Genomic DNA, 55,894 nt, shown 5'->3' with positions numbered 1-55,894 from the left:
GCTGGCCCTGCTGGATGTCCGGCTGGCCGACGGCGGCAGCGGGATCGAGATCGCACGGCGACTGAAACGCGTCCGTGACCTGCGCACCATCTTCGTCACCGCCTTCGATGACGACATTCTGGCCCGCGACGCCCGCCATCTGGGGCAGATCGTGCGCAAGCCCTTCACCAATGCCGGCATCCAGGCGGCCATTTCCCGCGCTATCTTCATGCCACAACCGGTAGCGCTGGCCTGATGCTTCTCAGTCGAAATGAGAAAGGGACCGCCGGCAATCCGGAGGTCCCTTCGTGGCGCGGCTTTCAGGCAAGTCCGCGACTCTTGGTCCGGTCTTGTCAGACCGTCGTGCGGCGGCCGACGATCATGCGGTAGATGGCCAGGATGATGATCGCGCCGACGATGGCGCCGATGAAGCCCGCTCCCTCGCCCGGCCGATACCAGCCGACGGCGGCACCCAGATAAGTGGCGACGAAGGCGCCGGCAATGCCCAGCAGGGTGGTGATGATGAAGCCACCCGGATCACGACCCGGCATCAGGAACTTGGCGACGATGCCGGCGAGAAAGCCGATGATGATCGTCCAGAGAATGCCCATGGTTGATTTCCCTTCCGTTGCGGGACCGTCTTCCCATGCCCAATAACGGGCAAAGAGGGATTTGGTTCTCGGCGCAGGTGGATCTTTTGGGCCGATGGAGCTTTTGAGTGGGTGTATCTTTTGGATCGTCACTCTTTCGGCGGAGCGGGCCCGTCCAGCCGGAATGAACGCAGCCCCGCAGCCTCCCAATGGGAGACGCAATACGGGGCTGCGGCATTTTGCCGGGAAGTGCGCTTGGTCCAGCGCTGTTAACGCAGCGCGCGGATGTTCGCGGCGTACTGTTCCGGTCCGCCGGTGAAGGTGGCGGTGCCGGCCACCAGCACGTCGGCGCCAGCCTCGATCGCCAGACGCGCCGTTTCCGGGTTGATGCCGCCGTCCACCTCCAGGTCGATCTGCTTGCCCAGTGCGTCGATGCGGGCGCGCAGGTCACGGATCTTCGGAAGCTGACTCTTGATGAAGCTCTGGCCGCCGAAGCCGGGGTTCACCGTCATCACCAGGACGAGGTCGATGTCCTCCAGCACATGCTGGATCGCATCCACCGGCGTGGCCGGGTTCAGCGAGACGCCGGCCTTCTTGCCCAGCGACTTGATCAGCTGGATGGTGCGGTGCAGGTGCGGACCGGCCTCAGGATGGACGGTGATGATGTCTGCGCCGGCCTTGGCGAAATCGGGAATGAACAGGTCCACCGGCGAGATCATCAGGTGGACGTCGAAGATCTTGGCGGAATGCGGACGCAGCGCCTTCACCACACCCGGCCCGATGGTCAGGTTCGGCACGAAATGGCCGTCCATCACGTCGATGTGGATGTAGTCGGCGCCGGCGGCGTCGACCGCGCGGACCTCCTCGCCCAGCCGGGCGAAATCGGCGGAGAGAATCGAGGGGGAAATCTTCACGGCGCGCATGGGGCTTTCCTGGGGCGGGAGGGGGCAAGGGGGCAGGTTTGGAACCCGTCCGAATTGCTGCACTTCCTATCACGGGCCTGTGAGGCAAGTCATGACATGATGTGAGCGCCCGGTACGTGGAAGCTTTGGCGGTTGCAGCGTCAGCCGGGCCGTTTGCGCTTTACCGCAACTGCGAGGCGTTGTATCCGTTTGAATATAGATGAAGCGTGGAACTTGGCAGGAGATGGCGATGGTTGGGATGTGTGGAGTCCTAGGGCGCAATCGGTTCAGGACTGTGATGTCGGCGGTCATCCTGGGTGTCGGACTGACGCTCGCGGCTCCGGCGGCGATGGCGCAGGACGTGCTGGTGCTGGCGGCAGCCTCCACCAAGAACGCGGTGGACAAGCTGGCCTCCCAGTTCAAGGCGAAGACCGGGGCCACCGTGACCTCCTCCTTTGCCGCCTCGTCGGCACTCGCCAAGCAGATCGAGAATGGCGCGCCCGCCGACATCTTCATCTCGGCCGATCTCGACTGGATGGACTATCTTCAGCAGCGCAGCTTGATCCAGACTGCCAGCCGGGTGAACCTGCTGGGCAACGAGCTGGTGGTGGTGGTGCCCAAGGGCTCTACGTTGAAGCCGGACCTGTCGAAGGGTGGCAAGCTGGCGGACCAACTGGGGGACGGCCGGCTCGCCACCGGTGACCCGTCGAACGTTCCGGTCGGGAAGTACGCCAAGGCGGCGCTGGAGAAACTCGGCCAGTGGACGGCGGTCGAACCGAAGCTGGCGCGGGCCGACAGCGTGCGCGCAGCCCTGGTGCTGGTCAGCCGCGGCGAGGTGCCGGTCGGCATCGTCTATCGCACCGATGCCGCCGTCGATCCGGGAGTTGAGGTCGCCGCGACCTTCCCGCCCGACAGCTATCCGCCGATCACCTATCCGGCGGCTCTGGTGGCGTCCTCGAAGAACGCGGCCGCTGCGGCCTTCCTCGACTATATGAAGTCGCCGGACGGCATGGCGGTATGGAAGGAATTCGGCTTCGTCCCGGCACCCAAGGCACCGTAAGCTCCGCGGCATGGATATCCTGACGCCGATGGAAACCACCGCGTTGCTGCTGAGCCTGCGTGTCGCGGGCGTCGCCATCGCGCTGGGGTTGCCGGCCGCCGTGCTCACCGCCTGGGTGCTCGGCCGCTATTCCTTTCCGGGCAAGACGTTGCTCGACGGGCTGGTCCATCTGCCGCTGGTCCTGCCGCCCGTGGTCACCGGCTACATCCTGCTGGTGACGATGGGGACCAAGGGGGTGGTCGGCGGCTGGCTGTACCAGACCTTCGGGATCAAGCTGATCTTCACGGCGGAAGGGGCGTCTCTGGCGGTGGCGGTGACCTCCTTCCCGCTGATGGTTCGGGCGATCCGTCTGTCGGTCGAGGCGATCGACGGCGGGCTGGAGGCGGCCGCGCGCACGCTGGGCGCCGGGCCGGTCGACCGCTTCTTCACCATCCTGCTGCCGCTGATGGCGCCGGGCCTGCTGTCGGGCGCCATCGTCGCCTTTGCCGCTGCGATGGGCGAGTTCGGAGCAGTCATCACTTTTGTCTCCAACATCCCCGGCAAGACACAGACCTTGCCGCTGGCCATCTATGCCGCGACGCAGGAGCCCGGTGGCGATGCGGTGGCGGCAAGGCTGGCGGCGATCTCCTTCGCTGTGGCTTTGCTGGCGCTGATGCTGTCGGAATTCCTGGCGAACCGGGTTCGCCGTCTGATCGGGCAGCTCTGACCATGCTGGACCTGCAAATCCGCCAGAGGCTGGGCGCCTTCACCCTCGACATCGCTTTCACCGCCAAGGAACGCGGCGTGACGGCGCTGTTCGGCCGTTCCGGGTCCGGCAAGACCTCGGTCATCAACGCGATCGCCGGACTGGCGCGGCCCGACGAGGGGCATATCCGCGTCGGCGACACCGTGTTCTTCGACAGCGCCCGGCGTATCAACATACCGGTGGAGAAGCGGCGCATCGGTTATGTCTTCCAGGATGCGCGCCTGTTCCCGCACATGACCGTGCGCAGCAACCTGGAATACGGTCTGCGCCGTGTGCCTGCTGTGGAACGGCGCATCGCCTTCGGGCCGGTGGTGGAGTTGCTGGGGCTCGGCCATCTGCTGGACCGTCGGCCGCGTGGCCTGTCCGGTGGGGAGAAGCAGCGGGTCGCCTTCGGGCGTGCCCTGTTGGCGCAGCCGCGCCTGCTGTTGATGGATGAGCCGATGGCCTCGCTCGACTCCGCCCGCAAGGCGGAAATCATGCCCTATATCGAGCGGCTGCGCGACGAGATGAACATCCCCATCGTCATGGTCAGCCACGCTCTGGACGAGGTGGTGCGGCTCGCCACCACGATGGTGCTGATCGCAGAGGGCAGGGTGCGCGCGTCCGGGCCGGTCGGAACGGTGATGGGTCGGCTGGACCTGTCGGCGGCAACGGGGGCGCGGGACGCCGGCGCGGTGCTGGACCTGACGGTCGAGCATCATGTTCCCGAGGATGGGCTGTCGGTGCTGGCCTTCGACGGCGGACGGCTGACGGTGCCGCAGATCGACCGTGCACCGGGTGCGGCGGTGCGGCTGCACATCCACGCCCGCGACGTGATCGTCGCGCTGCATCCGCTGACCGGCGTCAGCCTGCGCAACGCGCTGGCCGCGACGGTGGTGGAGGTGGCGGAATCCGGCCCATCCTCCGCCGACGTCCGGCTGGCGGTGGGTGGTTCCTTCCTGATCGCGCGCATCACCCGGGCGGCCGTGCGCGAACTGGGGCTGGCGCACGGCCGCGAGGTGGTGGCGCTGGTCAAGGGCATCGCCTTCGAACCGGACAGCAGCGGTGCTGCATCTGACCGGAGCGGGCGGGTGGTAGACGTGTGAGCGGGCGGCCCCGCACCGCCGGTGGGGAGGGGCCGCTCCGTCGGTGTTACTGGCTGCCCGAAGGGGTGGCCGATCCGCCGGTGCTGGCGCCGCCGCCCGCCGATCCGCCGGCGGTCGAACCGCCCGGCAGGGTGCGGGTGGCACCGCTGCCTTCGTTCATCGAATTGCCCGACGTGCCGCCTTGCACCGGCACGCCGGTTGAGGGTGGCGGGACGGTGGTGGAACCGCTGCTTGACCCGCTGCTGGTCGTCGGGCTGGTCTGGTTTGCCGCATTGGAGTTCTGGGCGTTGTGGTCGTCGCAGGCGGCCAGCCCCAGAAGTAGGGCGGGCAGGGCCACGATCAGAAACTTGCTGCGCATGAGTGTTGCTCCTCAGCCAGTGGGCGGCGCCGTCGGCGGAACCTGCTTGTGCGAGCACGAAGCGGACTCGGTAGGGACCCGGCGACACCGTACGGCTCCAAACACGCCACCGCCGGTTTCATTCCATCCACCTTGGTACTATGCCGGGTGGGTGTCTGTGCCGATGAGCGGGTTCATGGCCAGCCGACCGCCCTGATGACTGATGAGAACTTAACAAGAACATCCGGGTGACTTGTGGCTTGGGCGTGACAGATACCCATTACTGGGTTGCGCAAAGAACACGAACCTTTTGCGACTTGCCTGTTCCATCTTTTTCATTTGACCGGCGGAAAGTCGCTGTGATTCCATCATGCCACCATGACGATGATCGCCGATTTCACCGACACGCTCGCCCGCGCCGCCAAGAGCGCGATCCGCCAAGCAATCATGCCGGCGCTGTGCGCCTGCGTGGTCGCCTACTTCGCCTACTACGCGGTCCATGGCGACCGCGGACTGGTGGCGATGAAGCAGATCCAGGGGGAGATCGCCCAGGCCGAAGGGGTCCTCAACCAGCTCCGCACCGAGCGGGAGGATATGGAGCGCCGCGCCCAACTGCTGCGCGGCGACGGTTTGGACCGCGATATGCTGGAGGAGCGGGCACGGCTGATGCTGAATTTTTCAAACCCGCGCGACGTCATCGTGAAGCTGCCCAAGCTGGCTGACCAGGAAGGGGCCAGCCAGCAGAAGTAAGGGGAAATCAGCCGATTAACCGAATCGCGGTTAATCTAAAATAGCGCTGCAAAAACAGACATTTGCGCGTATCATTAAGCTCGTGTAGTGTGCGCGCCATATTCGCTTCCGGTGCGGGCTCTCGTATGCCCGCAACGCGCAGCGGCAGGGGTGTTTTAAAAGACCCTGCCGCTTGAACCCTGGGGAGGAATCATGGCCGCGTCCCGACGCCGTTCCACCAAGGCGCAGACCGACACCGCGCCCGCTCAAGCCGTCTCTTCCGAAGAGCTTCTTCATTATTACCGCGAGATGCTGCTGATCCGCCGCTTCGAAGAGAAGGCGGGCCAGCTCTACGGCATGGGCCTGATCGGCGGCTTCTGCCATCTCTACATCGGCCAGGAAGCCGTCGTGGTCGGCGTGCAGGCCGCCCTGAAAGAGGGCGACGACGTCATCACCAGCTACCGCGACCACGGCCACATGCTGGCCTGCGGCATGGAAGCCAAGGGCGTGATGGCCGAACTGACCGGCCGCATTGGAGGCTACTCCAAGGGCAAGGGCGGCTCGATGCACATGTTCAGCCGCGAGAAGAACTTCTACGGCGGCCACGGCATCGTCGGCGGCCAGGTTCCGCTCGGCACCGGTCTGGCCTTCTCGCACAAGTACCTCAATGACGGCGGTGTCTCCGCGGTCTATTGCGGCGATGGCGCCATCAACCAGGGCCAGGTGTACGAGAGCTTCAACATGGCGGCTCTCTGGAAGCTGCCGGTGCTGTTCGTCATCGAGAACAACAAGTACGCCATGGGCACCTCGCAGGAGCGCGCCTCGGCCGGTGAACTGCACCAGCGCGGCGCCGCCTACGGCATCCCCGGCTATCAGGTCAACGGGATGGACGTGCTCGAGGTGAAGGCCGCCGCCGACAAGTGGGTGAACTACATCCGCGAAGGCAACGGCCCGGTCATCCTGGAGATGAAGACCTACCGCTACCGCGGCCACTCCATGTCCGATCCGGCCAAGTACCGGACGAAGGAAGAGGTCGAGAAGATGCGGTCGGAGTCCGATCCCATCGACCAGCTGAAGTCCAAGCTGCTGGGCGGCGGCCTCGTCGACGAGGACAAGCTGAAGGAGATCGATCGCGAGGTGAAGGCGATCGTCACCGAATCGGCCGAGTTCGCGCAGCAGAGCCCCGAGCCCGATCCGTCGGAACTGTGGACCGACATCCTGGTCGAGACCTGATCGTCGAATCCACCGTCTGGTCCTGACGTCAACGAAAAGCAGGAGCGGCGCCAGAGGGACGGGTTGCCCCCATCATGGGAGTGGCAACCGGTTTCCCCGCGCCGCCGGAGGTTGAGGAATGCCGATCGAAGTGCTGATGCCGGCCCTGTCGCCCACCATGACCGAGGGCAAGCTGGCGAAATGGGTCAAGAAGGAAGGCGACACGGTGAAGTCCGGCGACATTCTCGCCGAGATCGAGACCGACAAGGCCACCATGGAAGTCGAAGCGGTCGATGAAGGCCGCGTCGGCAAGATCCTGGTGCCGGAAGGCACCGACAATGTCGCGGTGAACACCCCCATCGCCATCCTGCTGGAAGAAGGCGAGGACGAGAGCGCGCTGTCCAAGGGCGGCAATGCCCCGGTCGCCGCCGCTCCGGCCAACCCGGCGCCGGCCCCCGTCGCCGAAGCTGCTCCGGCCCCGGCGCCCACCGTGCCGGCCGCCCCGGTGTCGGTTCCGGACTCCGACGAGGACAAATTCTTCGCCAAGACGGTGAAGAAGACGGTCCGCGAAGCCCTGCGCGATGCGATGGCCGAGGAAATGCGCCGTGACGAGAAGGTCTTCGTCATGGGCGAGGAGGTCGCGCAGTACCAGGGCGCCTACAAGGTGACCCAGGGCCTGCTGCAGGAGTTCGGCGAGCGTCGCGTCATCGACACGCCCATCACCGAGATCGGCTTCGCCGGTCTGGGCGTCGGCGCCTCCTTCAAGGGGCTGAAGCCGATCGTCGAGTTCATGACCTTCAACTTCGCCATGCAGGCGATCGACCACATCATCAACTCCGCCGCCAAGACGCTTTACATGTCCGGCGGCCAGATGGGCAGCCCGATCGTCTTCCGCGGCCCGAACGGTGCGGCCGCCCGCGTCGCCGCGCAGCACTCGCAGTGCTACGCCTCCTGGTACGCCCACTGCCCGGGCCTGAAGGTGGTCTCACCCTGGTCGGCGGCCGACGCCAAGGGCCTGCTGAAGGCTGCGATCCGCGATCCGAACCCGGTCGTCTTCCTGGAGAACGAGATTCTCTACGGCCAGAGCTTCGAGGTTCCGGAGGACGAGGAGTTCGTCCTGCCGATCGGCAAGGCCAAGATCGAGCGCGCCGGCAAGGACGTGACGATCACCGCCTTCTCGATCATGGTCGGCCATGCCCTGGCTGCCGCTGAGGAACTGGCGAAGGAAGGCATCGACGCGGAGGTCATCAACCTGCGCACGATCCGTCCTCTGGACACCGCCACCATCGTCAACAGCGTCAAGAAGACCAACCGCCTCGTCTCCGTTGAGGAAGGCTGGCCCTTCGCCGGCATCGGTTCGGAAATGTGTGCGCTGATGATGGAGCAGGCCTTCGACTATCTCGACGCGCCGGTGGCCCGCGTGGCCGGCCTGGATGTGCCGATGCCCTACGCCGCCAACCTGGAAAAGCTGGCGCTGCCGCAGGTCGCCGACATCGTCAAGGCCGCCAAGCAAGCCTGCTACCGTTGAGAGGAGGGCTGATAGGATGACCGTTCAGATTCTGATGCCCGCCCTCTCGCCCACCATGACCGAGGGCAACCTCGCCAAGTGGCTGAAGAAGGAAGGCGACACGGTGAAGTCCGGCGACATTCTCGCCGAGATCGAAACCGACAAGGCCACCATGGAAGTCGAAGCGGTCGATGAAGGCCGCATCGGCAAGATCCTGATCCCGGCCGGCAGCCAGGGCGTGGCGGTGAATACCCCCATCGCCATCCTGCTGGAAGAGGGCGAGGACGAGAGCGCGCTGGCCTCCGCCGGTTCCGCTCCGGCTCCCACTCCTGCTTCCGTCGCTCCGGCCACTGCCCCGGCGCCGACGGCCGCCCCAGCCGCCGCTTCGGCTCCCGCCGCTGCTCCGGCTCCGGCTGCCCCCGCTGCCGCTCCGGCGGCAGGTGGTGCGCGCGTGTTCGCCAGCCCGCTGGCCCGCCGCATCGCCGAGCAGGCCGGCGTCGACCTGAAGACCGTGAAGGGCACCGGCCCGCACGGCCGTATCGTCAAGGCCGACGTCGAGGCCGCCAAGGCCGCCGGCCCGGCCAAGGCCGCTGCCACCCCGGCGGCTGCCCAGGCTTCGACGGCTGCTCCGGCCGCTGCCGCTCCGGCGCCCGCGGCGGCTCCGGCCCCGGCAAAGGCCGAAGGTGTCGACGCCAAGGCGCTGGCCGACAAGCTGGGCATGGCCTACACCGCCGTGCCGAACAGCGGCATGCGCAAGACCATCGCCAAGCGCCTGGGCGAGGTGAAGCGCACGGTTCCCGACTACTACCTGACGGTGGATGTCGAGATCGATGCGCTGATGAAGATCCGTGCCGATCTGAACGGCCGGTCCGACGCCTACAAGCTGTCGGTGAACGACTTCATCATTCGCGCCGTGGCGCTGGCGCTGAAGAAGGTTCCGGCGCTGAACGCCGCCTGGACCGACGAGGCGATGCTGCAGTTCCAGCATGCCGACGTCTCTGTCGCCGTCGCCACCCCGACCGGGCTGATCACCCCGATCGTCAAGAAGGCGGAGACCAAGGGTCTGGCCGACATCTCCAACGAGATGAAGGCGCTGGCCAAGAAGGCGCGCGACAATGCGCTGAAGCCGGAAGAGTATCAGGGCGGCACCATCTCCATCTCCAACCTGGGCATGATGGGGGTCAAGCAGTTCGCGGCGATCATCAACCCGCCGCAGGCCTGCATCCTGGCGGTCGGCGCCAGCGAGCAGCGCCCGGTGGTGAAGGATGGCGCGTTGGGCATCGCCACGGTGATGAGCCTGACCGGCACCTTCGATCACCGCGTGGCCGATGGCGCCGTCGGTGCGGAATTCCTTGCGGCAGTGAAGAAGCTGCTCGAGGATCCGCTCTCGATGCTGCTCTGACGGTTCGAGGATCCGGTTCCATGTCGAAAAGCCTTGCCCCGCTCCGCGCCGAAATCGACGCCATCGACGACGAGATCGTCGCACTGCTGGGCAAGCGCCTGTCCGTCGTCCACCGCGTCGCAGCGGTGAAGATGGCGGAGAACCTGCCGGCCGTACTGCCCGAGCGCGTCGAAGCGGTCAAACGGCGGGCGGCGGCGGCAGGCAAGGCCTACGGCCTGGATCCGGACTTCATGGCCACCCTGTACCAGACGATCATCGACGAGGCGTGCCGGGTCGAGGAAGGCATCTTTGCCGCCGGCCGCGAGGATGCGCCTCGCTCCTGAATGGGGAGAACACCCTTGGCCGACATCAATTACGACGTCATCGTCATCGGCGGCGGACCGGGCGGTTACGTGGCTGCGATCCGCGCCGCGCAACTGGGCCTGCACACCGCGGTCATCGAACGTGAGAACCTGGGCGGCATCTGCCTGAACTGGGGCTGCATCCCGACCAAGGCGCTGCTGCGCTCGGCCGAGGTGCTGCATCTCGCCAAGCACGCCGCCGACTACGGTCTGGTCATCCAGAACCCGTCCTTCGACCTCGACAAGGTCGTCGCCCGCTCGCGCAAGGTCGCCGGCCAGTTGAACGGCGGCGTCAAGCATCTGCTGAAAAAGAACAAGGTTGCGGTGATCGAAGGCTCCGCCAAGCTGATCGGCAAGGGTCAGGTGGCGGTCAGCAAGGGCGAAGCCCCGGTCGGCACCTTCGGCGCCAAGCACATCATCATCGCCACCGGCGCCCGCGCCCGCACGCTGCCGGGCCTGGAGGATGACGGCAAGCTGGTCTGGACCTACCGCAAGGCGATGACGCCGGACAGCATGCCGAAGTCGTTGCTGGTCATCGGTTCCGGTGCGATCGGCATCGAGTTCGCCAGCTTCTACAATGCCCTGGGCGCCAAGGTCACCGTGGTCGAGGTAATGGACCGCATCCTTCCGGTGGAGGATGAGGAAATCTCGGCAATGGCCCGGAAAGCCTTCGAAAAGCAGGGCATGCGCATCATCACCGGCGGCAAGGCCGGCAATCTGCGCAAGGCCGCCGACAGCGTGACCGTGGCCGTCGAGGCCGGCGGCAAGACCGAGGACATCACGGTCGACCGCGTCATCGTCGCCGTCGGCATCAGCCCGAACACCGAAGGGCTTGGACTGGAGAACACCAAGGTCAAGACCGACCGCGGCCACATCCAGACCAACGGCATGTGCGAGACCGACGAGCCGGGCGTGTATGCCATCGGCGACGTGACCGGCGCCCCCTGGCTCGCCCACAAGGCCAGCCATGAGGGCGTGATCGTGGCCGAGCACATCGCCGGCAAGCACCCGCATGCGCTGAACGTCCGCAACATCCCGGGCTGCACCTACTCGCACCCGCAGATCGCGTCGGTCGGTCTGACGGAGAAGAAGGCGAAGGAAGCCGGTTACGAGATCAAGGTCGGCCGCTTCCCGTTCGTCGGCAATGGCAAGGCCATCGCGCTCGGCGAACCGGAAGGCCTGATCAAGACCATCTTCGACGCCAAGACCGGCGAGATGCTGGGCGCCCACATGATCGGCGCGGAAGTGACCGAGCTGATCCAGGGCTATGGCATCGCCAAATCTTCGGAGCTGACCGAGGCCGAATTGATGCACACGGTGTTCCCGCACCCGACCCTGTCGGAAATGATGCATGAGTCGGTCCTTGATGCCTATGGCCGGGCGATCCACTTTTAACTAGGATTTTCCGCTAGGGATTTCCGGGGTGACGTTTTTCCCAACCGGACGGAGCCATGGACCGCAGCAGCACCGCCTATGACGAGGATTTCTACGCCTGGACCCAAGCCCAGGCGCAGGAGCTTCGCCGTGCCGGCGCCGAGCGGAACAATGCCCCGGTCGACTGGGAGAACGTCGCCGAGGAGATCGAGAGCATGGGCCGCAGCCAGAAGTCCGAGATCGACAGCCGCCTCGGCGTTCTGCTGGTCCATCTGCTGAAATGGATGTTCTGTTCTGACCTTCGGGACCGGTGCGAGCGCGGCTGGCGCCTGACCGTCCGGGAGCAGCGCAAGAAGCTGATCCGCGAGATCAAGGACAGCCCCAGCCTTCGGCCCTACGTCGCCGACGTTTTCGCCGAGGTTTACTCGGACGCCCGCCTGCGGGCCGCCGTCGAGGCGGACACCCCTGACGGCCATTTCCCGGTCGAGCCGCCTTTCACACTTGACCAGGCGCTCGATCCGGCCTATCCGGCCGAACTGTTTCCGCCGGAATGGCGGGTTTGACATCCTCATCGCACCTATTGTCGGGGCCGGGGCATCGCGTCGGCCGTCGGGAGCTTTAGACCATGACCCTCGTCGACCAGACCGAGAAGCTGCGCCACCCCGAAAAGGCCCATAAGCCCGACAACCCGATTCAGCGCAAACCGGCCTGGATCCGGGTCAAGGCACCGATGAGCCAGGAGTACAACGAGACCCGCCAGCTGATGCGCGGGCTGAAGCTGAACACCGTGTGCGAAGAGGCCGCCTGCCCGAACATCGGGGAGTGCTGGAAGCAGAAGCACGCCACCTTCATGATCCTCGGCTCCATCTGCACGCGCGGCTGCGCCTTCTGCAATGTCGAGACCGGACGTCCGGATCTGCTCGACCCGCATGAGCCGGAGAAAGTCGCGGAGGCCGTCGGTCAGCTGAAGCTTTCCCATGTGGTCATCACCTCGGTCGACCGCGACGATCTGGCCGACGGCGGTGCCGAGCATTTCGCCCGCACCATCCGCGCCGTCCGTGCCGCGTCGCCGACAACCACCGTCGAGATCCTGACCCCTGACTTCCAGAAGAAGAAGGGTGCGGTCGAGGTGGTGGTGGAGGCCAAGCCCGATGTTTTCAACCACAATCTTGAAACGGTTCCGCGCCTCTACCCCAACATCCGTCCGGGTGCGCGCTATTTCGCCTCGCTGCAGCTGCTGGCGCGGGTGAAGGAGCTGGATCCGACGATCTTCACCAAGTCCGGCCTGATGGTCGGCCTGGGTGAGACGAAGGAGGAGATCGGGCAGGTGATGGACGATCTGCGCTCCGCCGATGTGGACTTTCTGACGATTGGGCAGTATCTCCAGCCGACGCCCAAGCATGCGGCGGTGGATCGCTTCGTGACTCCCGAGGAGTTCGACGGTTATTCCACCATTGGCCGTGGCAAGGGCTTCCTGCTGGTGGCCTCGTCGCCGCTGACGCGCTCGTCCTACCATGCGGGTGCGGATTTCGAGAAGCTGCGCGAGGCCCGGCTGCGCAAGCTGGGGGTCGCCGCCGCCTGATGCAGGCGGCTCAATAAGAAAGGACATGATACGGGCATGCCGACGCACGCGGAACAGAAGGTTCTTCCCTACACGCCCAAGCAGATGTACGACCTTGTCGCGGATGTGGAGAAGTATCCGGAGTTTCTGCCCTGGTGCCTGGCGGCCCGCATCCGCAAGCGCGAAGGCAATGTCATGTTCGCGGACCTGATCATCGGCTTCAAGATGGTCCGCGAACGCTTTACCTCGCGGGTGGAACTGAACGAGCCTGGCTGCCGCATCGACGTGCAGTACACCGACGGGCCGTTCCAGTACCTGAACAACCACTGGATCTTCAACGACCATCCCGGCGGCTGCTGCGTCGACTTCTTCGTCGATTTCGAGTTCCGCTCGAAGATGCTGCAGAAGATCATGGGCCTGCTGTTCAATGAGGCGGTCCGCCGTATGGTGCAGGCCTTCGAAACGCGAGCGGCCCAGCTTTATGGGCCGGGCCGGGCGACGCAGCCGGCCTGACGTCGGTCACGGGTAACGAAGCTGGGTGGTCGGTCAGGTCTTGTCCGACCACAGCTCCCCGCCGCTGGCCCAGTCGCTCTTCTTCACGTCCTGGAAGATGATGTCCACCGCCGAGGGCGAGCAGCCGAGGACCTTCACGGTCGCCTCGGTCAGCGCCTTGGCGTATTCGCGCTTCTGTTCGACGGTACGGCCTTCGAACAGCTGGATGTTGATGGTCGGCATCTGAAATTTTCCCTGATTATGAAAAGGTTGCAGGCGTTTTCTCAGCGCAGACTTCCGGTTGGCCGGGCGAGCCGCAGCCGCTCCAGTGCCGCCTGCACCGTTGCCATCCGCACGGCGTCACGGTCGCCGGGGAAGGTGTATTCCTTGGCCTTGGCTGCACCGCCCCGCACCGCGGTGGCGACATAGACCCGCCCCACCGGCTTGGTCTCGGTGGCGCCACCGGGCCCGGCGATTCCCGTCACCGCCACCGTCACGTCGGCCCGCGACTTTGCCAGCGCGCCAACCGCCATGGCGACGGCCACCTCCGGGCTGACGGCGCCGTGGGCATGCAATAGGCTGGCGGGAACGCCGAGCAGTTCGGTCTTGGCGATATTGGTGTAGGTGACGAAGCCGCGGTCGACCACCTTGGACGAACCGGCGATGTCGGTCAAAGCACCGGCGATCAGTCCACCGGTGCAGGATTCGGCGGTGGCCAGCATGAAGCCGGCGAGGCCGTACTCGGCAAGCACCTGGGCAGACAGCTCGCGGATGGTCTCGGGAAACATGACGGCCTCTCCCGGTTCGTATGATCGAGTCGGATGTTAACCGGGAAGCCGGATGGTCGCCACCGCCTGTGCCGCAATGCCTTCGCGCCGGCCGGTGAAGCCCAGCTGTTCGGTGGTGGTCGCCTTGACGCTGACCCGCCCGACCTCAATGCCGAGGATTTGGGCAATGCGCTCCGCCATCGCTGCGCGGTGCGGACCGACTTTCGGACGCTCGCAGATGATGGTCAGGTCGGCATGGGCGATGACGCCGCCGCGCTCCGCCACCAGATCGGCGGCATGGCGCAGGAACCTGGCGCTGTCGGCCCCACGCCAGCGTGGATCGGTCGGCGGGAAATGGCTGCCGATGTCGCCGGCGGCGAGTGCGCCCAGGATGGCGTCGGTCAGGGCATGCAGGCCGACGTCGGCGTCGGAATGGCCTTCCAGCCCATGGCTGTGCGGCACGCGAAGGCCGCAGAGCGTTACGAAGTCGCCATCGGTGAAGCGGTGGACATCGAAGCCGCTGCCGGTCCGCACATCCCACAGGCTGCTGATGATCGCGCGGGTGGCACGGGTCAGGTCGTCGGGGGTGGTCACCTTGAAATTGTCCTCCTTGGACGGCACCAGCGCCACGGCCAACCCGGCGCGCTCCGCCACCGCGGCATCGTCAGTCAGCGACAGGCCGACGGCGGCGCGGTGCGCCTTCAGAATGGCGGGGAAGCGGAAGCCCTGCGGGGTCTGCGCCCGCCACAGCCCCTCGCGGTCCACCGTACCGGTGATGGCGCCGCTATTGCCGCGCTTCAAGGTATCGGCCACCGGCACCGCGGCGATGGCACCGGGCGTGCTGTCCAAGGCGTCGATCACCGCACTGATGGTGGCTTCGTCGATGAGCGGGCGGGCGGCGTCGTGGATCAGGACGAGGTCGGGTACGCGGTCGGTCGCGAGCGCCTCCAGCCCGTTGCGCACCGAGTCCTGACGGCTGGCGCCGCCGGCCACCGGGACGGGCAGGCCGAGGCCGGATACCGCGGCGTCATAGACCTCGCGCCAAGCCGGGTCGATGACCACGCGCACGCCGGTGACCTGGGGATGGCGCAGGAAGGCCTCCACCGTCCGCCGCAGCACAGGCTTGCCGGCGAGGTCGAGATATTGCTTCGGCCGTTCGGCCCCGAACCGCTGGCCGGATCCGCCGGCCACGATCAAAGCAATACAGGTGGGGGCGATGCAGGTGGGCATAAGGCAGACCGTAAGATATGATAGCCACTTGACGGAAACGTCGCGGAGCCTAGCCTGTCGCCGTGGTTCCGCCAAGTGCCGAGCCTTGCCGCCCGTAAGCCCAGGACCGTGTCCAGGGTCGGCCGGCATGTCCCGGCAGCACGATGGCGGAAAGACGGGAGTGCATTCGGGTCCATGTCGCAGAACATCCTTTTGAGCCTGACGGCGCTGGTGGCCCTGGTGCCTGCCGCCCTTTATCCCTACCGGCGCATCGCGGGGCAGGGGGGGGAGGGACGCGGCTGGTCCTTCTGGGGCGCCCTGTTGCTCGCCGCCGCCGGGCCCGGCATGTGGGCGATTCTCCAGGTCGCCGGACAGTGGCAGACCGGCTTTTCAACCGCGCTGTGGGTGACGACCGCCGCCTGCATGGCCCTGTTCATCGGGCTCAGCCTGTTCCATGACACGGCCTGGAGGTTGGCACCGCTGCTGCTGCCCTACCTGCTGGTCGTCTGCCTGCTGGCGACGCTGACGGAGGATGCGCCGGCGCCGATCCTGCGCGGCAACGCGCCGGGTGTGTGGATCGACCTTCATATCGCCGTGTCGGTCTTCACCTATGCCCTGCTGACGCTGAGCGCCGTGTCCTCCTTCGCCGCGGTGATCCAGACCCGGGCGCTGAAGGCCAAGCGGCCCACTCCGCTCAGCCGCTTCCTGCCGCCGGTGGCGGAAAGCGAGCGGCTGCAACTGCGTCTGCTGATCGCATCGGAGGTGGTGCTGGGCGCCGGCCTCGCCACCGGCATGGCGGTGCTCTATTTCGAGCAGGGTCTGTTGTTCCGCACCGACCACAAGAGCCTGCTTTCACTGGCGACCTTCATCGTGATCGGCATCCTGCTGCTGGCCGAATACCGCACCGGCGTCCGCGGACGGACGGCGGCGCGGACCATGCTGATCGTGTATCTGCTGGCGACGCTTGCCTATCCCGGCGTCAAGTTCGTGTCGAACGTGCTGATCGGGCAGTGGACCTGGAACTGATCGCCGACCCAGCGCAGATCCGACGCAAGCCGGTGGAAGATCATGCGTTTCAGCCTGGGCTTGAGCGTGGGTGATGGGCTTCGCGCTTGCACACGACTGTAGCAGCGTGATAATCTGCCCAAATTGACGGCACTTTGTTGATTTGCCCATCAATCGGGCAGGTGAGAATGACCATACAAATCGGACCCATCACGCTCGCCGGACCGGTGATCCTGGCGCCCATGTCGGGTGTCTCCGACCTGCCGTTCCGCCGTCTGGTGAAACGCGCGGGCTGCGGCCTCGTCGTGTCGGAGATGATCGCCAGCCAGGCGATGATCCGGGAGAACCGACAGACCCTGCGCATGGTGGAGACCGAACCGGAGGAGTTTCCGATGGCGGTCCAGCTCGCAGGCTGCGAGCCCGAGGTGATGGCGGAAGCGGCGAAGCTGAACGAGGACCGCGGCGCTGCCGTCGTCGACATCAATTTCGGCTGCCCGGTCAAGAAGGTCGTCAACGGCCATGCCGGCTCTTCCCTGATGCGGGACGAGGCGTTGGCCGGCCGAATTCTGGAGGCGGTGGTGAAGGCCGTCAGCATCCCGGTGACGCTGAAGATGCGGCTGGGCTGGGACGAGACCAACCGCAATGCCCCCAATCTCGCCCGGATCGCCGAGCAGTGCGGCATCAGGATGGTGACGGTCCATGGCCGCACCCGTATGCAGTTCTACACTGGCACTGCCGACTGGAGCGCGGTCCGTCCTGTGAAGGAGGCGGTGTCGATCCCTGTGGTGGTCAACGGCGACATCACCAGCTTCGAGACGGTGGAGCGTGCGCTCGCCGAATCCGGCGCCGACGGCGTGATGGTCGGGCGTGGCAGCTATGGCCGGCCCTGGTTCCCCTCGCAGGTCATGCATTACCTGCGTACCGGTGAAAAGCTGGCCGACCCGCCGCTGTACGAGCAGATGGACACGCTGCTGGAGCATTTCGACGGCATGCTGAGCCATTACGGCAGCGACGGCGGCATCAAGGTCGCCCGCAAGCATGTCTCCTGGTACTCGACCGGTCTGCGCGGCTCCAATGAGTTCCGCCAGGAGGTCAACCGGCTGGGCGATCCCAACGCGGTGCGTGACCGCATCCGTGCCTTTTACGAACCGGCAATCGAAAGGATGGCCGCCTGATGGAGCCAGTATCCATGACCAGTTCCGGTGCCCGTGGCCGCAACCGGCCGGGTGCCGCGCGGTCGCCCAAGCTGGAGTCCCTGGTGGTGCTGAACAGCCTGCCCGATCCGGTGCTGGTGGTGGATGGCAACGGTGAAATCCGCTTCGTCAATCTGGAAGGGCAGGAGTTCTTCGACCTGTCCGCCAACGCCATGGAAGGCATGCCGCTGCCAGACCTGCTGCCCCCGGACAGCCCGGTGATGGGTCTGATCCAGCAGGTGCGCCGCGGCAGCCGGCGGGTGTCGCAGGACGGCGTCGTCATCGACACGCCGCGCATCGGCCCGCACCATGTGACGGTGCAGGTGGCGGCCATGGGCGACCCGCCCGACCATGTGGTGCTAACCATCCATGAGCGGTCGCTGGCCCGCAAGATCGACCATTCGCTGACCCACCGCCATGCCGCACGCTCGGTCACCGCGATGGCGGCGATGCTGGCGCATGAGGTGAAGAACCCGCTGTCGGGCATCCGCGGCGCCGCCCAGCTGCTGGAGGAGAATGCCAGCGACCAGGACCGGGTTCTGACCCGCCTGATCTGCGACGAGGCCGACCGCATCGTCGCGCTGGTCAACCGAATGGAGGTGTTCTCCGACGAACGGCCGCTGGAACGCGCCGCGGTGAACATCCATACGGTGCTGGAACATGTGCGCAAGGTGGCCCAGAGTGGGTTTGCCCGAAAAATACGCTTTGTCGAACGGTACGACCCGTCACTGCCTTCTGTTTATGGCAATCGCGACCAACTTGTGCAGGTTTTCCTGAATCTGGTGAAAAATGCGGCAGAGGCTGCACCGGAATCAGGCGGCGAAATCACGCTGACGACCTCCTACCAGCATGGTGTCCGCATGGCGCTGCCCGGCGGGGATGCGCGCCGGCATCTGCCCTTGCTGGTGACGGTTCAGGATAATGGCGACGGCATTCCGGAAGACCTGCAATCCAACCTGTTCGATCCCTTCGTGACCAGCAAAGTGAACGGAACTGGCCTTGGTCTTGCATTGGTGGCGAAACTGATAGGCGACCATGGCGGAACCATCGAGTTCGACAGCCAGCCTCGCCGGACCGTCTTCAAGGTGTCGCTGCCGATGTACGATGATTCGAAATACGATGAACCGAAGCTTTCCGGGGAGTCGAAGATTTCTGACGCTGGCTTGCAGTCCAAGGGCGGCCGGGGGACTCGTTGATGAGTGCGGCGACCATTCTCGTCGCGGATGACGATCGCGCCATCCGCACCGTCCTGACGCAGGCCCTCGCCCGGCTTGGGCACGAGGTTCGCACCACCGGCAATGCCGCGACGCTGTGGCGCTGGGTGGCGGACGGGCAGGGGGATCTGGTGATTACCGACGTGGTGATGCCGGACGAAAACGGCCTGGACCTGATCCCGCGCATCAAGAAGCTGCGGCCCGAAATGCGCGTCATCGTGATGAGCGCGCAGAACACGCTGATCACCGCGGTGAAGGCGGCGGAGCGCGGGGCCTTCGAATATCTGCCCAAGCCCTTCGACCTGAAGGAGTTGGTGTCGGTCGTCGAGCGGGCGCTGAACACCAACACCCCGCCGGCCACCATGCCCGGCGGCGACGTGGAGGGCGAGGAGCAACTGCCGCTGATCGGCCGCTCGCCGGCCATGCAGGAAATCTACCGCGTGCTGGCCCGCCTGATGGGCACCGACCTGACGGTGATGATCACCGGCGAGTCCGGCACCGGCAAGGAACTGGTCGCCCGCGCGCTGCATGATTACGGCAAGCGGCGCAATGGCGCCTTCGTCGCCATCAACATGGCGGCGATCCCACGCGAACTGATCGAATCCGAGCTGTTCGGCCATGAGAAGGGAGCCTTCACCGGCGCTACCAACCGGTCGACCGGCCGGTTCGAGCAGGCGCAGGGCGGCACCCTGTTCCTGGACGAGATCGGCGACATGCCGCTCGATGCCCAGACGCGCCTGCTGCGCGTGCTGCAGGAGGGCGAATACACCACGGTCGGCGGGCGCACCGCGATCAAGACCGACGTACGCATCATCGCGGCGACCCACCGCGACCTGCGCACCTTGATCCGCCAGGGGCTTTTCCGTGAGGATCTGTTCTACCGCCTGTGCGTGGTGCCGATCCGTCTCCCGCCGCTGCGCGAGCGGACGGAGGACATTCCGCTGCTGGTCCGACATTTCCTGAATCTCGGCATCAGCCAGGGACTTCCGGCCAAGAGCATCGATCAGGCGGCGATGGACCGGCTGAAGCGCTACCGCTGGCCCGGCAACGTCCGTGAACTGGAGAATCTCGTCCGCCGTCTGGCCGCCCTCTATTCGCAGGAGGTCATCGGGCTGGACGTGGTGGAGGCGGAGCTTGCCGACGCCACCCCGGCCGCCCAGCCGGTCGAGGAGCCGCAGAGCGAGGGCCTGTCCTCGGCGGTCGAGCGCCATCTGAAGGACTATTTCGCCGCCCACAAGGATGGCATGCCGTCCAATGGCCTGTATGACCGGGTGCTGCGCGAGATCGAACGGCCGCTGATCTCGCTCAGCCTGTCGGCGACCCGCGGCAACCAGATCAAGGCAGCCCAACTGCTGGGCCTGAACCGCAACACGCTGCGCAAGAAGATCCGTGATCTGGATATCCAGGTGATGCGCGGCATCAAATAAACGGCATCCGGCAACGCGTGCGGGTACCCCCGCCGTCGCAGCCGATCCGTGCCAAAATTGTGACACAGCCTGTGCTGGGACGGCGGGCGAACCGCCGTCCATGGAACGCCCGGTTGCTCTGGTACCTTCCGGCGTAACCGGTGCTGTCCGAAAGGCAGATTCATTGCGGCTTGGCAGGGCCGCAACAGAGGTGTATCTTTCCGGCAACAGATCAGCGCCGGACCATGCCACCCAACACAGACATCGCAGCAGCCGGCCAAAGGCCGGTCTGGCAGAAGATTCTCCAATGGTCCCGCCAGGTCGGGCTGGGCAAGCGGCTGGCTTTCGCCCTGTCGCTGGCCGCGCTCGCCGCCGGTTTCGCCACCTATGCGGCGATGACGGAAAGCGCGCCGTTCGGACAGGCCAACCCGCGGACCGTCACGCTTCTGCTGACGCTCGACCTTGCCATCCTGCTGATGCTGGGTGTGCTGATCGCCCGGCGCATCGTCGCCATCCTGATCGGGCGGCGGCGCGGGCTGGCGGGGTCGCGGCTGCACACCCGGCTGGTCCTGGTCTTCAGCGTGCTGGCGGTGGCTCCCGCCATCATCATGACCGTCTTTTCCACCCTGTTCTTCTATGTCGGGGTGCAGAGCTGGTTCAGCGACCGCGTCCGCACGGCGGTGAATGAATCCCTGGTGGTCGCCAGCGCCTATCTGCACGAGCACCAGCAGAACATCCGCGCCGATGCGCTCGCCATGGCCAACGACCTGTCGCAGGAGGCGCGCTTCTCCAGCGACCCCGAGCGGTTCGAGCAGGTCGTCGCAACCCAGGCGATGCTGCGCGCGCTGTCGGAAGCGATCGTCTTCAACGGCACCACCGGCGCCATCGTCGCGCGCGCCGGCTATACCTTCACCCTGGAATTCGAACCGATCCCGGAAGACAAGATCCAGCAGGCCCGCAGTGGCGAGGTCGCGCTGATCGTCAAGGAATCCGACGACCGCGTCCGCGCCCTGGTCAGCCTGGACCGGGTGTCCGACACCTTCCTCTATGTCGGCCGCATGGTGGAGCCACGGGTGCTCCAGCATATGGCCTCGGCCGAGGGGGCGGTGAAGGAATACACCGCACTGGAGAACCAGCGCGGCAGCCTGCAGATCACCTTCACCCTGATCTTCCTGGTGGTGGCGATGCTGCTGCTGCTGGCGGCGGTGTGGGCCGGGTTGAACTTCGCCACCCGGCTGGTGCGCCCGATCAGCGCCCTGATCGGCGCCGCCGAGCGGGTGCGCGCCGGCGATCTGACGGTTCGCGTGTCGGAACCGCCGGGCGAGGACGAGTTCGTCCTGCTGTCCCGCGCCTTCAACCGCATGACCACCGAGATCGAGGGGCAGCGGCGGGAACTGCTGTCGACCAACCGGCTGCTGGACGAGCGGCGCCGCTTCACCGAAACGGTGCTGTCGGGCGTGTCCGCCGGCGTGCTGGGTGTCGATGCGGACGGCGTGATCAACCTGCCGAACCTGTCCGCCGCCCGCCTGTTGGGCGAGGAGGATCCGGAGCGGCTGGTCGGCATGCCATTGGTCGAACTGCTGCCGGATATCGGCGACCTGTTGGAAAACGCCCCGAAGAAGCCGGGCCGCGTCGTGCAGGACCAGATCCAGATCCGGCGGCCGGGCAAGCCGACGCTGACCCTGCTGGTGCGCATCGCTGCGGAGGTGCGCGATGGCAATGTGCGTGGCTATGTCGTGACCTTCGACGACATCACAGAACTGGTCTCGGCACAGCGCAAGGCGGCCTGGGCCGACGTGGCGCGCCGCATCGCGCACGAGATCAAGAATCCGCTGACGCCGATCCAGCTTTCGGCCGAACGGCTGCGCCGGAAATATCTGAAGGAGATCTCCAGCGATACGGAGGTCTTCACCATGTGCACCGACACCATCGTCCGGCAGGTCGACGACATCCGCCGCATGGTGGACGAATTCTCCGCCTTCGCACGGATGCCGCAGCCGGTGATGAAGCCGGTCAACATCAACGATCTGGTCCGGCAGGCGGTGTTCCTGCAATCGAGCGCCCATTCCGGCAAGATTCGCTTTGATACCCGGCTGCCGTCGGGGCCGCTGACGGTGGCCTGTGACAGCCGGCAGATTTCCCAGGCGCTGACCAATCTGTTGCAGAACGCGGCGGATGCCATCGAAGGGCGCCCGGCGAGCACCGACGGGTCGGAACTGCCGCCCGGCGAGGTGGCGATCGCGGTGGAGGATGACGGCGAGAAGGTCGTCGTCACCGTCGAGGACAATGGCAAGGGTCTGCCCGGCGGCGAACAGCGAGACCGGCTGACCGAGCCCTATGTGACGACGCGGGCCAAGGGCACCGGGCTGGGGCTCGCCATCGTCAAGAAGATCATGGAGGACCATGGTGGCGTGCTGACCCTGGAGGATCGCGAAGGCGGGACCGGGGCGCGTGTGACGCTGGTCATTCCACACCCGGTTACGGTCGCGAACGACGCGGGCGGCCGTGACGACAGGCCGGCGGAGACCGGCGGAGAGATGAGGCACGAAGCCCATGGCGCATGACATTCTGATCGTCGATGACGAAGCCGATATCCGGATGCTGATAGCCGGCATCCTGAACGACGAAGGCATCAAGACGCGCGAGGCCGCCGATGCCGATCAGGCCTTCGCCCAGGTGGCGGCACGCCGGCCGAGCCTCGTCGTGCTCGACATCTGGCTGCAGGGCAGCAGGCTGGACGGCCTGCAAATCCTGGAACAGCTGATGCGGGACCATGCCAATCTGCCGGTCATCATGATCTCCGGCCACGGCAACATCGAAACCGCGGTCCAGGCGATCAAGGTCGGTGCCTACGACTTCATCGAGAAGCCGTTCAAGGCCGATCGACTGCTGCTGATGGTGGAGCGCGCCATCGAGGCGGCGCGGCTGAAGCGCGAGAACCAGGAACTGAAGCTGCGCGCCGGCGGCGACGTGGAGCTGATCGGCAAGTCTTCGGCGGTCAATCAGGTCCGCCAGTCCATCGACAAGGTGGCGCCGACCGGCAGCCGCGTGCTGATCTCCGGCCCGCCCGGCGCCGGCAAGGAGGTGGTCGCGCGGCTGATCCATGCCCGCTCCCGCCGGGCCGGCGGTCCCTTCGTCGGGCTGAACTGCGCCACCATGCGGCCGGAACGGCTGGAGATGGAGCTGTTCGGCACCGAGGCCGGCGTTGACGGCCCTGGCCGCAAGATCGGCACCTTCGAGCAGGCCCATGGCGGCACGCTGCTGCTGGACGAGGTTGCCGACATGCCGCTGGAAACCCAGGGCAAGATCGTCCGTGCCCTTCAGGAGCAGGTGTTCGAGCGAGTCGGCGGCGGCCAGCGGGTCGAGGTGGACGTGCGCGTGATCGCCACCTCCAACCGCGACCTCCAGGCGGAGATCGAGCAGGGCCGCTTCCGCCAGGATCTGTTCTACCGCCTGTCGGTGGTGCCGATCCGCGTGCCGTCGCTGGCCGAGCGGCGCGAAGACATCCCGGTGCTGGCACGCCACTTCATGCAGCGCTCCGCCGAGGCGTCCGGCCTGCCGACCCGCGAATTCGGCGAGGACGCCATGGCTGCCCTCCAGGCCTATGACTGGCCGGGCAATGTGCGCCAACTGCGCAATGTGGTGGACTGGCTGCTGATCATGGCCCATGGCGACCCCAAGGAGCCGATCCGCGCCGACACTCTGCCGCCGGAGATCGGCGCCATCACCCCCACCGTGTTGAAGTGGGACAAGGGCGGCGAGATCATGGGGTTGCCTCTGCGCGAGGCCCGCGAGGTGTTCGAACGCGAATATCTGCTGGCCCAGGTCACCCGCTTTGGCGGCAACATTTCCCGCACCGCGTCCTTCGTCGGCATGGAGCGCTCCGCCCTTCACCGCAAGCTGAAGTCGCTTGGCGTCCATGGTAGCGAGAAGGGGAAGATGTTCATCGAGTGAGCGGTGGGGGAGATATTGCCCCTATTATCCCCCTCCTCCCGTTCGGCGGGGGAGAGGGGCTTCTGCAATGACAATCCATTTGAGAAACCTCCTTGTCCTCCCCCATCACCCTGCCGCGCGCCGTCATCTATGACTGGGACAATACCCTGGTCAGCAACTGGGACACGGTACGCGAGGCGCTGAACCACGCGCTGATCTCCTTCGGCCTCGCCCCCTGGAGTGCGGAGGAAGCCCGCGAACGGATCAAGGCGTCTCTGCGCGACAGTTTCCCGCGCATCTTCGGCGAGCGCTGGACCGAGGCGCGCGACCTGTTCTACGCCTATTTCGCCGCTCACCATCTGGACGGGCTGAAGCCGCTGCCGGGTGCGGAGACCCTGCTGCGCCATTTCCATGAGCGTGGCGTCTATCAGGCGGTGGTCTCCAACAAGAACGGCAAGTTTCTGCGGGCGGAGGCCGACGCGCTGGGCTGGACCCGTTATTTCGGCAAGCTGGTCGGCGCCCAGGATGCCGAATTCGACAAGCCGCACATCGCCCCGGTGCGGCTGGCGCTGGAGCCGGCGGGGATCCTGCCCAGCGCCGATGTCTGGTTTCTCGGCGATGCCGACATCGATATGGAATGCGCCCATGGCGCCGGGCTCGTTCCAGTGCTAATAGGGCTGGGCGAGGGGAGTGGCTTCGACCGTTTTCCCCCCGCCCATAGCCACACCGACTGCACGGCGCTTTACAGCGTGCTGTATGGCTTGGTGGACGGCAATGGTGATACCATATCCCTGCAAACGGCTGTCGAGACGGTACCGACGCGCACCACACCTGCACCGTGAAACGGGGAGCGGACCACCTAAACGAAGGGGTCCCAAGAACATTGAAGAAGGGGGCATGAAAAATGTCTGAAAAAAGCCAAAACGTGCAGGACGTGTTTCTCAATCACGTCCGTAAGAACAAGACTCCCGTAACCGTCTTTCTCGTGAACGGCGTGAAACTCCAGGGCATCATTACTTGGTTCGACAACTTTTCGGTACTTCTGCGGCGCGACGCGCATTCCCAGCTCGTCTACAAGCACGCAATCTCGACGGTCATGCCGGCCCATCCCATTCAACTTTTTGAGCCGCCCAAGGAAGGTGAAAGCGTCTGATCCCTTGACCAATGGTAACGGCGCGGCCCCTGAAGGCGCCGCGCGGGCCATCGTGGTCCACCCTGTCCTCCGCAGTGAGGCGGACGGGGATATGCGCCCTCCCGAATCCCGGCTTGAGGAAGCGGTCGGTCTTGCCCAAGCCATTCAGCTGGACGTCGTCCATGCCGAATGCGCCAAGGTGAACCGGCCGCAGCCATCGACCCTGCTCGGCTCCGGCACGGTTGAGCATCTGGCACAGGTGGTGGAGGAGGCGGAGGCGACGTTGGTCATCCTCGACCACGCCCTGTCGCCAGTCCAGCAGCGCAACCTCGAACGGGCGCTGAAGGCGAAGGTCATAGACCGCACCGGCCTGATCCTGGAGATCTTCGGCGCCCGCGCCCGGACGCGGGAAGGCATGTTGCAGGTCGAACTGGCCTCCCTGACCTATCAGAAATCCCGGCTGGTGCGGTCCTGGACCCACCTGGAACGCCAGCGCGGCGGCTTCGGCTTCCTTGGCGGCCCCGGTGAGTCGCAGCTTGAGCTTGACCGCCGCCTGATCGGCGACCGGATCATCAAGATCAAGAAGGAACTGGAAGAGGTGCGGCGCACCCGTGGTCTGCATCGGAAGGCGCGGGCCAAGGTGCCCTATCCGGTGGTGGCGCTGGTCGGCTACACCAATGCCGGCAAATCGACGCTGTTCAACCGGCTGGCGAATGCCGACGTCTTCGCGCAAAATCTGCTGTTCGCCACGCTCGATCCCACCATGCGGCAGGTGACTCTGCCGTCCGGCCGCAAGGTGATCCTGTCGGATACGGTCGGCTTCATCTCCGACCTGCCGCACGGCCTCGTCGCCGCCTTCCGCGCCACGCTGGAGGAGGTGGACGCCGCCGACATCATCCTGCATGTCCGCGACATCGCCCACATCGACAGCGAGGCGCAGAAGGCCGATGTCCATGAGGTGCTGTCCGACATGGGCATCGACCCGGAGACGGACGACCGGGTGATCGAGGTGCTGAACAAGATCGACGCGCTGGACGAGGAAAGCCGCGCGGCGATCCTGACCCAGACCAGTCGCAATCCGCGGGCGGTGGCGGTGTCCGCCCTGTCCGGTGAGGGGATCGACGACCTCGACCGCCTGCTGGACCAACGGATGAATGTCAATCGGCAGGTCGTCGACCTGTCGGTGGACCTCGGCGATGGGGCGGCGCTCGCTTGGCTCTATGCCAAGGGCGAGGTGCTGGACCGGCGCGACGATGAGGAACATGCGTATCTGCATGTCTCCATCGATCCTGTCGATCTCGCCCGGTTCGAGAAACGGTTCCAACCCTCCACCCAGGCCGAGCCGCAACCTTAAGCGGTGCGACCGAGTGTCCCGGCCAAACGGAAAGGGGTGCAAACGGCAGCTATGACCTGTTGCACCCCACTCCGGTCTTAAGACGAATGCGGCGTGGTCATTTAGCCGTTGGGGTCCGATGATGGGAAAGGAGCGGTTGTGCTCCCCCTTTGAGGAGGACTGCCAATGCGGTTGCAAACCGATCCGTCGTGCTTCTCGATTACGGCCTTTCTCGCCGATCAGGTAGCCCTCGTCGCCCGTCAGGAGAATCTGCCGCCGGGTGCGGCACTGCTGCGCCTGCAAGAGCTTTCGCATTCGCCCGAGGGTCGTGCAACCCTGATGCATCTGATCGAATCAGCCGGTCAGCGGGAACCCAATGCCGATGAGGCTGCGAAGATCTCGGCGATCTGCCGTGAACTGGCGGCTTGGGGCTATGGCGGTTTCACCGGTGGGCCTGGCCATGACTCCCATCATGACCATCGCGCCGCGGCATAACGGTGATTTGACACACGCTTGAGGGATGACGGCACCTGCGATGGCGGGCCATAATGGGCCGTTCGCCATCGCTGCGGTCCCGTCGTGCTCCGTTCCCCTTTCCGCATCGTTCCGACCGCTGCCAGCCGTCTGATGCCGGCGCTGCCGCTGTTGCTGGCATTTGCCCAACCGCTGCCGGCGGCGGAGCTGTTGCGTCCGGGAGCGCCGCTGCCACCCGGCTATGTGGAAGAACCGGAAACTCCGCCCGAAGATCCGCTTCCTCCCCCGCCCAGACCGCTGCCGGTGGCACCCGATGAACCGCAGGTCGTCGCACCGGATGCCGCCGGCCTGCTGAAGGAATGCAAGCAACCGACCTTCACCGACTGTTTCCGCCTGTGGCAACCACCGCCTCCGCCCCCGCCGGAACCGGAGAAGGAAACCGCTGGTACGCCCTCTCCACCGCCCCCGCCCGATTCCAAGGCTCCGCGCGAACCGGCGCAGGGCGGCCCGGTGCCGCCCCCGCCGCCCGATCCGGCCAAGGAGGCCGCCGCCGCCGCTGCCGACCGCGCCACCTTCGATGCGCTGTCCAAAGCGCTGAAGGACAGCGGATTGGACGGCAAGGTTCTCCTGACCGACCCGAAGGGCGGCGACCCCGTGTTGAAACTGGACCGCGCGCCCGGCAGCAAGCCGGCGGCAAAGCGCTGACCCTTTCTCACCTCGAACCGTAAGAGGCCAACCAGATATGACGGGTTTCCCGCTTCCCGACATCGACCGCGTATCCGACCTGATCCGCTCCGTCGCGCAGACGGAGATCACGCCCTATTTCCAGAAGCTCGATGCGTCCGGCATCCGGCAGAAGACCGGGCCGACCGACCTCGTCACGCTGGCGGATGAGGCGGCGGAGCGGGCTTTGACCCCGGCACTGTCGGCCCTGCTGCCGGGCAGCCGCGTGATCGGCGAGGAGGCGACGTCGGAGGACGAGCGGGTGCTCGACCGCATCCATGGCGACGATCCGGTGTGGATCATCGACCCGGTCGACGGCACGATCAACTTCGCCCAGGGTCGGCCGATGTTCGCAGTGATCGTGGCGCTCGCCTGCAAGGGCGAGACGGTTGCCGGCTGGATCCACGACCCGGTCGATGGACGGATGGCGACCGCGGTGAAGGGGCAGGGGGCTTGGCTCGATGGTCACCATGTCCATGTTGCGCCTGCGGTGCCGCTGCCGCAGATGGTGGGAGCGCTGTCGACGCGCTTTTGCAGCGAAGAGATGAGGCTCAGGCTGGAAGAACGCAGCGCCGGTGTGGCGGAGCGGGTGTGTCTGTCGAGCGCCGCGCAGGAATATCTGCGGCTGCTGGAAGGGCGGGCACACTACTCGCTCTATCACCGGCTGATGCCGTGGGACCATGCGGCCGGGGTTCTTCTGCATGCGGAAGCCGGCGGGTATTCGGCGCTGATCGATGGAACGCCGTACCGGCCGGGGCTGCTGAACGGCAGCATCCTGCTGGCGCCCGATCGCGAGAGCTGGCAGGCGCTGCATAGGCAGTTGTTTGGGTGAGAGCGGGCGTAGGAGGCAGGGGTGATTTCACCCCTGCCTCTCCCACCCTCAATGGGCCAGCAGCGCCGGCAGGGCCAGACCGTCCAGCACCGTGCGCGTCGCTCCGCCCAGCACCAGTTCGCGCAGGCGGGAGTGGCCGTAGGCGCCCATGACCAGCAGGTCGGCGCCCTGGTCGGTGCAGCAGGACAGGATCATGTCGCCGACCTCGCCGCCCGATGCGATGACCGACTGCGGGCGGGCGGCGATGCCGTGGCGGTGCAGCCAGTCGACCAGGGCGGCAGCCTCGTTGCTTTGCTGCCCGAGCGGTTCCACGGTCAGCACGGTCACCGACTCCGCGGTCTCCAGGAAGGGCATGGCGGCGCGGACGGCACGGGCCGACTCGCGGCTGTTCTTCCAAGCGATCAGCACGTGGCGGCCGATGGGGGCCGTGGCGGGCTGCTTCGGCGGCAGGACCAGGACCGGGGTGGCGGTCTCCAGCGGCAGGCGGTCGGGGATGTGGTGCAGCGACACGCGTTCCCCCGCCCGTACCGCCGCCGATTGCGCCACGACGATCAGATCGGCGTAGGACGCCCGCTCGGCCAGCAGATCGACATGGTCGCCTTCCTCGATCGTCCAGTCATAGGGCAGGCCGTCGAGCGATTGGCGGACCTCCCGCTCGATCCGTTCGGCATTCTCATGGGCGATGGCGGTCGCTTCCGCCATGAAGCCGTAGGAGGCGGCGCGTCCGGTGGCACCGGCCGGCATCGACACCGGGGTGGCGATGTAGAGAGCCTGGATATGGGCGGAGAAGCGCTTGGCCAGGGACGCCGCCACCGCCAGACGGCTGGCGTGGGCGTCGTCGTTGGCCATATGCAGCAGGATGGTCTTGATCGGCATGCCCTCGCGTCTCCCAATCATATGCCCGGCCCGCCATTGGACGGCGGAGCGGTTTCCTTCTAGGTAACGCTCCGCCGGGGCTGATGGCAACGGCAGTGGGAGGAGGGCAACTGGTTACTTCACCACAACTGCATACTGGTCGACCGGCGCCACCGCCTTGATCAGCCCGCGCGCCTTCAGGAATTCGGCGAAGCGGGTATAGCGCTCGGCATCCAGGGCGGCCGGGCTGTGGGAGAAGCGCGGCAGCGTGTCGGCCCAGGCGCGGCGATTCAGCTCGTCGTTCAGCTCCGGCCGGCCCTTGACGAAGGCGGCCTGCGCATCTTCCGGATGGTTCAGGATGTAGAGCGTCGCGCGCTCCACTGCCGCCAGGAAGCGCTTGAAGCGCGGATCGTTGGCCTTGTCCTTGCGGGCGACCAGGATCAGCTCGTCATAGGGGGGAACACCCTCCTCCTCAGGGTAGAAGGCGCGGCCGGGGTGCTTCTCGATCTCCATCTGGTTCAGTTCGAAGTTGCGGAAGGCGCCGACCACCGCATCGACCTGCCCCGACAGCAGCGACGGCGACAGGGAGAAGTTGACGTTGACCAGCTCGACGTCCTTCAGGCTCAGCCCCTGCTTTTCCAGCATGGCACCCAGCAGCGCGTCCTCGAAGCCGGCGATGGAATAGCCGACCTTGCGGCCCTTCAGATCCTTCAGCGTCTTCACCGGCCCGTCGCGCAGCACGACGACGGAGTTCAGCGGCGTGGACACCAGCGTACCGATGCGGACCAGCGGCAGCTCCTCCGCCACCTGCAGGATCAACTGCGGCTGGTAGGACACGGCGATGTCGGCGCCGCCGGCGGCGACCAGCTTCGGCGGGTCGTTGGGATCGGCCGGGGCGGTCAGCGTCACCTCCAGGCCGGCATCCTTGAAGAAGCCCTTCTCCTGCGCCACCACCAGCGGGGCGTGGTCCGGATTGACGAACCAGTCCAGCATCACGGACAGCTTGTCCTGGGCCAATGCTGGAAGCGAGGTCATCAGGCTGGCGGCCATCAGGCCGGCGGCGAACAGGTGCTTCATCGGGTGTCTCTTCCCTTCAAGGGTTGGCGTCTTCGGCAGGTTGGGTATCGGGCTGCCAGGGCAGGGCGCGGCGGGCCAGCGCATCGACGGCGGCATAGAGCGCCACCGCGAACAGCCCCAGCACCAGCACGGCGGCGAACAGAAGGTCGATCTGCATGCGCGCGTTGGCGTGCAGCATCAGGTAGCCGAGGCCGGAGGACGACCCCACCCACTCGCCGATCACCGCGCCGATCGGCGCCACCGCGGCGGCGACGCGCACGCCGGACCAGAAGGCGGGCAGCGCGGCCGGCAGGCGGATGTTCCACAGGATGGAGGCGGGCGAGGCGCCCATGGTGCGGGCTAGGTCGAGCCAGCCGGGATCGGTGCGCCGCAGCCCGTCGAACAGCGCGGTCGTCACCGGGAAATAGATGACCAGAACCGCCATGGCGATCTTCGACACCATGCCATAGCCGAGCCAAAGCACCAGCAAAGGCGCCAGGGCGAAGACCGGAATCGCCTGGCTGACCAGCAGCAGCGGCATCAGCCAGCGCCGCGCCGTGCGGAACCGCGCCAGCAGCAGCGCGCTGACCCCGCCGAGCGTCACGCCGGCGACCAGCCCGATCAGGATCTCGGCGAGGGTGGTCAGGCCATGGGTCCACAACAGGGGAGCTTGCCGCTGTATGGCGTCCAAGACGGCCAGCGGGCTGGGCAGCAGGTAGCGCGGCAGGCCGGTGGCCCAGACCAGCGCCTGCCAGCCGGCGACCAGCACCAGCAGGGTCACCGCCGCGCGCAGCAGCGCCTTCATTCCGCCAGCCTCCGCAGCAACTCCGCCTGATGGGCCAGCAGGCCGGCATCGTCGACGCGGCGTGGCACCGGGCCCGACGGCTCCAGCGCCGGCCCCATGATGGCCGGGCGGCCGGTCATCACATGCAGGCGGTCGCCGATGCGCAGCGCTTCCAGCGGATCGTGGGTCACCATCAGGACGGTGCGTCCGGCAAGAGTCTCCGCCGCCGTCTCCTGCAAGCGCAGCCGGGTGATGGCGTCGAGCGCAGAGAAGGGCTCGTCCATCAGGACCAGCGGCTTGTCCTCCATCAGCGTGCGGGCCAAAGCCACGCGCTGCCGCTGCCCACCCGACAGGCCGGCCGGCCGGTCGCGTTCCCGCCCCGTCAGCCCGACGCGGTCGAGCAGCATGCGGGCCTGCTCCACCCGCGCCGGATTGGGACGGCGGTGGCGCAGCCGGTCGCCCAGCAGGACATTGTCCAGAACGGTCAGCCAGGGCAGCAGCAGGTCCTGCTGCGCCATATAGGCGATGCGGCCGGCCAGCGGCTGGCCGTCTCCGGTGACGACCTCCGTCGGCGGCTCCGGCTCGGCCAGACCGGCGAGGATGCGCAGCAGTGTGGTCTTGCCGACGCCGCTCGGTCCCAGCAGGCAGGTGGTCCGGCCGGCCGGCAGTTCCAGCGTCAGGTCGGAGAACAGCAGCGTGCCGCCATAGGTCAGCCGGGCGCGCGAAATGGTCACCGATAGCGGCGTCATCGCAAGCATGGCAAACTGGCGGAGATGGAGAGGGCGCGGTCCCGCATCACTGATCCCTACGCCGGCATGAACCGGATCAGGTTCCAGGGGTCGTCCCGCAACAGGACCTCTCAGCCGCCCATCGGCTCCCCCCAGTGAAGGCGGCGACTATAGGCGCGGACGATCCGTTACCGCAAGCATTGCCGGACGCGGCTTCCGACATGCGGAAGCAGGCAGCTTGACCGGACTGTGGCAGCGCCTAGTTTCTGACCGGCATCATGGAGTGCACGCCCTGACCACGCCCCTTCGCATACCGCTGTTCATCGGCGGCGAGATCTATCGCGGCTCGACATATGGGCCGAAGCATCCGCTGGCGATCCCGCGCGTCTCGACCGCCATCGATCTCAGCCGCGCCATGGGCTGGCTGCCGGACGAGGTCTATCTCGACACCCATGTGGCGAGCGAACGCGAGTTGGCCCGCTTCCATACCCCCGACTACATCGCGGCACTGAAACGCGCGGAGGCGGAGCAGCGGGTGGACGAGGCGACCGCCGCCCGCCACAATCTGGGCAAGCTGGAGAACCCGGTCTTCGCCGAGATGTACCGGCGGCCGGCCCACAGCAGCGGATCGGCATTGCAGGCGGCCCGGATCCTGGGCGACCGGCCGGCCGGGCTGGTCTATGCCCCGGCAGCCGGCACGCATCATGCCCGGCGCGACCGCGCCAGCGGCTTCTGCTATTTCAACGCGCCGGTGCTGGGCATCCTGGAACTGCTGGACCATGGCCTGGAGCGGGTGCTCTACGTCGATCTCGACGCGCACCATGGTGATGGGGTGGAGGAGGCCTTCGCCGACGACGACCGGGTGCTGACGATCTCGATCCATGAGGACGGCCGCTGGCCCTACACCGGCAAGGCGGAGGATCGCGCCGGCGGAATGGCCCGCAACCTGCCGGTGCCGCCGGGCTTCAACGACAGCGAGATGGAACATGTGATGGAGGCGGCGGTCCTGCCGCTGACCCGTGCCTTCCGTCCGCAGGCGATGGTGATCCAGACCGGTGCCGACGCGCTGGCCGAAGACCCGTTGAGCCGTCTGGAACTGTCCAACCGCGCGCTCTGGGATGCGGTGGCGGCCCTGCTTCCCCTGGCACCACGGGTCCTGGTGGTGGGCGGCGGGGGCTATAACCCTTGGTCGGTCGGGCGCTGCTGGGTCGGGATCTGGGCGGTGATGAACGGCATCGATCCCGCCGTCCGCCCTACGGCGGAGGCCGAAGCGGTATTGCGCGCCCTGACCTGGAACCGCGCCGCCGGCCGCAATCCGCCGGATCACTGGTTCACCACGCTCGGCGATGAACGGCGCCCCGGACCTGTTCGGGATGCGGTGAAGCGGGTCGCGGATTTGGCGATGTCCTGAGCTGCTGATGATCGACTCATTCCGGCGAATTTCGAACCAACCCATGACGATTCGTTGACGGGATCGGATTGTTCGTTGATTCTCTTTCCACTGCGCCGGTGCAGCTTTCGTGTCGGGTGACACGGACTTGGGGCGGGGTCAGCCAGGAGAACGGGCGGGCGGATGTCGAATACGACGCTGTTCCTGATCGCCATCGTCATCATCATGCTGGCCGCTGTCCCGGTCGCCATGATGCTTAAGGATTTCCTGCCGAACATCATGGAAAAGAGCAGCGGTCTGGAGCAGATCGAGAACCGCGTCTATGTGCTGCATGCCGAAGCGCAGGAGCTCCAGAATCGAGTCAACCATCTGGTTCAGCGTCGCAACAGCCAATCCTCCGACCGCAACCGCCTGGAGAGCGACATCCGCAAGGGGGAGAAGCTGATCCGCGACCTCGCTGATCAGCCGCCGATGTTCGTGCATGAGGTCGGCGACCCACAGGCCGGCCTGATGAAGTTCGTTGCCACCGTAACCCAGGAGAAGGCGTCGGCCGCCGCGCGCGCCGCCGGCGAACGGGCTCAGGTCAACCCTATTTGGCGCTGCACCAATGTGGCCGAGGTCTGGGCATCCAGTTTCGACGAGGCCAAGCAGATGTGCGATGTGGCCTTTCCGTTCAAACTGGGCTTCCAGAAGACGTTCATGCGCGGCGATGCGAAGGCTGGCGGAAAGGCCGGTGGCAAAGGCGTGCCCACGCCGCCCGCCACTGCCCGGGCCAAGGCCGGTGCCGCCACATGATGATCAATTTCATCATCGTCCTGGCCATCGTCGCCATCGGTGCCTGGCTCGGCAACATCCTGATGACCGTGGAGCAGCGGGTGTCGCAGGCGCGCCAGCGCGTCCGTGGCGTGCGCAACAACCTCGACAAGCTGGATGCCACCATCCACCGCCTGCATCGGGAGGAGGAGAGCCTTCATGCCGAGATCGAGGAGATGACCAAGGAGGTGATGGAACTGCGCAAGAAGCAGGTGGAGGTGCAGCAGCGCCTGACCGAAGCGCAATCGAAGCGCCGTCCGCAGATGCTGATCCTGACCGATCGGCGCAATCCCGGCGACAAGGAATGGCTGGTCACCGTGGTGAACCAGCAGATCGGTGAGATCGATGCCGCCCACCCGCTTGCCGTCGAATGGGCGCGCGGGCGCGAGTACCTGGTATGGGCGGAGTCGGACCGTGAGGCCGCCGAACGTGCCAATCGGCGGTTCAGCGCCCGGCCCGGCTATCAGGTGCGGTCGGTAACTCCGGTCAAGGGAGACCTCTACACCGCGAATTCCGCCCGTAGTGCCGCATAGGCACGAAAAAGCCCTTCTCCCGCTGGGGGAAGAAGGGCTTTCGTGAACGGCCCGACAGACTGGCCTTGAAGACCTCAGCGGGCCTTGGCGGTAGCCGGGGTCTGGCGGAAGGCGTCGTGCAGGTAGGGCGACAGCGACTGGCGCATGTTGCGCAGCCACTCGTGGATGATGATCAGCGAGCGGGAGGCGACCGGCGGGGTCATGCCCAGCTTCACCAGATCCTCACGGGTCATCGTAGCCACCTGATCCAGCCGGTGGCCGGTCAGGCGCGCCCAGGCCGGGGCGGTGCAGGGCGACATGGAGATGACCTGCAAACCTTCGCGCTCCACCATTTCCGCCTTGCGGCGGGCGTACTGACTATCCTCCAACTGCGAGAACGGGCCGGAGAAGCCGTTTTCCACCAGGACGCGCTTGGCCTTGGGAGCGATGGTCGCCACACGCTCCAGCGTCGTCATGCCGGTGGACAGCGACGCGAGGTCGACGGTCACCGGAACCATGAAGGTCAGACGTTCGCCGTCGCCGACGTAGTAGTCGAAGCCCGACACCTCGGCCCAGTTGAAGAACCACTGCGAGATGTTGCCACCGAAGTCATACAGGCGGCCGCCGCGCTGCAGTTCCGGCCCGATCAGGTCCCAGAACTCGTAGAAGCCGTCACCCGAGCCCATCATGTTCATGAAGTCCTGGGTGATGCGGCGGTGTTCGACCATGTCCGGGCCGAACAGGCGGGCGAGACGCTCGTTCACCTCGTACTCGACGACCTTCAGTTGCAGGCCTTCCAGCATGGCGGTCGCCATCAGGTGATGGGACAGCAGCGTCTTGCCGACGCCGCCGCGGTCATTGAGGACGAAGATCGTGCCCAGCATGCGATCGCCTTTCCAGTATGCGTTTGTTGAATCGTCTTGGGTCATCGTGGGAGGCATCGGCGGGAATACAGGAGAGCCGGTGCCCCGCGCAACCGCCGCGGACGTCTGATGCGAAGCCGGCTGTGGGGCCGGCTTGGTCATTGCGGGTTCAGGAGGCGTATCCTGCGCCTCGGTGTCGTCCTCGGCATCATTCTCTGCCGGTCGGTCTTCGGCGGCAGTGGTCGGCGAGGCGAGCAGATTCGGGGCAGGGAAGGCCGGTTCGCTGTCGTCGGACACCGGGGCTTCCATCAGCGGTTCGTCCGCGACGGCGTCGCCCACAGCGTCCTCGGCCTTCTGGGCGACGGCATCTTCGGCGGTCTCCGCCCGGGGTTCCGCCCGAGCAACCAGGATCTGGGCCGCTGCCTCAGTGCCGGAGTCGCCCGCTCCATCCTCGTCCGTCACATCCACCTCCTCCTTCAGGCCGGCGGACAAGGCGGCTTCATGGACGGCGGCCAGCGTTTCGGCGGGAAGGGCAGCGGCGGCGGCGTGGTCGCCGGCAGCATCGCCGCGCCCCTCGTTCCCGACGAGGAAGAAGGCGGAACGCAGGGTGACCGGCGAAATCGGCTGATTGTCGCGGGCCGTCACGCCCAGCCTGGCCAGAAGGTCGGAGATTTCGGCCCAGGACAGGCCGCGTTCGCGCATCAACCCGATATCGGCGTAGCTTTCGCGCACCGCCTGCATGGCGCTGCGGTTGCCAACCGGGCGATCGGCAAGGAGCCGTTCAAGTTCCGAGCGGTCGATCGACACCGTAGGGGATTCCGGTAAGATGAAATGGTGGCGGGGATGTGCCTGGATATTGGATCGCAAGGAATCCATTCCCCTGTGGCCGAAAAAATAGTACAAGCGGCCATCACGCGCAAACGGTTTCCAAACGACATCAACGGCGCTAAACATCGTTGCCCGATCGGGGGGCATCCATGACGCGGGGCAACTTCGCCGACGTTCCGGCAAATGGTACGGTGATGTTGGCTTTTGGAACCGCCTGCCGGTCGCGCGGGTTGCCATAGTTTCCATATGGGAAAAGGGCGCCGCCGTTTCCGACCGGTCAGGCGTCTTCATCGGGCTGGGCTTGGAACCGGGGTAAGGCCAGGATGCCTCACGATTTTGGTTCATCACGGGACCGGCGTTCCGCACCTGCGTTGGGGGCGGGCATCGGTTTCCACGAGTTGCGGCAGGCGTGCGAAATATCGGCCCTGCGTGAGGATCTGGAACGGCTGGCGCATGAAACCGGCACCCTGCGCGACGGCGTCGAGCAGGCGGTGGAAACAGTGCGCGACCGCTTCGCCGCGCTGACCGCCGAGGAAATGGCCGACCCGATGGTGCTGGCGCCTTTGTTGCAGCTGGCGGTTACCACTCTGCTGGATATTCGCGAGCAGGCCCGTCAGTTGAACACCCAGACCGGCCCATTGTCGGATGACGAACGCCCCTCCTGGCTGGGGGCTGCCGACTCGCCTCGACTGCGACAGTCTCCTGCGCCGGGCTGGGACTCGCCAAATTGGGCGCCATCGGACTGGGACGGGGAGCCCGACAGCCGAGACGATGACCGCGCCCACGATATGGCCAGCACGTCGGTTCGGCTTGAGTACCAGCCGCCGCGTCCGGCCGAACCGCCGGCTCGTCCTTCGCAGCCGGCACTGGCGGCGCCGGCTCCTCCTGTTCCTCCGTCGCCGCTCCCCTTTGCGCCTTCTGCCGCGGCAAGTCCATTGCAACCCGCCTCACTGTCATCGGCCTCCGCTCGCGCCGGTGAGGGGCAGGCCTCCTGGCTTGCCAGCGAACCTGCGCCGGCACCGCCGCCGTCCCGTGCTGCGACCGCGCGGGCCAACGGCACCGGAGGCCTGCGCCCTGTGGGTGGAATCGACTGGCTGGGTCCGGCTGGCCGATGACTTCGAAAAAGCAGTTGGGCGGATGCCGGCTACGCTGCGACTTGGGCGCTGACTCTTACGGTGCCCAGGCGCAAAAGGTCAGAATCTGAACGATTGAGCTTGCAAATTCGGGGAGGTTCTAGTACAAACGGCGTATCGGTAAACATAATTTTACCAAAATTCGCCGCTTACTGCGCAACAGGTTGGAACCTCCGAGGTCGGTCGCATGTTCCGGATCGACACCATCGTCAGGCCGCATCTGCCCAACCGTACCCGTACGCCGGGGCAGCCGTTGCGCGTGATCCTGGTGGAGCATGATCCCGGCATTGCCGACGCCTTGTCGGTGCTGGTGGCGGATCTGGGACACATCATCTGCGGAATCGCGCGGACGGAAAGCGAAGCGGCTGACTTGGCCCTTCGCGAATGTCCTGATCTGGCTTTGACCGATGTGCGGCTGGGCGGCGGAGACGGCATCGCAGCGGCGCGGCGATTGAACCTGCACCATGGCCTGCGTTCCATTTTCCTGTCCGGAAACAGCGACCACGGCACCATGGCCCGCATCACCGAGACCTATCCGCTCGGCGTGGTGCACAAGCCGTTCTCCCATTACCAGTTGAAGATCGCCCTGGATCTGGCGGCGCGGCGCCTGCGCTGATCGTCATTCCGGCTGGCCTGATTCCTGAGCTACGCCGAAGGATTCGGTTTTCCCGCGCCTGTTCCTCTGCTATATTTGTTCATGGAGTGTTCTGATCCGGGGCGGCAGGGCGAGTGCGCCGCTCCGGACATCGCCAGAGCATTTCCGACGGCGGTTGACCGGCGTCGGTCCAGCGTGCTTCGTTGCGCGGGACCGGGGGGATGGTCGCCATTGAACAGCCGGCCCTGCGAATGGGAACCCTCGGCATCTGGGTGCCTCCGCCGGGCATCCTGACGGGTCGGCATGGATGCTGGGACACTCGCGCTTAGGAGCAACAAGCGATGAATGTTTGGACGTTTACAGGACGCCTGGGCGCGGACGGCGAATTGCGCACGACCCAGAGCGGCGAGAAGGTGCTGGGTTTCCGCGTCGCCAACGATGTCGGTTTCGGTGATCGCAAGACGACCCAGTGGGTCGATTGCTCGATCTGGGGCCGCCGCGCCGAGTCGCTCGCTCCGCACCTGACCAAGGGCAAGAGCGTCGTCGTTTCGGGCGAGGTGACCCTGCGCGAGTATGAGAAGCGCGACGGCACCCGCGGCGCCGGTCTGTCGGTCCGCGTGGCCGAAATCGACTTCACCGGCGGCGCCCGTGAAGAGGGCGGCGGCGGAAGCTATGGCGGCGGTGGGGGCGGCTACGAATCGCGTGGCGGCGGCAGCGGTGGCAGCTATGGCGGTGGCAGCGGCGGCAACTACGGCGGCGGATCGTCGGGTAGCAACCGTGGTGGCGGCGGCGCTCCGCCCCGTCACGAGGATCTCGACGACGAGATCCCGTTCTGAGGCAAGCCACCGCAGCGGTGAGTTCCATCGGCCGGATGCCTGTCATCCGGCCGTTTTCTTTTTCGGAGAACTGCAGTCAGCCGGCCAGCATCGCACGCATGCGCGGGGCCATATGGTCCAGGAAGGCGCGGACCCGGCGTGGTGCCCGATCGCGCCCGGTATAGACGGCATGGATTTCCTCGGTATCGACCAGCGTGTCGTCCAGCACCGCCACCAGCCGTCCTGCGCACAGGTCATCGCGGACATGGTATTCCGCCAACCGCGCCAGCCCGAGACCCAGCAGCGCCATATGGCGCACGGTCTCGCCATTGTTCGCCAGGATGCGGGTCGGCACCTCGCGGTCGACCAGCCGGCCACCGGACTTCAACGGCCAGACCGCGGCGGCGCGGCGGAAGTTGAAGCCCAGGCAGTCATGCGCCTCCAGATCGGCGGCGGTCATCGGCACGCCCTTGCGCTCCAGATAAGCGGGGGAGGCGACGATCCGCCGTCGGACGACGCCCAGCCGCTGCGCCAGCAGGGCCGAATCGCTCAATGGCCCGGCACGGAACGCGACATCGACGCGGGCGGCATAGAGGTCCACCACCTCGTCGGTCATCGTCACGTCCATCGTGATGCCAGGATGCTCGCGCAGGAAATCGGGCAGCAGGGGCAGCAGGCAATGCTGGCCGAAGGGAACGGAAGCATTGACGCGGATCAGGCCGGTCGGCGCACGGGCCCCGCCGGCGATCTCCGCATCCAGCGCGTCCAACTCCCCCAGCAGGGTCACGGCCCGTTCACGGTAGAGTTCTCCCTCCGCGGTCAGGCGCAGCTTCCGGGTGGAGCGTTCGACCAGCCGCACGCCGAGCCGCTCTTCCAGCCGCCCGACCAGCTTCGCGGTGGATGACGGCGTCATGCCGACATCGCGTCCGGCCGCACTGAAGCTGCCCTGGGTGGCAACCCGCAGGAAAACCCGCATTTCCCAAGCGCGTGGATCGCTCATGCCGGCCTCTCCGTCCTCAGCTTGTCGCAGAATGACAAAATCATGGGAATAGGGTGGGCATTCCCGTTCCCGACCTTATGGCGCACATCGTCTCTCCAGCACAGTCATTCTGGATATGGAGAGATTCGAAATGCCTCTCGCACTGCTGGCGCTGGCGATCAGCGCCTATGCGATCGGAACGACGGAGTTCGTGATCGTCGGCCTGCTCCCAACCGTGGCGACTGATCTGAATGTCAGCCTGCCGCTGGCCGGCATGGTGGTCAGCGTCTATGCATTGGGCGTCACCTTCGGCGCGCCGGTGCTGACGGCGCTGACCGGCCGCGTCCCGCGCAAACCGCTGCTGCTGGGCTTGATGGGCGTGTTCGTCGCCGGCAACCTGCTGGCTGGCGTCAGCCCCAATTACGAGACGCTGCTGGTCGCACGGGTGCTGAGCGCCTTCGCCCATGGTGTCTTCTTCTCGGTCGGCTCGACCATCGCCGCCGATCTGGTGCCGGAGGACAAGCGCGCCTCCGCCATCGCCATGATGTTCTCAGGCCTGACCATCGCCATCGTCACCGGCGTGCCGCTGGGGACCTGGATTGGCCAGACCTTCGGCTGGCGCGCCACCTTCCTGGCGGTGTCCGCGCTGGGAGTCGTCGGCGGGCTGGGTGTTGCAGCCCTGGTACCGGCGCGGCTCAGCCAGCCGCCGGCCGCCGGGCTGGGGACGCAGGTCGGTGTGCTGGCCAAGCCACGTCTTCTGCTGGCCTTCGCAATCACGGCGCTGGGCTATGGCGGCACCTTCGTCGCCTTTACCTTCCTGGCGCCGATCTTGGAAACGATCACCGGGTTCTCGAACTCCACCGTCAGCCTCGTTCTGGTGCTGTATGGAGCCGCCATCGCGGTCGGCAACATTGTCGGCGGTCGTCTTGCCAACCGCCGTCCGGTGCGGGCGCTGGCATGGCTGTTTGCCTTGCAGGCGCTGGTTCTGATCGTCTTCACCTTCACCGCGGATGCCAAGATTCCGGCGCTGGTCACGCTGGCCGGCATGGGAGCGCTGGCCTTCGCCAATGTCCCTGGGCTCCAGCTCTATGTCGTTCAGCTGGCGCAGCGCCATGCGCCGGGCGCGGTGGATGTGGCGTCGGCGCTGAACATCGCCGCCTTCAACCTCGGCATCGCGGCGGGCGCCTTCTTCGGCGGGCAGGTGGTGTCCTCCCCGCTCGGTCTCGGCGCCACGCCATGGGTCGGTGGGCTGTTCGTGCTGGGTGGTCTGATCCTGACGCTGGCGAGTGGTGCGCTCGACAGGCGGGAGAGGACCATGCCGGTAGCCGGCTAAACCGGATCAGCCTCCAGCGTCAGCGTGTCGAGCAGGAAGCTGCCATCCTCGGCAATGTCGAAATGGGCGCGGACTTCTGTCGCCGCGCTGCGCTGGAGCGACCGGATGGCTTGGGCATGGAGATCGGGTGTGCGGGTGCGGGCAGTCCAGACCGAAAACTCCATGCGCAGGCGCCGCGGCGTCAGAGACCGAACGGCGAAGCCCGCCCGCGCCATGGCCGCCATCCACTCCGCCGCCGTGTAGTTACGGACATGGGATGGGTCGCGCAGCACCTCTACCACCTGCAGATGGGTGTCCAGCACGGCGGCGGCCGGAGCGACGCAGTCGATGAAGACCGCCGTCCCGCTCGGGGCCAGCACCCGCCGCGCCTCCCGCAGTCCGGCTTCGAAATCACGCCAATGATGGGCAGTGAAACGGCAGAGCACGATGTCGAACCGGCCATCCTCGAATGGCAGCCGTTCGGCCGGGGCCTGCCGGGTGGTGATGTTGGTCAGGCCGCGCTCCGCCGCGGTGCGGGCGACCACCTCCAGCATCTCCGGCGTCAGGTCGACGGCCACGACCTCCGCCACATGGGGAGCGGCGCGGTAACTGACATGGCCGCCGCCGCAGCCCAGATCCAGCACCCGAGCCGCGGACCGGCCATGCAGAGCCCGTTCGATCTGGTCCAGGTCGGCACCACCGGAATGGACGGCGCTGGATACATAGGCGTCGGCGCGCGGTCCGTAATTCTCCGCGACGACGCCATAATGGTTCTGGGTCATGGAAGGGCTTCCTTGTGCCTGGGTGAATGATGAAGCGAAGGTCGCGCCATTCGTAACCGGGTACAAGGCAGGTAGTTATCCTGGTATAAGCACTGCCACCATGATCCGCATACCCGCTTCCATCGGTCAGGTCCCGATCGATCCGACGGCCGACCGTCGCCGCCTGCTTGCTTCCTTCCTCCGCCGCCACCGCGAACGACTGACTCCGGCGGAGGCCGGCGTTCGGACCGGCTCCGCCCGCCGGCGCACGCCCGGCCTGCGGCGGGAGGAACTGGCGCAGCTCTGTGGCATCAGTCCAACCTGGTACACGTGGCTGGAACAAGGGCGCGACGTTTCGGTTTCTCCCGCGGCACTGGCCCGTCTGGCGGACGCTCTGCATCTGACCCCGGCTGAGCGGGCCTATCTGTTCGAACTGACCCGAAAGCGCGACCCGGACATGCCGGCAGCGGGGCAGGCGGACGGCCCGCCGCCATCGCTGCTGACCGCATTGGCGGCGATGACCGCACCAGCCTATCTGCTCGACCGGTCCTGGACCGCTGTCGGCTGGAATCCCCAGGCGGAGCGGCTTTTTTCCGGCTGGCTGGCCGGCGCTGAACCCAATCTGCTGCGCTATGTCTTCCTCGACCTGTCGGCCCGCGATTTTATCCAGGATTGGGAGAATCGCGGCCGCCGGTTGTTGGCGGAGTTTCGTGCGGAAACGGCCCGCTACCCGGACGACCCGATGCTCCAGCAACTGATCGATGGATTGCGGCAGACCAGTCCGCTGTTTGCCCGGTTGTGGGAGGACCAGAGTGTTCTGGAGCGCGAGGGTGGCCTGCGCCGCTTCAATCATCCGCTTGATGGCGCGCTGACATTGGAGCAGGTGACCCTGCGTCCGGGGGACCGATCCGCCTTTACGCTGGTCATGCTGGTCGAGCCATCTGCGAGCGAGGTCGCGGAGATCCACGACTCAGGCTGCTGATCCGAATGTCCTTCTCTGCTTCATACTGGATCACTGGCTTTCCGGGAAGCCAGTGAGCAATTTTCTGTCGCAACCCATTGCATATAAATGCAATCGGGTGTTTCCTAAACCCTGAGGTTGTGTTACTTTAAGAGAGTTTTCGTCCAGCTTGAGAAGCCTTACAAACGTCATACGAATAACAAACATCAAGCTGGAAACGAACGCAACGAAAAATCAGGGGAAGGCCTATGGCGCGCTTTATTGCGGGTGGTGCAACTGGGGTTAACACCGACAATATCTATATCGCCGATCTTCTGTTTGCGCAGATCACAGGTGCAAACAGCACCTTCATTTCGGCGAGCTATGGCGGTGGTACAGTCACCGAGTTCTATGGAAATTTTGCATATAATTCGACGGGTACAAATGTGGTGGGCGGAACGATCTCCGCCATACGTTCGCTTTCGAACGGCAGGCTGAGCTACACCGTCGACAACCTGTCGGTTCCCGCGACCACCTTCCTCGGGTGGTTGTCCAGCGGCGAGAACAGCACTGCACGTTCCTCGATCCTGTCCGGTTCGGATGCGATATTCGGATCGGAGTTCAACGATACGATGCGAGGGTATGCGGGGAACGATACGATTTTAGGGGGTGGTGGATCGGATCTGCTGGACGGCGGGACCGGAATCAACTTGATCGACGGTGGGGCTGGCGACGACACCGTCCAACGCAGTGGGAGCACGGATTCGAGTACCGCCTTCAGCTATGGCGGGTCCGTCTATGTCTACGATTCGAATGGTTACGACCAGTTGATCGGTGTCGAATACATCCGTTTCAGCGACCGGACGGTCGCCACTTCCAGCGTTGCCGTGTTAGACCCGCTGTCTTATCTGGCAGCCAATCCCGACCTTGCAGCAGCGTTTGGAGGGAACACTGCGCCGGTGCTGAGCCACTATCTCAGCACCGGCATCCGCGAACGCCGGTCGACGACCTTCGATGCTGCGAGCTACCTTGCAGCAAATCCGGATCTGGCCGCCGCATTCGGTGCGAACACTGTTGCCGCCACCCAGCACTATATCAATTCCGGACGTCTGGAAAATCGCAACACCAGCTTCAATGCGATGAGCTATATCGCCGCCAATCCGGATCTCATCCAGGCATTTGGAGCGAACAGGAGCGCTGCGGCACTGCACTACGCCACCACTGGAAGGCTGGAAGGCAGGTCGACGACCTTCAACGCGTCCGCCTATCTTGCGCGCTACCCGGACCTCCGGTGGATGTATGGCACCAGCGAACTCGGTGCCGCGACGCATTATGTGACATCGGGGTATCGTGAGGGACGGTCTGCCGCTCCGCTGACGACATCCACCGGCCGTTCCGCCCAGCTTCTGGCGTCCGAACAGGCCTCCACGGCGCTGGCCGCGGCTTTTTAAAGAACGAGAATGGCTCGGGAAGCCGGCAAGGCAAGCGTTCCCGAGCCATCTGCCTTCCGGTCTCAATGCTCCGGCACAGAATGCATGGCGGTCCATACCGCATGGCCGGCGCTACACTTGAAGGAGTCGGCAAGATGCGGCTGCCTAAAACGCGAAAGCCCGCCGAAGGGCGGGCCGAGGGTTTTCTGAAGCGAACATTATAAAAGTTGGCTGGGGCGCCAGGATTCGAACCTGGGAATGGCGGTACCAAAAACCGCTGCCTTACCGCTTGGCGACGCCCCAACCGGCGCGGCGATCTCTCGTATCGCCGGAAGGAGCGGCACCATAATCGGAAGCCCCGCTGAACGCAACAGGCTGTTTTCAGAAAATTATCGCGGCCTGACAAGGGGCGGAAAGGGCGCTCAGCGCCCCTCCCTGCGCCATGCCATCAACAGTCCACCCAGCACCAGAGCCAGTACCGCACCCACCGGCAGCAGCGGCACGTCGGTCACCCCGGTTACCGTATAATCGCCGTTAGCGCGCAGGCCGATCCAGCCGGCGCCGGTCTGGCTTCGGTCGGGCTGGGTGCGGCGCACGTCGATACCGGGATTAGCGCCATTATCGGTGTCGGTAATCCAATGGATGCCGCCGCCGGTCGCTTCCGCCACCGGCTTCATACGGTCGCCGGTGGACCGCACGTCGGCCAGTTCCGGCGTATTCACCGCCCCGACCACCGCCAGCGTCGTCCGCTCCCCGTCGGAAATGCGGTAGATGCCGGGTGCCGCGGCGGTCACGGTGGCAACGGCGTGGCCGGTGCGGTCGTCGGTCAGTTGGAGCGTGCTGGTCTGGTCGGACGGATCGGTGATGGTGACGGAGCGCGGATCCGGCGTGAGGGAACGGCGCTCCACCGTGATGCGGTTGCCGTCCACATGGGCACGCAGGTCGTTCTCCTCCAGTTCCGGCTCCTTCATCAGCCAGTGGGCGAGGCGGCGCAGCAGTTCCGCCTGCGGACCACCGCCTTCGAAGCCGCGGCTCCACAGCCAGATCTGGTCGGAGGCAAGCTGCGCCACCCGCCCCTTGCCGACACGGTCCAGCACCAGAAGCGGCCGGTTTCCGGCACCCTGCATCACCACGGTACCGCTGTTGGGCGTCACATCCACCTGATGGAACCAGCGGCCCCAACTCGGCGCCGCGTCCAGCCGGTCGCCGGGCAGTCCGGCGGTCACAGGATGCCGTCGACCGACATCGGTGACGGTCGGCAGGAACGGGCTGTCCACCGTCTGGCCGCTGGGCGCCGCCGGCAGGATCGATCCCAGCGGCGTGCGGTACAGCGACAGCGGCCCGGCATAGCCCTGGCCAGAGGTCTCCAGCAGGGCGCCGCCCTTGCGGACATAGTCGGCGATGTTCTCCAGATACATCTGCGGCAGCACGCCACGGCGGCGATAACGGTCGAAGATGATCAGGTCGAACTCGTCCAGCTTCACCTCGAACAGCTCGCGGATCGGGAAGGCGATCAGCGACAGCTCGCGGATCGGCGTACCGTCCTGCTTTTCCGGCGGGCGCAGAATGGTGAAATGGACCAGATCCACCGCCGGATCGGCCTTCAGCAGGTTGCGCCAGGTGCGCTCGCCGGCATGGGGTTCGCCGGAGACCAGCAGAACGCGCAGCCGGTCACGCACGCCGTTGACCACCACCGCCGCCCGGTTGTTGGCGAGAGTCAGTTCCTGCTTCGCCGGCTCCACCTCCAGCTCAAGGACGTTCTGGCCGCCATGGGTGATCGGCAGGTCGACGCGCACATCGCGGCCGACCGGCACGCGGATGGTGCCGGGGGTGCCGCCATCCTGGCGCAGAGTCACCGCGGCGTCGGCGGACTGGCGGCCGGGCATGTCGTCGACGCGGATGGTCAACTCGACCGGCTTGCCGACGAGGCCGTAGTTGGGCGCCTGCACGATGGCGATGCGGCGGTCGCCTTCGTCGCGGTCACCGGTCAGCAGCGTGTGGATCGGGCCGATGTCGGCCAGCTTGCCCGGTACCTGCGGAACGTCATGCACCTGACCGTCGGTGATGAAGACGGCCCCGGCCATGCGGCGGCGCGGCACGTCGGCCATCGCACGGTTCAGCGCGTCGAACAGGTGGGTTTCATTGATGGTACCGCCGGTCTCGCCGCCCTCGGCGCTGCGAACGACGCGGACTTCAAGGTCGTCGAAGCGCTTCAACCGTTCGGTCAACTGTTGCGCCGCCCGTTCGGTGCGGGCGCGGCGGTCGCCGATGGCTTGGCTCGGCGAATCGTCGATCACTACGACGGCGACGTCCTTGATCGGATCGCGCTTTTCCTGAACCAGCGAGGGGTTGATCAGCGCCAGCGCCAGCACCGCCACCGCCAGCAGGCGCAGCCATGTGCCGCGCGCCCGGCGCACAGCCGCAACCAGCACCACCAGCAGGGCGAACCCGACCAGGGCGCCCAGCACCGGCCAGGGCAGCAAGGGCGACAACGCCACGGACAGTCCGGAGAGCAGATCGACGGGCATTTACTGGCCGAGCCTTTCCAGGATGGCGGGCACATGGACTTGATCGGCTTTGTAGTTGCCGGTCAGGGCGTACATCACGAGGTTGACGCCGAAGCGATAGGCGATCTCGCGCTGGCGCTCGCCGCCGGGGATCACCGCGAACATCGGCTGGCCGTTGCGGCCGACCGCCCAGGCGGACGCCCAGTCATTGCCGCCGATGACGACGGAGGACACGCCGTCATTGGCCGGCCCCTCCCGCGCTTCGATCCACAGCTGCCCGCCGGCATAGCGGCCGGGGAAATCGGTCAGCAGGTAGAAGGATTTGCGCAGCACATGGTCCTGCGGGACCGGAGCGAGCGGCGGGATGTCCAGCCCCTGCACCAGCCGTTGCAGCACGGCCGGGCCGCCGCCCGGCGCCTGATCGCGGGTATCGAACAGGATGGTGCCGCCGTTGCGCATGTACTCGTTCACCCGCTGGCGCGCCTGATCGGACAGCGCCTTCTGGCGGTCGGACACCGGCCAGTAGAGCAGGGGGTAGAAAGCCAGCTCGTCCTGTTCGGGATCGACACCGACCGCCCCGGCGGCCTCCACCGCCGTGCGCAGGCCGAGCACGCTGACCAGCCCCTCCAGCCCGGCGCGGGCGGTGTCGTCGACGCTGCTGTCGCCGGTCTGGACATAGGCGAGGTAGGTCTCCGCCGTCACCTTGACCGCCTTGTCCTGATCGAGCGCACGGGCCGGCTGAGGTGCGGAGGATAGAGCCAGCGCGAGCAGCAGGCCGGCCGCCGCCCCCCCGGTACCACGCCGCAGGTTCGGCGGGCGCAGCAGGCCGCGCAGGGCAAGCGCGATCAGCAGGTCGATGGACAACAGCGCCAGGGCCGCCGCCAGCAGCGACGGCTTCAGCGGAACCTCGCCGCGGCCGCCATAGCCGTCTCGACCCACACCCGTCGGCATCGCCGGCAGCGGGTCGATGGTGGTGACGGCAGCGGACAGGTTCAGCGCGCGGCGCGCATCGTCGGTGCCGTAGAAGCCCGGCGGGTGGCGCGGCCCGATCACGTCGGCGCCGGCATTGCCTGGAATCGGGAAGGCGGTCGGCGGCGGCGGAACCAGCCGGCCGGTGCCGTCCAGCACCTCGACCGGGTCCAGCGAGGCGGTCGCCGCCGTTCCCGTCACGCCGCCGCTGAGCGCCACCAGCCGGCGCAGCATGTCGACGAACAGGCCGGACAGCGGCAGGTTCGACCAGTCCGGGCTGGCAGTGGTATGGACCAGCACGATCCAGCCGTCGCCGCGCTTCTGAGAGGTGACCAGCGGCGTGCCGTCGGCCAGCCTCGCCCAGGTACGGTCGGCCAGATCCAGGGCCGGTTCGGCAAGCACCTGCCGGTTCACCTGCACGTCGGGCGGGATGGTCAGCCCTTCGAAGGGCGATTTGGGCGGGAAGGGCTGGAGCCGCGCCGGCTCCGACCAGGACAGGGCGCCGCCCAACGCACGATCGCCGATGCGCAGCCGCACCGGCACCAGCGTGTCGGCATGCTGGGCCAGGCGCGGGCCGGCGAAGCGGACCAGCACGCCGCCCTTCTTCACCCAATCCTCGATGTCCTGAACCTCGGTGCCGGTCAGAGCGCCGATGTCGGACAGGATCAGCACGGCCAGATCGCGTTTCAGCAGGTCCAGCGTCTCGCCGCGCCGCACTTCATTGTAGGGCGACAGCGCGCGTTCGAGGTAATAGAGGTCCGACAGCAGTGGCTGGCTTTCCCCCTCCGACCTACCGGAGGCAAGGCCGACCGGGCGGCGCCGCCAGCGTTCATCCAGCAGGACGGTGGCGCCGGCGGTGGTGTCGCCCTCCACCCGCAGGCTGGCTGCGTCGTTGCGCAGTTCGGTCGGCACATCCAGCCGCACCTCCCGCACCTTCTGGCCCGGCTCGAAGGTGACGGTCTGGCGGGTCAGCAGCCGGCCGTCGGCGGCGGCGAGGCGGACGGTCACCGGCTCCGGCTTGGACGGGTCGGCGCGGACGACACGGGCGGTCAGCGCCGTGCCCTCGCTGGCGGGTGGTAGGAGCAGGTGGGGCGGATGCTCGGCTGAGTCATCGAGAACGTCGGCGGAACCCAGCCGTTGAAGACCGGCGGCGAGGGCGACGGCCTGTTTGTCGCCGACCCCATCACTCAACCAAACCGCGTGGATGGAGCCGCGACCGTTGGCCTGCACCGCCACCGCCTTCAAGGCTTCCAGCGCCGCCGCGCGGTCGGTCGGCCAGGGAAGGGGAACCATCGCCTGGGCCAGACGGCGGGCTTCCGGCGCCGGCAGGACGGCACTGGCATGGATGGGTTGGCCGTCCGCGGCCGAAGCTGTGGGCAACAGGATTACCGGGCGTTGCTGGCGGTCGGCCTGGGCGATCAGTTCGTCCATCGTGCGCTTGCGGGTCGGCCAGTCGCGCCCGGCGGCCCAGCCATTGTCGACCACCAGCAACAGCGGCCCGCCGCCGGGCAGGGCAGCGCGTGGGTTCAGCAGGGGCCCGGCCAATGCCAGGATGATCAGCGCCGCCACGATCAGCCGCAGAAGCAGCAGCCACCAGGGCGTACGGGCCGGCGTTTCCTCCCGCGCCGTCAGGTCGCGCAGCAGGCGGATGGCGGGGAACTGGATCGCGCGCGGCGCCGGCGGCGTGACACGCAGCAGCCACCACAGGACCGGCAGGGCTGCCAGTGCGGTCAAGACCCAAGGGGCGGCGAAGGCGATCGGTCCTAGACCCAGCATTGGCGCGTCTTCACGAGGAGGAGGAAATAGTCGGGCCTCGTCACACCGCCTCCATCGCCATCGCACCCCACAGGGTGAGCAGCGCGGATTGCGGGGAACGGTCGGTGCGGTGGACGGCGAAGCTCCAGCCGGCGGTGCGGGCCAGTGCCGCAAGTCCGTCCTGCTGCGCCTTCAGGCGCTCGCGGTAGGCTTCGCGGACGGCCTCAACGCGCGGGACCAGCAGATTCTGCTCTCCCTCCATCCCGCGGAAATCGACGCGGCCGTCATAGGGCAGAGTCTCTTCCGCCGGATCGAGGATCTGGACCAGATGGCCGCGCAGGCCGCGGCCGGTCAGACCGGCGACGGTGGTGTGTATCTCCGACAGGGGGGACAGCAGGTCGCCGAAGAGAACCGTTTGGGCATGGCGGGGCAGGGGCTCCACCCGCGGCAGCGGGTCGGGTGCGGCAGCGGCGCGCGGGTCGGTCATCAGCCGGGCGATGCGGTCGATGGCAGTCTTGCCATGGTCGGGGCGCACGCCGCTGTTCAGCAGCGCCACCCGCTCGCCGCCACGCGCCAGCAGAACGGCGGTGGCGAGCGTCAGCAGGTCGGCGCGCTCCCGCTTGGTCGGCAGCCCGGCGGCGGAGCGGAAATCCATGGAGGCGGAGCGGTCGCGCCACAACCAGACGCTCTGCGCCGCCTCCCATTCATTCTCGCGGACATAGACCGGCTGGGTCTTCGCCGACTGGCGCCAGTCGATCATCGACGGCGCGTCGCCCGGCTGGTAGCGACGGAATTGCCAGAAGGTCTCGCCCAGCCCGACACGGCGCCGACCATGGACGCCCTGGGCGACGGTCGCCGCCACCCGCTCCGCCGCGACCAGAAGCGGCGGCAGGGCGGATGCCAACTCCTCCGCGCGATGCCGCGCCAGCAGGGTGTTCGACAGCTGACTCGTCTGCGGGGAGGTTGTGCTTCGCGGCATTGCGGCTCCGCTGCGGGTGGTCAGGTCAGGGGCGCGCAGAGACGGTCGATGACGTCGTCCAGCGTCACCCCGTCGGCGCGCGCGGCGAAGTTCAGCGCCATGCGATGCTTCAGGATCGGCTTGGCGAGCGCCACGACATCGTCCAGCGACGGCGAAAGCCGGCCATCCAGCACCGCACGGGCGCGGGCGGCCAGCATCAGCGCCTGGCTGGCGCGCGGGCCAGGCCCCCAGGCGACATGCTGGCGAACCTCCATCAGCTCCGACATCTCCGGCCGACCGCGGCGGACGAGGTCGAGGATGCCGTCCACCACCCCTTCGCCGACCGGGACGCGGCGGACGAGACGTTGTGCCGTCTGCAGATCGGCGGCCGACAGCACCGTCACCGCACGCTCGTCGGTAGCGCCGGTGGTGGCGATCATCATCCGCCGTTCGGCCTCGCGGTCCGGATAATCGACGTCGATCTGCATCAGGAAGCGGTCGAGCTGGGCTTCCGGCAGCGGATAGGTGCCTTCCTGCTCCAGCGGGTTCTGGGTGGCCAGAACATGGAAGGGCTGGGGCAGTGGATGATACTGGCCGGCGACCGAAACCCGGTGCTCCTGCATCGCCTGGAGCAGGGCGGACTGTGTACGCGGGCTGGCGCGGTTGATCTCGTCGGCCATCAGCAACTGGCTGAACACCGGGCCGGGCAGGAAGCGGAAGGACCGGCGGCCGTTGTCGCCTTCCTCCAGCACTTCCGAACCCAGGATGTCGGCGGGCATCAGGTCCGGCGTGCACTGGATTCGCTTCTCGGCGAGGCCCAGAACGGTGCCCAGCGTTTCCACCAGCCGCGTCTTGGCAAGGCCGGGAACGCCGATCAGCAGGACATGGCCGCCGGCCAGAAGCGTGACCAGCGTGCGGTCGATCACCTCCTGCTGGCCGAAGATGACGCGGCCGATGCGGTCGCGGACCGAGGCCAGGCGGTCGCCCAGCGCCTCGATCTCCTCCATCAGCCGTTGCGGGTCCTCCGGCACGGGAGGCTGCCCCCTCAGGATGTCCTGTGCGCTCAAGCTGCTGCTCCCCGATGGTGGGCCTATCGGTGTCATGGTCGCAGGATTCCGCGACGCGAAACACGGGATCCGCATGGTTGGCCCTGTTCCGGCGCCTTGTCGACACCCATTTTCCGAATCCCGCCGCCGGATGTGCCGCCGGACGGGTGGTGCCGCCGGACCATTGGTGTGGACCTAGCGGCCGAGTGTGGCGAAAATGCGCATGTCCGGGGACAAAACGGTTCCCAATTCCATGAAAGTCGGTAACGCGATGGCGAATGACAAGCGCTCAGATGGGCAAACCGTTTCGGAGGCGCCGCAGGACCGACCGTCTGACCTGCCGTCAGCGCTGGGACGGACGCCGACGCTGGAGCAGTACGACATCCGCATTGCGCGCGACGGCACCTGGTTCCACAATGGCGATCCCATCCGCCGGATCGAGCTGGCGAAGCTGTTCTCCACCGTCCTGAAGCGCGACGACGACGGCGATTACTGGCTGGTCACGCCGGTCGAGCGCGGCCGGATCGTGGTGGAGGACGCCCCTTTCGTCGCGGTGGAGATGGCGGTGGCAGGCAGCGGGACCGGACAGGTCCTGTCCTTCCGCACCAACCTCGATCATTGGGTGGAGGCCGGCCCCGAACACCCGATCCGCGTCGCCGTGAACCCTGAAACCGGGGAGCCGGCACCCTACATCGAAATCAGAAGCCGGCTGGAGGCGCTGATCCTGCGGTCCGTGTTCTATGACATGGTCGAGCGCAGCGAGACGCGCCGCACCGAAACCGGCGAGTCCGAGGTGGGTCTATGGAGCAACAAGGTCTTCTTCGCGCTGGGCAGGCTGTCTGGCGACTGAGTCTGGAGGAGGTCCGTCGGCGCTTCCCGGCGATGAGCCCCGATGAGACGTTTGATGCGGCGGTGGAGAGTGCGGTCCAGTCCAACAGGACGGCGCCGAAGCACCTGGCCAAGATCCGGGGCGACCACGACCTGAATCCGGAGATGGGGCCCCCGTCGACCCTACGCGAGGCGGCGGTATTGGTCCCGCTGGTCGACCGGCCGGAGGAGTTGACCGTCATCTTCACCCAGCGCACCGCGACGCTGAGCGCCCATGCGGGTCAAATCAGCTTTCCCGGCGGCCGGAGGGAGCCGGAGGACGGCAGCCCGGAGGAAACGGCGCTGCGTGAAACCGCGGAGGAGATCGGGCTGGAGCGCAGCCGGATCGAGATCGTCGGCCGGCTGGACACCTATGTCACGCGCACTGGCTTCCGGGTGACTCCGGTGGTGGGGGTGGTGACGCCGCCTTTCATCCTGACGCCCGACCCGACCGAGGTGGCGGAAGTGTTCGAGGTGCCGCTGTCCTTCATCCTTGACCCATCGAACCCGCAACGCCACAGCCGGGAATTCCTTGGCAAGCCGCGCTGGTTCTACGCCTTCCCCTATCAGCAGCGCTACATCTGGGGGGCAACCGCCGGCATGCTGGTGAACCTGCGTGACGTACTGGGTGCCGCCGCTCGTGAGACGGGGGAGGGGGCGGACTGACGGCCCCAAATTGGCGCCCAAATTTGACGGCGGTGGCATGGGGAACGGGAATCGGATAGCGTCGCGCGCCATGACCGTTGCCGCACGCCTGTCTCCCCAGCCCTGGATGACCGCGCCCGAAAGCCTGGCAGTGTTCGATGCCCTGGCGTCGGGCGGCGCCGACGCGCGATTCGTCGGCGGCTGCGTGCGCGATGCGTGGCTCGGCCGGCCAGTCAAGGACATCGACATCGCCACCCATGCGCCGCCGGAGCGGGTGATTGAACTGCTGGAGGCCGCCGGAATCCGTGTCATCCCGACCGGCATCGCCCATGGCACCGTCACCGCGCTGTGCGGCGGCAAGCCCTATGAGATCACCACGCTGCGGCGCGATGTGGAGAATTTCGGCCGTCATGCCCGCGTCGAATTCACCGACGACTGGATCGAGGACGCCGCGCGCCGTGACCTGACCATGAACGCGCTGAGCTGCACGCCGGATGGCGCGATGTTCGACCCGTTCGGCGGTCTCGCGGATCTAGCCGCCGGACGTGTCCGCTTCGTCGGCGAAGCCCGCCGTCGGATCGAAGAAGACGTGCTGCGCCTGCTGCGCTTCTTCCGCTTCTACGCCCATTACGGTCGGGGTGAGCCGGATGCCGAGGCACTCGCCGCCTGCCGCGAACTGGCGCCGCGTCTGCCGACTTTATCGGGCGAGCGTGTAAGGGGCGAGCTGTTCCGCCTGCTGACCGCGCCCTGTGCCGCTTCGGTCTGGCGGCTGATGATGGGGCAGGGGATCATGGTCCATCTTTTGCCGGAAGCCATGGATACCGACCGGCTGGAGCGGTTGATCGCGGTGGAACGCGATCTGGGGGTGACGCCCGATCCGACACGCCGGCTGGCGGCGGTGCTGGACGGCGACCGGCCGGGCGCACTGCGGGCCGTCGAAGCTCTGCGCCTGTCCAATCACGAACGGGACCGGCTGCTGGCGCTGGTCGAACCGCCGGTGGCAGTGGCACCCTCCGACGACCGCAAGGCCCTGCGTCAGGCGCTCTACCGCCTTGGAGAGGCCGAGCTGTTCGGCGACCTGCTGCTGATCGCTGCCGCCATCCACGACGGACCGTTGGACCTGACGGTACTGCGCAGGGTGATGACGGTGGCCGATGATCTGCCGGGATTGAAGCTGCCCATCGCCGGCCGCGACCTGCTGGAGCTTGGCGTTCCGCGCGGCCCGGCGGTCGGCGAACTGCTGAAGCGGATTGAGGCTTGGTGGATCGCCGCGGATTTTCAGCCCAGCCGCGACGCCTGCCTGGAGATGGCGCGCGGCCTTCTCGATCAGCCGCCCGGCCGTTCCGCATAGCGGCGGCAATGCTCCAGATAGGCCGCTTCGTGACCGACGATCAGATCGACGATGCTGGACCACAGCCAGGACGGGGCATCCAGGCTCTTGGTGCGGTTGCGCGCCAGCTCACCGCGCCATGATTTGCGCGTCTCCTCATCCATCTGGCGTGCATGCGCCTTGCCGACCACGGCGGCCAGGAAGAAAGCGGCGCGGGTCGCTTCCTCCTGCGTCAGATGGTCGAAATCGAGCTTGATGTCCTGCGGAAGCAGCTCGCGCAGGAAGACGGCGCGGTCGAGCAAGCGGGCAGGGCGCATGCGGTCGCCGAGATAGGGCGAGAGATGCTGAGCGCCGGTCACGACCCGCTCGGCATTGTCGCGCGGCATGCCGTTCTTTTTGGCGCGCGGCGCCGCGGCCTGTACCGCTTCCTTGATGTCGATCAGGCTGAGACCGCCTTCGTCGTAATGGCCCTCACCCACGCCGAGCAGCACCGCCACCCGCAGCCGGCCCAGTGAACTGCAGCCCTTGACCCAATAGGCGGCGTCCAGAAGCTCGATCCGGTCTTTGTCGTCGCGGGAGTGCAGGGTGGTCACCAGACGGCGCACCTGATCCTTGGCGAACAGTTCCTCCACTGCCGTGCGTTCCTCGGTGGTCAGCGGCCAGAAGCGTTTGCCGAGCGGAATGGTGGGGCGGATGTCCTTGATGCGGTCTCTGGCCAGATGCTTCCAGGTGCGGCCGACGGCTTGGCGTATGCCGACACGGACAACCGACGGCTTCCTGCGCACCGCATCGCCACCAAGATCGCCGTCGAGCGTCATCATGTAACCCTCGATCATCTGCTCCAGCATCAGCGCCGTGGTGACGCCGGGCAGGTCGGAGCCGCGCGCCGCGGTGGCGAGCGACAATCCAAGGCGGATCAGGTCATGGGCGGGATTCCCGATCACCGTCTGGTCGACGTCGCGGATTTGGATGTCGATGCGGCCCTTGGCGTTGGCGACCGGCCCCAGATTGCCGACATGGCAGTCGCCGCAGATCCAGACCGGCGGACCGTCCGGCACCTTGCCGCCGGATTGCTCCAGCCATTCATAGAACTTCACCGTGCTGCCACGCACATAGGCGTGGGCGGATTCGGCCATCTTGAGATTGCGGCGCTGGGACAGGACGGCCTGACGCTGATCGGGCGGGGTGGGCTGGTTCTTCGACGACATCATCCATCCGGGTCAGAAGGTGCGACGCCGGAAATGGGCAACATATCGACCGTCCGCCATGCCGCAACCGGCCACCCCCACAAAGACCCAGCCATGCATGCTTAAGGGATGCGCTCGGTGAGGGCGGACAGACAATGTTGCTACCGGCTCTCCTGCATTTCCTTCACCTCAGCCAGCACCGCGCTCAGCCGCTTGTTCTCCACGACGTCGGCCTGGGTGACCCGCTGGTCCTTGTCGAAGGCCCGATACGACAGCACCACCCCCTTCCACCGCACCTC

General features: G+C 66.5%; 55 protein-coding genes, 1 tRNA gene and 1 riboswitch (1 of these 57 cut by a window edge). Of the genes, 37 read left to right on the top strand and 19 right to left on the bottom strand.

What is annotated here, in order from left to right:
- A protein-coding gene (locus tag J2848_RS04095) for a PhyR family response regulator anti-anti-sigma factor (protein ID WP_149230338.1) crosses the window boundary here: on the top strand, nt 1-235 show its 3' portion. Its footprint begins 566 nt before the window's first position; the window shows 235 of its 801 coding nt (coding positions 567-801); its start codon lies beyond the left edge, outside the window; the stop codon is at nt 233-235.
- A gap of 97 nt (nt 236-332) precedes the next feature.
- Here the strand turns inward: J2848_RS04095 and J2848_RS04090 are convergent, their stop codons facing one another.
- Nucleotides 333-590 carry a GlsB/YeaQ/YmgE family stress response membrane protein gene (locus tag J2848_RS04090; protein WP_109085491.1) on the bottom strand — a complete coding sequence of 86 codons (258 nt, stop codon included), beginning with the start codon at nt 588-590 and terminating at the stop codon, nt 333-335.
- A 248-nt stretch (nt 591-838) separates the two neighbouring features.
- Complete coding sequence (gene rpe / locus J2848_RS04085; RefSeq protein WP_149230339.1) at nt 839-1,492, bottom strand: ribulose-phosphate 3-epimerase; 654 nt, start codon at nt 1,490-1,492, stop codon at nt 839-841.
- Between the two features lie 277 nt (nt 1,493-1,769).
- Between rpe and modA the strand changes: the two genes are divergently transcribed.
- Genes modA through modC form a run of 3 tightly spaced genes read left to right on the top strand, consistent with a single transcriptional unit; the run spans nt 1,770 to nt 4,361 of the window.
- Nucleotides 1,770-2,531 carry a molybdate ABC transporter substrate-binding protein gene (gene modA / locus J2848_RS04080; RefSeq protein ID WP_246193722.1) on the top strand — a complete coding sequence of 254 codons (762 nt, stop codon included), beginning with the start codon at nt 1,770-1,772 and terminating at the stop codon, nt 2,529-2,531.
- Between the two features lie 10 nt (nt 2,532-2,541).
- On the top strand, nt 2,542-3,237 hold the full coding sequence (gene modB / locus J2848_RS04075) for a molybdate ABC transporter permease subunit (RefSeq protein ID WP_149230341.1): 696 nt from the start codon (nt 2,542-2,544) through the stop codon (nt 3,235-3,237).
- A 2-nt stretch (nt 3,238-3,239) separates the two neighbouring features.
- The gene (gene modC / locus J2848_RS04070; protein ID WP_149230342.1) at nt 3,240-4,361 is read left to right on the top strand and encodes a molybdenum ABC transporter ATP-binding protein; all 1,122 of its coding nucleotides are present in this window, start codon (nt 3,240-3,242) and stop codon (nt 4,359-4,361) included.
- Nucleotides 4,362-4,407: 46 nt separating this feature from the next.
- Here modC and J2848_RS04065 read toward each other — a convergent pair whose 3' ends face one another.
- The gene (locus J2848_RS04065; protein ID WP_149230343.1) at nt 4,408-4,719 is read right to left on the bottom strand and encodes a hypothetical protein; all 312 of its coding nucleotides are present in this window, start codon (nt 4,717-4,719) and stop codon (nt 4,408-4,410) included.
- A 357-nt stretch (nt 4,720-5,076) separates the two neighbouring features.
- Between J2848_RS04065 and J2848_RS04060 the strand changes: the two genes are divergently transcribed.
- From J2848_RS04060 to J2848_RS04020, 9 genes are all read left to right on the top strand, one after another.
- A complete protein-coding gene (locus tag J2848_RS04060) occupies nt 5,077-5,448 on the top strand; it encodes an FtsB family cell division protein (RefSeq protein ID WP_211103063.1) in 372 nt (123 codons plus the stop codon).
- A 192-nt stretch (nt 5,449-5,640) separates the two neighbouring features.
- A complete protein-coding gene (gene pdhA / locus J2848_RS04055; protein ID WP_149230344.1) occupies nt 5,641-6,660 on the top strand; it encodes a pyruvate dehydrogenase (acetyl-transferring) E1 component subunit alpha in 1,020 nt (339 codons plus the stop codon).
- 118 nt (nt 6,661-6,778) lie between these two features.
- Entirely contained in the window at nt 6,779-8,167 is a 1,389-nt protein-coding gene (locus J2848_RS04050; protein WP_149230345.1) for a pyruvate dehydrogenase complex E1 component subunit beta, read from the top strand.
- 16 nt (nt 8,168-8,183) lie between these two features.
- Nucleotides 8,184-9,548: a pyruvate dehydrogenase complex dihydrolipoamide acetyltransferase gene (locus J2848_RS04045; RefSeq protein ID WP_149230346.1), complete on the top strand. Its 1,365-nt coding sequence runs from the start codon at nt 8,184-8,186 to the stop codon at nt 9,546-9,548.
- 20 nt (nt 9,549-9,568) lie between these two features.
- A complete protein-coding gene (locus J2848_RS04040; RefSeq protein ID WP_149230347.1) occupies nt 9,569-9,871 on the top strand; it encodes a chorismate mutase in 303 nt (100 codons plus the stop codon).
- 15 nt (nt 9,872-9,886) lie between these two features.
- Nucleotides 9,887-11,284 (top strand): dihydrolipoyl dehydrogenase, encoded by a 1,398-nt coding sequence (gene lpdA, locus J2848_RS04035; protein ID WP_149230348.1) that lies wholly within the window; start codon nt 9,887-9,889, stop codon nt 11,282-11,284.
- Between the two features lie 56 nt (nt 11,285-11,340).
- Complete coding sequence (locus J2848_RS04030) at nt 11,341-11,826, top strand: DUF29 domain-containing protein (protein ID WP_149230349.1); 486 nt, start codon at nt 11,341-11,343, stop codon at nt 11,824-11,826.
- 62 nt (nt 11,827-11,888) lie between these two features.
- Nucleotides 11,889-12,845: a lipoyl synthase gene (gene lipA, locus J2848_RS04025; RefSeq protein WP_149230350.1), complete on the top strand. Its 957-nt coding sequence runs from the start codon at nt 11,889-11,891 to the stop codon at nt 12,843-12,845.
- A gap of 36 nt (nt 12,846-12,881) precedes the next feature.
- The gene (locus tag J2848_RS04020) at nt 12,882-13,337 is read left to right on the top strand and encodes a type II toxin-antitoxin system RatA family toxin (RefSeq protein WP_149230351.1); all 456 of its coding nucleotides are present in this window, start codon (nt 12,882-12,884) and stop codon (nt 13,335-13,337) included.
- Nucleotides 13,338-13,370: 33 nt separating this feature from the next.
- Here J2848_RS04020 and J2848_RS04015 read toward each other — a convergent pair whose 3' ends face one another.
- The 3 genes from J2848_RS04015 to J2848_RS04005 are packed head-to-tail and all read right to left on the bottom strand — an operon-like array spanning nt 13,371 to nt 15,313.
- Nucleotides 13,371-13,559 (bottom strand): 4-oxalocrotonate tautomerase, encoded by a 189-nt coding sequence (locus J2848_RS04015; protein WP_014247666.1) that lies wholly within the window; start codon nt 13,557-13,559, stop codon nt 13,371-13,373.
- A 41-nt stretch (nt 13,560-13,600) separates the two neighbouring features.
- Nucleotides 13,601-14,104: a CinA family protein gene (locus J2848_RS04010; RefSeq protein ID WP_149230352.1), complete on the bottom strand. Its 504-nt coding sequence runs from the start codon at nt 14,102-14,104 to the stop codon at nt 13,601-13,603.
- Between the two features lie 36 nt (nt 14,105-14,140).
- Nucleotides 14,141-15,313: a bifunctional 2-C-methyl-D-erythritol 4-phosphate cytidylyltransferase/2-C-methyl-D-erythritol 2,4-cyclodiphosphate synthase gene (locus tag J2848_RS04005; protein WP_149230353.1), complete on the bottom strand. Its 1,173-nt coding sequence runs from the start codon at nt 15,311-15,313 to the stop codon at nt 14,141-14,143.
- A gap of 174 nt (nt 15,314-15,487) precedes the next feature.
- Between J2848_RS04005 and J2848_RS04000 the strand changes: the two genes are divergently transcribed.
- From J2848_RS04000 to J2848_RS03945, 12 genes are all read left to right on the top strand, one after another.
- Nucleotides 15,488-16,318, top strand: a complete 831-nt coding sequence (locus J2848_RS04000) for a cytochrome C assembly family protein (RefSeq protein WP_149230354.1) — start codon at nt 15,488-15,490, stop codon at nt 16,316-16,318.
- Between the two features lie 167 nt (nt 16,319-16,485).
- Nucleotides 16,486-17,472 carry a tRNA dihydrouridine synthase DusB gene (gene dusB, locus J2848_RS03995; RefSeq protein ID WP_149230355.1) on the top strand — a complete coding sequence of 329 codons (987 nt, stop codon included), beginning with the start codon at nt 16,486-16,488 and terminating at the stop codon, nt 17,470-17,472.
- Nucleotides 17,473-17,486: 14 nt separating this feature from the next.
- Complete coding sequence (locus J2848_RS03990) at nt 17,487-18,686, top strand: two-component system sensor histidine kinase NtrB (protein ID WP_149230356.1); 1,200 nt, start codon at nt 17,487-17,489, stop codon at nt 18,684-18,686.
- The gene (gene ntrC, locus J2848_RS03985; RefSeq protein WP_149230357.1) at nt 18,686-20,131 is read left to right on the top strand and encodes a nitrogen regulation protein NR(I); all 1,446 of its coding nucleotides are present in this window, start codon (nt 18,686-18,688) and stop codon (nt 20,129-20,131) included. The genes J2848_RS03990 and ntrC overlap by 1 nt, the downstream gene beginning before the upstream one ends.
- A gap of 224 nt (nt 20,132-20,355) precedes the next feature.
- Nucleotides 20,356-22,674 (top strand): sensor histidine kinase NtrY-like, encoded by a 2,319-nt coding sequence (locus J2848_RS03980; protein WP_149230358.1) that lies wholly within the window; start codon nt 20,356-20,358, stop codon nt 22,672-22,674.
- Complete coding sequence (gene ntrX, locus J2848_RS03975) at nt 22,664-24,064, top strand: nitrogen assimilation response regulator NtrX (protein WP_149230359.1); 1,401 nt, start codon at nt 22,664-22,666, stop codon at nt 24,062-24,064. Before J2848_RS03980 ends, ntrX begins: the two co-directional genes overlap by 11 nt.
- A gap of 92 nt (nt 24,065-24,156) precedes the next feature.
- Nucleotides 24,157-24,885: an HAD family hydrolase gene (locus tag J2848_RS03970; protein WP_149230360.1), complete on the top strand. Its 729-nt coding sequence runs from the start codon at nt 24,157-24,159 to the stop codon at nt 24,883-24,885.
- Nucleotides 24,886-24,947: 62 nt separating this feature from the next.
- Nucleotides 24,948-25,196: an RNA chaperone Hfq gene (gene hfq, locus J2848_RS03965; RefSeq protein ID WP_012974114.1), complete on the top strand. Its 249-nt coding sequence runs from the start codon at nt 24,948-24,950 to the stop codon at nt 25,194-25,196.
- A gap of 52 nt (nt 25,197-25,248) precedes the next feature.
- Nucleotides 25,249-26,529, top strand: a complete 1,281-nt coding sequence (hflX, locus tag J2848_RS03960) for a GTPase HflX (RefSeq protein WP_149230469.1) — start codon at nt 25,249-25,251, stop codon at nt 26,527-26,529.
- A gap of 165 nt (nt 26,530-26,694) precedes the next feature.
- Nucleotides 26,695-27,003, top strand: coding sequence for a hypothetical protein (locus J2848_RS03955; RefSeq protein ID WP_149230361.1), 309 nt, complete (start codon nt 26,695-26,697; stop codon nt 27,001-27,003).
- 84 nt (nt 27,004-27,087) lie between these two features.
- The gene (locus tag J2848_RS35860; protein WP_149230362.1) at nt 27,088-27,687 is read left to right on the top strand and encodes a hypothetical protein; all 600 of its coding nucleotides are present in this window, start codon (nt 27,088-27,090) and stop codon (nt 27,685-27,687) included.
- A 37-nt stretch (nt 27,688-27,724) separates the two neighbouring features.
- Nucleotides 27,725-28,537 (top strand): inositol monophosphatase family protein, encoded by an 813-nt coding sequence (locus J2848_RS03945; protein ID WP_149230363.1) that lies wholly within the window; start codon nt 27,725-27,727, stop codon nt 28,535-28,537.
- A 48-nt stretch (nt 28,538-28,585) separates the two neighbouring features.
- Here J2848_RS03945 and J2848_RS03940 read toward each other — a convergent pair whose 3' ends face one another.
- From J2848_RS03940 to J2848_RS03925, 4 genes are all read right to left on the bottom strand, one after another.
- Nucleotides 28,586-29,413, bottom strand: coding sequence for a universal stress protein (locus J2848_RS03940; RefSeq protein ID WP_149230364.1), 828 nt, complete (start codon nt 29,411-29,413; stop codon nt 28,586-28,588).
- Nucleotides 29,414-29,527: 114 nt separating this feature from the next.
- Complete coding sequence (locus tag J2848_RS03935) at nt 29,528-30,469, bottom strand: ABC transporter substrate-binding protein (RefSeq protein WP_149230365.1); 942 nt, start codon at nt 30,467-30,469, stop codon at nt 29,528-29,530.
- A 16-nt stretch (nt 30,470-30,485) separates the two neighbouring features.
- Entirely contained in the window at nt 30,486-31,253 is a 768-nt protein-coding gene (locus J2848_RS03930; RefSeq protein ID WP_149230366.1) for an ABC transporter permease, read from the bottom strand.
- Nucleotides 31,250-31,966: an ABC transporter ATP-binding protein gene (locus J2848_RS03925; RefSeq protein ID WP_342787920.1), complete on the bottom strand. Its 717-nt coding sequence runs from the start codon at nt 31,964-31,966 to the stop codon at nt 31,250-31,252. Before J2848_RS03925 ends, J2848_RS03930 begins: the two co-directional genes overlap by 4 nt.
- Before the next feature lie 50 nt (nt 31,967-32,016).
- A riboswitch (TPP riboswitch) is annotated at nt 32,017-32,123 on the bottom strand.
- A gap of 120 nt (nt 32,124-32,243) precedes the next feature.
- Between J2848_RS03925 and J2848_RS03920 the strand changes: the two genes are divergently transcribed.
- From J2848_RS03920 to J2848_RS03910, 3 genes are all read left to right on the top strand, one after another.
- Nucleotides 32,244-33,371 (top strand): acetoin utilization protein AcuC, encoded by a 1,128-nt coding sequence (locus J2848_RS03920; RefSeq protein ID WP_149230368.1) that lies wholly within the window; start codon nt 32,244-32,246, stop codon nt 33,369-33,371.
- Between the two features lie 162 nt (nt 33,372-33,533).
- Nucleotides 33,534-34,145, top strand: coding sequence for a hypothetical protein (locus J2848_RS03915; RefSeq protein ID WP_149230369.1), 612 nt, complete (start codon nt 33,534-33,536; stop codon nt 34,143-34,145).
- Nucleotides 34,142-34,696: a hypothetical protein gene (locus J2848_RS03910; RefSeq protein WP_149230370.1), complete on the top strand. Its 555-nt coding sequence runs from the start codon at nt 34,142-34,144 to the stop codon at nt 34,694-34,696. The genes J2848_RS03915 and J2848_RS03910 overlap by 4 nt, the downstream gene beginning before the upstream one ends.
- Nucleotides 34,697-34,770: 74 nt before the next feature.
- Here the strand turns inward: J2848_RS03910 and J2848_RS03905 are convergent, their stop codons facing one another.
- On the bottom strand, nt 34,771-36,345 hold the full coding sequence (locus J2848_RS03905) for a hypothetical protein (RefSeq protein WP_149230371.1): 1,575 nt from the start codon (nt 36,343-36,345) through the stop codon (nt 34,771-34,773).
- Between the two features lie 344 nt (nt 36,346-36,689).
- On the opposite strand from J2848_RS03905, the gene J2848_RS03900 reads away from it, so the two are divergent.
- From J2848_RS03900 to J2848_RS03890, 3 genes are all read left to right on the top strand, one after another.
- Nucleotides 36,690-37,481: a hypothetical protein gene (locus J2848_RS03900; protein WP_149230372.1), complete on the top strand. Its 792-nt coding sequence runs from the start codon at nt 36,690-36,692 to the stop codon at nt 37,479-37,481.
- A gap of 205 nt (nt 37,482-37,686) precedes the next feature.
- Complete coding sequence (locus tag J2848_RS03895) at nt 37,687-38,115, top strand: response regulator (protein ID WP_149230373.1); 429 nt, start codon at nt 37,687-37,689, stop codon at nt 38,113-38,115.
- A 320-nt stretch (nt 38,116-38,435) separates the two neighbouring features.
- On the top strand, nt 38,436-38,930 hold the full coding sequence (locus J2848_RS03890) for a single-stranded DNA-binding protein (RefSeq protein ID WP_149230374.1): 495 nt from the start codon (nt 38,436-38,438) through the stop codon (nt 38,928-38,930).
- A gap of 76 nt (nt 38,931-39,006) precedes the next feature.
- Here J2848_RS03890 and J2848_RS03885 read toward each other — a convergent pair whose 3' ends face one another.
- Nucleotides 39,007-39,909: a LysR substrate-binding domain-containing protein gene (locus tag J2848_RS03885; protein ID WP_149230375.1), complete on the bottom strand. Its 903-nt coding sequence runs from the start codon at nt 39,907-39,909 to the stop codon at nt 39,007-39,009.
- 130 nt (nt 39,910-40,039) lie between these two features.
- On the opposite strand from J2848_RS03885, the gene J2848_RS03880 reads away from it, so the two are divergent.
- Nucleotides 40,040-41,221: an MFS transporter gene (locus J2848_RS03880; RefSeq protein WP_149230376.1), complete on the top strand. Its 1,182-nt coding sequence runs from the start codon at nt 40,040-40,042 to the stop codon at nt 41,219-41,221.
- On the opposite strand, the gene J2848_RS03875 is transcribed toward J2848_RS03880, so the two are convergent.
- Nucleotides 41,218-41,982, bottom strand: a complete 765-nt coding sequence (locus tag J2848_RS03875; RefSeq protein ID WP_149230377.1) for a class I SAM-dependent methyltransferase — start codon at nt 41,980-41,982, stop codon at nt 41,218-41,220. The genes J2848_RS03880 and J2848_RS03875 overlap by 4 nt on opposite strands.
- Before the next feature lie 100 nt (nt 41,983-42,082).
- Here J2848_RS03875 and J2848_RS03870 point away from each other — a divergent pair, with 100 nt between their 5' ends.
- Complete coding sequence (locus J2848_RS03870; protein ID WP_211103064.1) at nt 42,083-42,943, top strand: helix-turn-helix transcriptional regulator; 861 nt, start codon at nt 42,083-42,085, stop codon at nt 42,941-42,943.
- Nucleotides 42,944-43,170: 227 nt separating this feature from the next.
- Nucleotides 43,171-44,352: a hypothetical protein gene (locus J2848_RS03865; RefSeq protein ID WP_149230379.1), complete on the top strand. Its 1,182-nt coding sequence runs from the start codon at nt 43,171-43,173 to the stop codon at nt 44,350-44,352.
- Nucleotides 44,353-44,559: 207 nt separating this feature from the next.
- Here J2848_RS03865 and J2848_RS03860 read toward each other — a convergent pair.
- The 5 genes from J2848_RS03860 to J2848_RS03840 all read right to left on the bottom strand — a co-directional run bounded on the left by J2848_RS03860 (nt 44,560) and on the right by J2848_RS03840 (nt 51,527).
- Nucleotides 44,560-44,634 (bottom strand) — tRNA-Gln (locus tag J2848_RS03860).
- Between the two features lie 119 nt (nt 44,635-44,753).
- Entirely contained in the window at nt 44,754-46,859 is a 2,106-nt protein-coding gene (locus tag J2848_RS03855; protein WP_149230380.1) for a hypothetical protein, read from the bottom strand.
- On the bottom strand, nt 46,860-49,583 hold the full coding sequence (locus tag J2848_RS03850; RefSeq protein WP_149230381.1) for a DUF4159 domain-containing protein: 2,724 nt from the start codon (nt 49,581-49,583) through the stop codon (nt 46,860-46,862). It lies immediately after the preceding gene.
- A 40-nt stretch (nt 49,584-49,623) separates the two neighbouring features.
- Nucleotides 49,624-50,541 (bottom strand): DUF58 domain-containing protein, encoded by a 918-nt coding sequence (locus J2848_RS03845; RefSeq protein ID WP_149230382.1) that lies wholly within the window; start codon nt 50,539-50,541, stop codon nt 49,624-49,626.
- A gap of 20 nt (nt 50,542-50,561) precedes the next feature.
- Nucleotides 50,562-51,527: an AAA family ATPase gene (locus tag J2848_RS03840; RefSeq protein ID WP_246193738.1), complete on the bottom strand. Its 966-nt coding sequence runs from the start codon at nt 51,525-51,527 to the stop codon at nt 50,562-50,564.
- 292 nt (nt 51,528-51,819) lie between these two features.
- Here J2848_RS03840 and J2848_RS03835 point away from each other — a divergent pair, with 292 nt between their 5' ends.
- The 3 genes from J2848_RS03835 (at nt 51,820) to J2848_RS03825 (ending at nt 54,429) form a co-directional block, all read left to right on the top strand.
- Nucleotides 51,820-52,416, top strand: a complete 597-nt coding sequence (locus J2848_RS03835; RefSeq protein ID WP_246193725.1) for a DUF1285 domain-containing protein — start codon at nt 51,820-51,822, stop codon at nt 52,414-52,416.
- Between the two features lie 32 nt (nt 52,417-52,448).
- Nucleotides 52,449-53,099: a CoA pyrophosphatase gene (locus J2848_RS03830; RefSeq protein WP_149230383.1), complete on the top strand. Its 651-nt coding sequence runs from the start codon at nt 52,449-52,451 to the stop codon at nt 53,097-53,099.
- 70 nt (nt 53,100-53,169) lie between these two features.
- Complete coding sequence (locus J2848_RS03825) at nt 53,170-54,429, top strand: CCA tRNA nucleotidyltransferase (protein ID WP_149230384.1); 1,260 nt, start codon at nt 53,170-53,172, stop codon at nt 54,427-54,429.
- Here J2848_RS03825 and J2848_RS03820 read toward each other — a convergent pair.
- Entirely contained in the window at nt 54,405-55,619 is a 1,215-nt protein-coding gene (locus J2848_RS03820) for a DUF2252 family protein (protein ID WP_149230385.1), read from the bottom strand. The genes J2848_RS03825 and J2848_RS03820 overlap by 25 nt on opposite strands.
- Nucleotides 55,620-55,894 lie beyond the last annotated feature (275 nt).

This window comes from Azospirillum lipoferum (assembly GCF_024170005.1).
Taxonomy (GTDB): Bacteria; Pseudomonadota; Alphaproteobacteria; order Azospirillales; family Azospirillaceae; genus Azospirillum; species Azospirillum lipoferum.
Note: the sequence above shows the minus strand (reverse complement) of the source record. Positions and strands in the feature narration are given on the sequence as shown.

Coding starts and splice junctions, on each gene's coding strand:
- J2848_RS04010 (WP_149230352.1), bottom strand. CDS start 14,104: ATGTTTCCCGAGACCATCCGCGAGCTGTCTGCCCAGGTGCTTGCCGAG.
- J2848_RS03990 (WP_149230356.1), top strand. CDS start 17,487: ATGACCAGTTCCGGTGCCCGTGGCCGCAACCGGCCGGGTGCCGCGCGG.
- J2848_RS04030 (WP_149230349.1), top strand. CDS start 11,341: ATGGACCGCAGCAGCACCGCCTATGACGAGGATTTCTACGCCTGGACC.
- J2848_RS03955 (WP_149230361.1), top strand. CDS start 26,695: ATGCGGTTGCAAACCGATCCGTCGTGCTTCTCGATTACGGCCTTTCTC.
- J2848_RS03895 (WP_149230373.1), top strand. CDS start 37,687: ATGTTCCGGATCGACACCATCGTCAGGCCGCATCTGCCCAACCGTACC.
- J2848_RS03845 (WP_149230382.1), bottom strand. CDS start 50,541: ATGCCGCGAAGCACAACCTCCCCGCAGACGAGTCAGCTGTCGAACACC.
- J2848_RS03915 (WP_149230369.1), top strand. CDS start 33,534: ATGTCGAATACGACGCTGTTCCTGATCGCCATCGTCATCATCATGCTG.
- J2848_RS04065 (WP_149230343.1), bottom strand. CDS start 4,719: ATGCGCAGCAAGTTTCTGATCGTGGCCCTGCCCGCCCTACTTCTGGGG.
- J2848_RS03875 (WP_149230377.1), bottom strand. CDS start 41,982: ATGACCCAGAACCATTATGGCGTCGTCGCGGAGAATTACGGACCGCGC.
- J2848_RS04000 (WP_149230354.1), top strand. CDS start 15,488: ATGTCGCAGAACATCCTTTTGAGCCTGACGGCGCTGGTGGCCCTGGTG.
- ntrC (WP_149230357.1), top strand. CDS start 18,686: ATGAGTGCGGCGACCATTCTCGTCGCGGATGACGATCGCGCCATCCGC.
- J2848_RS04015 (WP_014247666.1), bottom strand. CDS start 13,559: ATGCCGACCATCAACATCCAGCTGTTCGAAGGCCGTACCGTCGAACAG.
- J2848_RS03945 (WP_149230363.1), top strand. CDS start 27,725: ATGACGGGTTTCCCGCTTCCCGACATCGACCGCGTATCCGACCTGATC.
- J2848_RS03840 (WP_246193738.1), bottom strand. CDS start 51,527: ATGGAGGAGATCGAGGCGCTGGGCGACCGCCTGGCCTCGGTCCGCGAC.
- J2848_RS04020 (WP_149230351.1), top strand. CDS start 12,882: ATGCCGACGCACGCGGAACAGAAGGTTCTTCCCTACACGCCCAAGCAG.
- J2848_RS03880 (WP_149230376.1), top strand. CDS start 40,040: ATGCCTCTCGCACTGCTGGCGCTGGCGATCAGCGCCTATGCGATCGGA.
- dusB (WP_149230355.1), top strand. CDS start 16,486: ATGACCATACAAATCGGACCCATCACGCTCGCCGGACCGGTGATCCTG.
- J2848_RS03940 (WP_149230364.1), bottom strand. CDS start 29,413: ATGCCGATCAAGACCATCCTGCTGCATATGGCCAACGACGACGCCCAC.
- ntrX (WP_149230359.1), top strand. CDS start 22,664: ATGGCGCATGACATTCTGATCGTCGATGACGAAGCCGATATCCGGATG.
- J2848_RS04045 (WP_149230346.1), top strand. CDS start 8,184: ATGACCGTTCAGATTCTGATGCCCGCCCTCTCGCCCACCATGACCGAG.
- hfq (WP_012974114.1), top strand. CDS start 24,948: ATGTCTGAAAAAAGCCAAAACGTGCAGGACGTGTTTCTCAATCACGTC.
- J2848_RS03855 (WP_149230380.1), bottom strand. CDS start 46,859: ATGCCCGTCGATCTGCTCTCCGGACTGTCCGTGGCGTTGTCGCCCTTG.
- J2848_RS03825 (WP_149230384.1), top strand. CDS start 53,170: ATGACCGTTGCCGCACGCCTGTCTCCCCAGCCCTGGATGACCGCGCCC.
- J2848_RS03980 (WP_149230358.1), top strand. CDS start 20,356: ATGCCACCCAACACAGACATCGCAGCAGCCGGCCAAAGGCCGGTCTGG.
- J2848_RS03930 (WP_149230366.1), bottom strand. CDS start 31,253: ATGAAGGCGCTGCTGCGCGCGGCGGTGACCCTGCTGGTGCTGGTCGCC.
- J2848_RS04060 (WP_211103063.1), top strand. CDS start 5,077: ATGACGATGATCGCCGATTTCACCGACACGCTCGCCCGCGCCGCCAAG.
- J2848_RS03885 (WP_149230375.1), bottom strand. CDS start 39,909: ATGAGCGATCCACGCGCTTGGGAAATGCGGGTTTTCCTGCGGGTTGCC.
- J2848_RS04090 (WP_109085491.1), bottom strand. CDS start 590: ATGGGCATTCTCTGGACGATCATCATCGGCTTTCTCGCCGGCATCGTC.
- rpe (WP_149230339.1), bottom strand. CDS start 1,492: ATGCGCGCCGTGAAGATTTCCCCCTCGATTCTCTCCGCCGATTTCGCC.
- J2848_RS03935 (WP_149230365.1), bottom strand. CDS start 30,469: ATGAAGCACCTGTTCGCCGCCGGCCTGATGGCCGCCAGCCTGATGACC.
- J2848_RS03830 (WP_149230383.1), top strand. CDS start 52,449: ATGAGCCCCGATGAGACGTTTGATGCGGCGGTGGAGAGTGCGGTCCAG.
- J2848_RS03820 (WP_149230385.1), bottom strand. CDS start 55,619: ATGATGTCGTCGAAGAACCAGCCCACCCCGCCCGATCAGCGTCAGGCC.
- modA (WP_246193722.1), top strand. CDS start 1,770: ATGTCGGCGGTCATCCTGGGTGTCGGACTGACGCTCGCGGCTCCGGCG.
- J2848_RS03835 (WP_246193725.1), top strand. CDS start 51,820: ATGAAAGTCGGTAACGCGATGGCGAATGACAAGCGCTCAGATGGGCAA.
- lipA (WP_149230350.1), top strand. CDS start 11,889: ATGACCCTCGTCGACCAGACCGAGAAGCTGCGCCACCCCGAAAAGGCC.
- J2848_RS04050 (WP_149230345.1), top strand. CDS start 6,779: ATGCCGATCGAAGTGCTGATGCCGGCCCTGTCGCCCACCATGACCGAG.
- modC (WP_149230342.1), top strand. CDS start 3,240: ATGCTGGACCTGCAAATCCGCCAGAGGCTGGGCGCCTTCACCCTCGAC.
- pdhA (WP_149230344.1), top strand. CDS start 5,641: ATGGCCGCGTCCCGACGCCGTTCCACCAAGGCGCAGACCGACACCGCG.
- modB (WP_149230341.1), top strand. CDS start 2,542: ATGGATATCCTGACGCCGATGGAAACCACCGCGTTGCTGCTGAGCCTG.
- J2848_RS04005 (WP_149230353.1), bottom strand. CDS start 15,313: ATGCCCACCTGCATCGCCCCCACCTGTATTGCTTTGATCGTGGCCGGC.
- J2848_RS03890 (WP_149230374.1), top strand. CDS start 38,436: ATGAATGTTTGGACGTTTACAGGACGCCTGGGCGCGGACGGCGAATTG.
- J2848_RS03865 (WP_149230379.1), top strand. CDS start 43,171: ATGGCGCGCTTTATTGCGGGTGGTGCAACTGGGGTTAACACCGACAAT.
- J2848_RS03850 (WP_149230381.1), bottom strand. CDS start 49,583: ATGCTGGGTCTAGGACCGATCGCCTTCGCCGCCCCTTGGGTCTTGACC.
- J2848_RS03900 (WP_149230372.1), top strand. CDS start 36,690: ATGCCTCACGATTTTGGTTCATCACGGGACCGGCGTTCCGCACCTGCG.
- J2848_RS04040 (WP_149230347.1), top strand. CDS start 9,569: ATGTCGAAAAGCCTTGCCCCGCTCCGCGCCGAAATCGACGCCATCGAC.
- J2848_RS03870 (WP_211103064.1), top strand. CDS start 42,083: ATGATCCGCATACCCGCTTCCATCGGTCAGGTCCCGATCGATCCGACG.
- J2848_RS03910 (WP_149230370.1), top strand. CDS start 34,142: ATGATGATCAATTTCATCATCGTCCTGGCCATCGTCGCCATCGGTGCC.